This is a genomic window from Paenalcaligenes sp. Me52, from assembly GCF_050487965.1.
GTDB lineage: Bacteria > Pseudomonadota > Gammaproteobacteria > Burkholderiales > Burkholderiaceae_B > Paenalcaligenes.
Genome location: NZ_JBKQFO010000001.1, coordinates 288,358 through 346,028, shown reverse-complemented (window position 1 = coordinate 346,028; position 57,671 = coordinate 288,358). Strand labels below are relative to the sequence as shown.

The 57,671-nt window shown below is 50.2% G+C and carries 52 protein-coding genes and 1 tRNA gene (2 of these 53 only partly in view); 24 read left to right on the top strand and 29 right to left on the bottom strand.

The genetic code is table 11. The features are described from left to right. A protein-coding gene (locus tag ACLO87_RS01605) for a helix-turn-helix domain-containing protein (RefSeq protein WP_430222611.1) crosses the window boundary here: on the bottom strand, positions 1-13 show its beginning. Its footprint begins 656 nt before the window's first position; the window shows 13 of its 669 coding nt (coding positions 1-13); the start codon lies at positions 11-13; its stop codon lies beyond the left edge, outside the window. A gap of 143 nt (positions 14-156) precedes the next feature. On the opposite strand from ACLO87_RS01605, the gene ACLO87_RS01600 reads away from it, so the two are divergent. Next, positions 157-885, top strand: coding sequence for an aspartate/glutamate racemase family protein (locus ACLO87_RS01600; RefSeq protein ID WP_430222610.1), 729 nt, complete (start codon positions 157-159; stop codon positions 883-885). A 127-nt stretch (positions 886-1,012) separates the two neighbouring features. On the opposite strand, the gene htpG is transcribed toward ACLO87_RS01600, so the two are convergent. Both htpG and ACLO87_RS01590 read right to left on the bottom strand, forming a co-directional pair. Beyond that, complete coding sequence (gene htpG / locus ACLO87_RS01595; RefSeq protein ID WP_135863285.1) at positions 1,013-2,920, bottom strand: molecular chaperone HtpG; 1,908 nt, start codon at positions 2,918-2,920, stop codon at positions 1,013-1,015. 106 nt (positions 2,921-3,026) lie between these two features. Beyond that, positions 3,027-3,494 (bottom strand): NUDIX hydrolase, encoded by a 468-nt coding sequence (locus tag ACLO87_RS01590; protein WP_430222609.1) that lies wholly within the window; start codon positions 3,492-3,494, stop codon positions 3,027-3,029. A 297-nt stretch (positions 3,495-3,791) separates the two neighbouring features. Between ACLO87_RS01590 and ACLO87_RS01585 the strand changes: the two genes are divergently transcribed. Beyond that, a tRNA-Leu gene (locus ACLO87_RS01585) sits at positions 3,792-3,876 on the top strand. Between the two features lie 137 nt (positions 3,877-4,013). Here the strand turns inward: ACLO87_RS01585 and ACLO87_RS01580 are convergent. From ACLO87_RS01580 to ACLO87_RS01560, 5 genes are read right to left on the bottom strand one after another with little or no spacing between them, the layout of a single operon-like run. Further along, positions 4,014-4,748 (bottom strand): amino acid ABC transporter ATP-binding protein, encoded by a 735-nt coding sequence (locus ACLO87_RS01580; RefSeq protein WP_430222608.1) that lies wholly within the window; start codon positions 4,746-4,748, stop codon positions 4,014-4,016. Between the two features lie 5 nt (positions 4,749-4,753). After that, positions 4,754-5,440: an amino acid ABC transporter permease gene (locus ACLO87_RS01575; RefSeq protein WP_430222607.1), complete on the bottom strand. Its 687-nt coding sequence runs from the start codon at positions 5,438-5,440 to the stop codon at positions 4,754-4,756. A 3-nt stretch (positions 5,441-5,443) separates the two neighbouring features. Then, positions 5,444-6,178 carry an amino acid ABC transporter permease gene (locus tag ACLO87_RS01570; RefSeq protein WP_430222606.1) on the bottom strand — a complete coding sequence of 245 codons (735 nt, stop codon included), beginning with the start codon at positions 6,176-6,178 and terminating at the stop codon, positions 5,444-5,446. A gap of 12 nt (positions 6,179-6,190) precedes the next feature. Continuing rightward, entirely contained in the window at positions 6,191-7,090 is a 900-nt protein-coding gene (locus ACLO87_RS01565) for an amino acid ABC transporter substrate-binding protein (protein WP_430222605.1), read from the bottom strand. A gap of 48 nt (positions 7,091-7,138) precedes the next feature. After that, positions 7,139-8,272, bottom strand: coding sequence for a trans-sulfuration enzyme family protein (locus ACLO87_RS01560; protein ID WP_430222604.1), 1,134 nt, complete (start codon positions 8,270-8,272; stop codon positions 7,139-7,141). Between the two features lie 100 nt (positions 8,273-8,372). Between ACLO87_RS01560 and ACLO87_RS01555 the strand changes: the two genes are divergently transcribed. The 3 genes from ACLO87_RS01555 (at position 8,373) to ACLO87_RS01545 (ending at position 11,374) form a co-directional block, all read left to right on the top strand. Further along, on the top strand, positions 8,373-9,326 hold the full coding sequence (locus tag ACLO87_RS01555) for a LysR substrate-binding domain-containing protein (protein WP_430222603.1): 954 nt from the start codon (positions 8,373-8,375) through the stop codon (positions 9,324-9,326). A gap of 92 nt (positions 9,327-9,418) precedes the next feature. After that, complete coding sequence (locus ACLO87_RS01550; RefSeq protein WP_430222602.1) at positions 9,419-10,324, top strand: ABC transporter substrate-binding protein; 906 nt, start codon at positions 9,419-9,421, stop codon at positions 10,322-10,324. 168 nt (positions 10,325-10,492) lie between these two features. Beyond that, on the top strand, positions 10,493-11,374 hold the full coding sequence (locus ACLO87_RS01545) for a PaaX family transcriptional regulator (protein WP_135863277.1): 882 nt from the start codon (positions 10,493-10,495) through the stop codon (positions 11,372-11,374). Between the two features lie 74 nt (positions 11,375-11,448). Here ACLO87_RS01545 and ACLO87_RS01540 read toward each other — a convergent pair whose 3' ends face one another. Together ACLO87_RS01540 and ACLO87_RS01535 are read right to left on the bottom strand one after the other, a co-directional pair. Further along, positions 11,449-12,789: a carboxylesterase family protein gene (locus ACLO87_RS01540; RefSeq protein ID WP_430222601.1), complete on the bottom strand. Its 1,341-nt coding sequence runs from the start codon at positions 12,787-12,789 to the stop codon at positions 11,449-11,451. A gap of 4 nt (positions 12,790-12,793) precedes the next feature. After that, the gene (locus tag ACLO87_RS01535) at positions 12,794-14,023 is read right to left on the bottom strand and encodes an acyl-CoA dehydrogenase family protein (protein WP_430222600.1); all 1,230 of its coding nucleotides are present in this window, start codon (positions 14,021-14,023) and stop codon (positions 12,794-12,796) included. A 252-nt stretch (positions 14,024-14,275) separates the two neighbouring features. On the opposite strand from ACLO87_RS01535, the gene ACLO87_RS01530 reads away from it, so the two are divergent. The 4 genes from ACLO87_RS01530 (at position 14,276) to ACLO87_RS01515 (ending at position 17,919) form a co-directional block, all read left to right on the top strand. Next, a complete protein-coding gene (locus ACLO87_RS01530) occupies positions 14,276-14,779 on the top strand; it encodes a flavin reductase family protein (RefSeq protein WP_135863272.1) in 504 nt (167 codons plus the stop codon). Between the two features lie 76 nt (positions 14,780-14,855). Then, positions 14,856-15,902: a M29 family metallopeptidase gene (locus ACLO87_RS01525; RefSeq protein WP_135863271.1), complete on the top strand. Its 1,047-nt coding sequence runs from the start codon at positions 14,856-14,858 to the stop codon at positions 15,900-15,902. After that, positions 15,902-16,579: an EthD domain-containing protein gene (locus ACLO87_RS01520; RefSeq protein WP_430222599.1), complete on the top strand. Its 678-nt coding sequence runs from the start codon at positions 15,902-15,904 to the stop codon at positions 16,577-16,579. The genes ACLO87_RS01525 and ACLO87_RS01520 overlap by 1 nt, the downstream gene beginning before the upstream one ends. A 29-nt stretch (positions 16,580-16,608) precedes the next feature. After that, the gene (locus tag ACLO87_RS01515; RefSeq protein WP_430222598.1) at positions 16,609-17,919 is read left to right on the top strand and encodes an MFS transporter; all 1,311 of its coding nucleotides are present in this window, start codon (positions 16,609-16,611) and stop codon (positions 17,917-17,919) included. A 72-nt stretch (positions 17,920-17,991) separates the two neighbouring features. Here ACLO87_RS01515 and ACLO87_RS01510 read toward each other — a convergent pair whose 3' ends face one another. The 3 genes from ACLO87_RS01510 to ACLO87_RS01500 form a co-directional block, all read right to left on the bottom strand. Continuing rightward, the gene (locus tag ACLO87_RS01510; protein ID WP_430222597.1) at positions 17,992-21,309 is read right to left on the bottom strand and encodes an autotransporter family protein; all 3,318 of its coding nucleotides are present in this window, start codon (positions 21,307-21,309) and stop codon (positions 17,992-17,994) included. A 288-nt stretch (positions 21,310-21,597) separates the two neighbouring features. Further along, positions 21,598-22,167 carry a hypothetical protein gene (locus ACLO87_RS01505; protein ID WP_135863264.1) on the bottom strand — a complete coding sequence of 190 codons (570 nt, stop codon included), beginning with the start codon at positions 22,165-22,167 and terminating at the stop codon, positions 21,598-21,600. A gap of 186 nt (positions 22,168-22,353) precedes the next feature. After that, complete coding sequence (locus tag ACLO87_RS01500; RefSeq protein WP_430222596.1) at positions 22,354-23,043, bottom strand: FadR/GntR family transcriptional regulator; 690 nt, start codon at positions 23,041-23,043, stop codon at positions 22,354-22,356. Positions 23,044-23,343: 300 nt separating this feature from the next. Between ACLO87_RS01500 and ilvD the strand changes: the two genes are divergently transcribed. The 3 genes from ilvD (at position 23,344) to ACLO87_RS01485 (ending at position 27,810) form a co-directional block, all read left to right on the top strand. Then, the gene (gene ilvD / locus ACLO87_RS01495; RefSeq protein ID WP_430222595.1) at positions 23,344-25,047 is read left to right on the top strand and encodes a dihydroxy-acid dehydratase; all 1,704 of its coding nucleotides are present in this window, start codon (positions 23,344-23,346) and stop codon (positions 25,045-25,047) included. Positions 25,048-25,112: 65 nt separating this feature from the next. Then, on the top strand, positions 25,113-26,402 hold the full coding sequence (locus ACLO87_RS01490; protein ID WP_430222594.1) for an MFS transporter: 1,290 nt from the start codon (positions 25,113-25,115) through the stop codon (positions 26,400-26,402). A gap of 37 nt (positions 26,403-26,439) precedes the next feature. Then, positions 26,440-27,810 carry an FAD-dependent oxidoreductase gene (locus ACLO87_RS01485; RefSeq protein ID WP_430222593.1) on the top strand — a complete coding sequence of 457 codons (1,371 nt, stop codon included), beginning with the start codon at positions 26,440-26,442 and terminating at the stop codon, positions 27,808-27,810. A 55-nt stretch (positions 27,811-27,865) separates the two neighbouring features. Here the strand turns inward: ACLO87_RS01485 and ACLO87_RS01480 are convergent, their stop codons facing one another. Then, a complete protein-coding gene (locus ACLO87_RS01480) occupies positions 27,866-28,768 on the bottom strand; it encodes a LysR substrate-binding domain-containing protein (protein ID WP_135863262.1) in 903 nt (300 codons plus the stop codon). A gap of 139 nt (positions 28,769-28,907) precedes the next feature. Here ACLO87_RS01480 and dkgB point away from each other — a divergent pair, with 139 nt between their 5' ends. After that, a complete protein-coding gene (dkgB, locus tag ACLO87_RS01475; protein ID WP_430222592.1) occupies positions 28,908-29,711 on the top strand; it encodes a 2,5-didehydrogluconate reductase DkgB in 804 nt (267 codons plus the stop codon). Positions 29,712-29,780: 69 nt separating this feature from the next. After that, complete coding sequence (locus tag ACLO87_RS01470) at positions 29,781-30,566, top strand: SDR family oxidoreductase (protein WP_430222591.1); 786 nt, start codon at positions 29,781-29,783, stop codon at positions 30,564-30,566. Between the two features lie 21 nt (positions 30,567-30,587). On the opposite strand, the gene ACLO87_RS01465 is transcribed toward ACLO87_RS01470, so the two are convergent. From ACLO87_RS01465 to ACLO87_RS01430, 8 genes are all read right to left on the bottom strand, one after another. Then, complete coding sequence (locus ACLO87_RS01465) at positions 30,588-31,292, bottom strand: SDR family NAD(P)-dependent oxidoreductase (protein ID WP_430222590.1); 705 nt, start codon at positions 31,290-31,292, stop codon at positions 30,588-30,590. Further along, entirely contained in the window at positions 31,289-32,326 is a 1,038-nt protein-coding gene (locus tag ACLO87_RS01460) for a histone deacetylase family protein (protein ID WP_430222589.1), read from the bottom strand. Before ACLO87_RS01460 ends, ACLO87_RS01465 begins: the two co-directional genes overlap by 4 nt. 21 nt (positions 32,327-32,347) lie before the next feature. Further along, on the bottom strand, positions 32,348-33,952 hold the full coding sequence (locus ACLO87_RS01455; RefSeq protein WP_135862585.1) for a dipeptide ABC transporter ATP-binding protein: 1,605 nt from the start codon (positions 33,950-33,952) through the stop codon (positions 32,348-32,350). Further along, the gene (locus ACLO87_RS01450) at positions 33,952-34,791 is read right to left on the bottom strand and encodes an ABC transporter permease (protein ID WP_430222588.1); all 840 of its coding nucleotides are present in this window, start codon (positions 34,789-34,791) and stop codon (positions 33,952-33,954) included. Before ACLO87_RS01450 ends, ACLO87_RS01455 begins: the two co-directional genes overlap by 1 nt. Next, entirely contained in the window at positions 34,791-35,765 is a 975-nt protein-coding gene (locus ACLO87_RS01445) for an ABC transporter permease (protein ID WP_135862566.1), read from the bottom strand. The genes ACLO87_RS01450 and ACLO87_RS01445 overlap by 1 nt, the downstream gene beginning before the upstream one ends. A 12-nt stretch (positions 35,766-35,777) precedes the next feature. Next, entirely contained in the window at positions 35,778-37,355 is a 1,578-nt protein-coding gene (locus tag ACLO87_RS01440) for an ABC transporter substrate-binding protein (protein ID WP_135862563.1), read from the bottom strand. Positions 37,356-37,436: 81 nt separating this feature from the next. Continuing rightward, positions 37,437-38,699, bottom strand: a complete 1,263-nt coding sequence (locus tag ACLO87_RS01435; RefSeq protein WP_430222587.1) for an aspartate aminotransferase family protein — start codon at positions 38,697-38,699, stop codon at positions 37,437-37,439. Between the two features lie 2 nt (positions 38,700-38,701). Next, the gene (locus ACLO87_RS01430; protein WP_430222586.1) at positions 38,702-39,754 is read right to left on the bottom strand and encodes a phosphotransferase; all 1,053 of its coding nucleotides are present in this window, start codon (positions 39,752-39,754) and stop codon (positions 38,702-38,704) included. Between the two features lie 202 nt (positions 39,755-39,956). Here ACLO87_RS01430 and ACLO87_RS01425 point away from each other — a divergent pair, with 202 nt between their 5' ends. The 7 genes from ACLO87_RS01425 to ACLO87_RS01395 all read left to right on the top strand — a co-directional run bounded on the left by ACLO87_RS01425 (position 39,957) and on the right by ACLO87_RS01395 (position 48,349). Then, positions 39,957-40,640, top strand: coding sequence for a GntR family transcriptional regulator (locus tag ACLO87_RS01425; RefSeq protein WP_135862557.1), 684 nt, complete (start codon positions 39,957-39,959; stop codon positions 40,638-40,640). A gap of 153 nt (positions 40,641-40,793) precedes the next feature. After that, a complete protein-coding gene (locus tag ACLO87_RS01420) occupies positions 40,794-41,831 on the top strand; it encodes a Dyp-type peroxidase (RefSeq protein ID WP_135862555.1) in 1,038 nt (345 codons plus the stop codon). A gap of 1 nt (position 41,832) precedes the next feature. Then, positions 41,833-42,636 (top strand): family 1 encapsulin nanocompartment shell protein, encoded by an 804-nt coding sequence (locus ACLO87_RS01415; protein ID WP_135862553.1) that lies wholly within the window; start codon positions 41,833-41,835, stop codon positions 42,634-42,636. A gap of 249 nt (positions 42,637-42,885) precedes the next feature. Continuing rightward, positions 42,886-43,380: an RNA polymerase sigma factor gene (locus ACLO87_RS01410; protein WP_168246813.1), complete on the top strand. Its 495-nt coding sequence runs from the start codon at positions 42,886-42,888 to the stop codon at positions 43,378-43,380. A gap of 12 nt (positions 43,381-43,392) precedes the next feature. Beyond that, the gene (locus tag ACLO87_RS01405; protein WP_430222585.1) at positions 43,393-44,400 is read left to right on the top strand and encodes a FecR family protein; all 1,008 of its coding nucleotides are present in this window, start codon (positions 43,393-43,395) and stop codon (positions 44,398-44,400) included. A 169-nt stretch (positions 44,401-44,569) separates the two neighbouring features. Continuing rightward, complete coding sequence (locus ACLO87_RS01400) at positions 44,570-47,083, top strand: TonB-dependent siderophore receptor (RefSeq protein ID WP_135862547.1); 2,514 nt, start codon at positions 44,570-44,572, stop codon at positions 47,081-47,083. Between the two features lie 24 nt (positions 47,084-47,107). Then, a complete protein-coding gene (locus ACLO87_RS01395) occupies positions 47,108-48,349 on the top strand; it encodes a YncE family protein (protein WP_430222584.1) in 1,242 nt (413 codons plus the stop codon). Positions 48,350-48,459: 110 nt separating this feature from the next. On the opposite strand, the gene ACLO87_RS01390 is transcribed toward ACLO87_RS01395, so the two are convergent. The 6 genes from ACLO87_RS01390 to ACLO87_RS01365 are packed head-to-tail and all read right to left on the bottom strand — an operon-like array spanning position 48,460 to position 54,006. Continuing rightward, complete coding sequence (locus tag ACLO87_RS01390) at positions 48,460-49,413, bottom strand: carbon-nitrogen hydrolase family protein (RefSeq protein WP_135865930.1); 954 nt, start codon at positions 49,411-49,413, stop codon at positions 48,460-48,462. 31 nt (positions 49,414-49,444) lie between these two features. Further along, positions 49,445-50,101 (bottom strand): ABC transporter ATP-binding protein, encoded by a 657-nt coding sequence (locus ACLO87_RS01385; protein ID WP_430222583.1) that lies wholly within the window; start codon positions 50,099-50,101, stop codon positions 49,445-49,447. Continuing rightward, positions 50,101-50,847 (bottom strand): ABC transporter ATP-binding protein, encoded by a 747-nt coding sequence (locus ACLO87_RS01380; RefSeq protein ID WP_430222582.1) that lies wholly within the window; start codon positions 50,845-50,847, stop codon positions 50,101-50,103. The genes ACLO87_RS01385 and ACLO87_RS01380 overlap by 1 nt, the downstream gene beginning before the upstream one ends. Further along, positions 50,844-51,797: a branched-chain amino acid ABC transporter permease gene (locus ACLO87_RS01375; RefSeq protein WP_430222581.1), complete on the bottom strand. Its 954-nt coding sequence runs from the start codon at positions 51,795-51,797 to the stop codon at positions 50,844-50,846. Before ACLO87_RS01375 ends, ACLO87_RS01380 begins: the two co-directional genes overlap by 4 nt. A 2-nt stretch (positions 51,798-51,799) precedes the next feature. Next, the gene (locus ACLO87_RS01370) at positions 51,800-52,699 is read right to left on the bottom strand and encodes a branched-chain amino acid ABC transporter permease (RefSeq protein ID WP_430222580.1); all 900 of its coding nucleotides are present in this window, start codon (positions 52,697-52,699) and stop codon (positions 51,800-51,802) included. A 17-nt stretch (positions 52,700-52,716) separates the two neighbouring features. After that, the gene (locus ACLO87_RS01365; RefSeq protein ID WP_430222579.1) at positions 52,717-54,006 is read right to left on the bottom strand and encodes an ABC transporter substrate-binding protein; all 1,290 of its coding nucleotides are present in this window, start codon (positions 54,004-54,006) and stop codon (positions 52,717-52,719) included. A 321-nt stretch (positions 54,007-54,327) separates the two neighbouring features. Here ACLO87_RS01365 and ACLO87_RS01360 point away from each other — a divergent pair, with 321 nt between their 5' ends. Then, positions 54,328-55,086, top strand: a complete 759-nt coding sequence (locus ACLO87_RS01360; RefSeq protein WP_430222578.1) for a TrmB family transcriptional regulator — start codon at positions 54,328-54,330, stop codon at positions 55,084-55,086. Between the two features lie 12 nt (positions 55,087-55,098). On the opposite strand, the gene ACLO87_RS01355 is transcribed toward ACLO87_RS01360, so the two are convergent. Next, positions 55,099-56,025, bottom strand: coding sequence for a LysR substrate-binding domain-containing protein (locus ACLO87_RS01355; protein WP_135867097.1), 927 nt, complete (start codon positions 56,023-56,025; stop codon positions 55,099-55,101). Between the two features lie 135 nt (positions 56,026-56,160). On the opposite strand from ACLO87_RS01355, the gene ACLO87_RS01350 reads away from it, so the two are divergent. Both ACLO87_RS01350 and ACLO87_RS01345 read left to right on the top strand, forming a co-directional pair. Continuing rightward, positions 56,161-57,396: a metal-dependent hydrolase family protein gene (locus ACLO87_RS01350; protein ID WP_430222577.1), complete on the top strand. Its 1,236-nt coding sequence runs from the start codon at positions 56,161-56,163 to the stop codon at positions 57,394-57,396. Positions 57,397-57,445: 49 nt separating this feature from the next. After that, a protein-coding gene (locus ACLO87_RS01345) for an ABC transporter substrate-binding protein (protein WP_430222576.1) crosses the window boundary here: on the top strand, positions 57,446-57,671 show its beginning. 998 nt of this gene lie beyond the right edge of the window; only the first 226 of its 1,224 coding nucleotides appear in the window; the start codon lies at positions 57,446-57,448; its stop codon lies beyond the right edge, outside the window.

Here is a 57,671-nt window from a genome sequence, read left to right as displayed (position 1 = left end):
TAGATTCCACCATCGTAGATTTTTTCAATTTTTAAGAGATAATAAGCACTATAACGTAGCTACTATGGAATGCGCTACTTAGCATTTAGGCATAGAGCAGGCTGCGAATATAAAGTTTCCCATTGGAAACATATAATTTACGGAGACAACCGCTTCATGTATCACGTTCAAAAAGCCAGCCAATCTTGGTATGGCCAAAGCATAGGTATTCTAATTTTAGATGCGGCTTACCCCTGCATTCCTGGCAACGTGGGCAACGCGACCACCTTTAGTTACCCAGTGTGCTATCAAGAGGTTAAGGGGGCATCCATTGATAGGCTGTTAAACCAGCGCGACCCCGAGCTCATCAAGCCCTTTATTGAGGCCGCCCAAGAGCTAGAACGTCGTGGCGTAAAAGCCATTACTGGCGCTTGCGGGTTCATGGCTCTATTTCAAAAAGAAGTGGCTGCAGCGGTCAATATTCCGGTGTTTTTATCCAGCCTGATGCAAATCCCCTTTATCCATGCTCTGACTCGTAAACCGGTAGGCATTATTACTGCCAACGCTTGCCAGCTAGGCCCCATGCATTTTTCAGCACTAGGTATTTCGGACAGCATTCCCGTCGTCGTGGCTGGTATGGAGCATCAACCTGAATTCAGCAGCGCCATCCTTCAAGAAAAAGGCACGCTGTGCTCTAGCACCATTGAAGAAGAAGTCACTAGCGTTGCTCGCCACATGCTGACGCAAAACCCAGACTTAGGGGCAATCTTACTGGAATGCAGCGATTTACCACCCTACGCCCATGCCGTGCAACGTGATACCCAACTACCTGTTTTCGACTTCATTACCATGATTGATTACGTACACCATTCGCTAGTACGTAAGCCGTATCACGGCCATATGTAATCGGGTACACAGGGCTTACACCTCTCGCCTTACCTAGTTGCAATCCACAATACAAAACACCCCAACAGCCTTGAGCCCTTGGGGTGTTTTGTTGCACAGACTACTGCCTGCGCTATGCCATTTGAGCTTAGCCCAACAACAGTTTGTTCACGCGCTTCACAAACGCGGCAGGATCTTCTACCTGCGCGCCTTCAGCCAACAACGCTTGATCCAGCAATACCAACGCCAAATCTTCGAACTGGCTGTCATCGGCAGATTGCAGACGTGCTGCAAAAGCGTGCTCAGGGTTCAGTTCCAAGATAGGTTTAACCGTAGGCACTTCTTGACCGGCCGCTTGCAACATACGGATCAGGTGTGGGCTGAGTTCGTTCTCATCCACCACCACACACGCCGGGGAATCCACCAAACGGGATGTCACACGTACTTCTTTCACTTTGTCGCCCAGCGCTGTTTGCAGACGCTCAACCAAAGGTTTGAAGTTTTCAGCGACTTCTTCCTGATGTTTTTTCTCGGCTTCGTCTTCCAAGCTTGCCAAGTCTAAACCGCCCTTAGCCACCGACACCAACGACTTACCCTCAAACTCATGCAGGTAAGACAGCATCCATTCGTCTACGCGATCAGACATCAGCAGTACTTCGATGCCTTTTTTGCGGAACACTTCCAAGTGCGGGCTGTTTGCCGCTGCAGTGTAAGAATCGGCTGTGACGTAGTAAATCTTGTCTTGGCCTTCTTTCATGCGAGAGATGTAGTCAGCAAACGATACATCTTGCGCAGCACTGTTGTTGTGGGTAGAAGCAAAACGCAGCAAGGCAGCAATTTTCTCTTTGTTGCCTTGGTCTTCGCCCACACCCTCTTTCAACACTTGGCCAAAGTTAGCCCAGAACTCAGCGTATTCTTCCTTACGGTTTTCAGCCAAATCTTCCAGCAATACCAACAATCTACGTGTATTACCTTCGCGGATCGCGCGTACATCGCGGCTTTCTTGAAGAATTTCACGCGATACGTTCAGCGGCAAATCGGCAGAATCCACCACACCGCGCACAAAGCGCAGGTAGTTAGGTAGCAACTGATCGGCGTCATCCATGATGAACACGCGTTTCACGTACAGCTTCACGCCATGCTTGGCATCGCGATCCCACAAGTCAAAAGCGGCATGCTTAGGCACATACAACAATTGCGTGTACTCGCTGCGGCCTTCCACACGGTTATGTGTCCAGGCCAGCGGGTTTTCGTAATCGTGAGCGATGTGTTTGTAGAACTCTTGGTACTGCTCGTCAGATATCTCGTTGCGGGAACGTGTCCACAGCGCATTGGCTTGGTTAACGGTTTCCCAATCGTTCAGTGTAATTTGTTTAGATTCTTTCTCGTCCCACTCTTCTTTGAGCATTTGTACTGGCAAAGAAATGTGGTCGGAATAACGGCGCAACACAGCGCGCAAACGCCAGCCGTCTAGGAACTCTTCAGCGTCATCACGCAGGTACAGGGTAACGGAAGTACCGTGATCGGCTTTCTCGGCCGGGCTTACTGTGAACTCGCCCAAACCTTCGGACTCCCACAGCACACCTTCGGTTTCCGCATCGCCAGCGCGACGGGACAATACCGATACTTTGTTCGCCACAATAAAGGAGGAGTAAAAACCCACCCCGAACTGACCAATCAACTGGGCATCTTTTTGTTTGTCGCCAGTCAGTTGGGTAAAGAACTCTTTGGTGCCGGAACGTGCGATAGTACCCAAGTTGGCAATCGCTTCTTCGCGGTTCATACCAATACCATTATCGCTAATGGTCAGTGTCTTACCTTCTTTGTCGTAGGTGACACGTATACGCAGTTCGCTGTCGCCTTCCAACAGTTCTGGTCGGTCTATGGCTTCAAAGCGCAACTTATCGCAAGCATCTGACGCGTTGGATACCAATTCGCGCAGAAAAATCTCTTTGTTGCTATACAGCGAGTGAATCATCAACTGCAGCAACTGCTTGACCTCGGTCTGAAAACCTAGGGTCTCGGCTGCCTGAACATTATTCTCGGTTTGGCTCATGGTTACGTATTTACTCAGTTGTCATCAACAAGCTATAGCGGCTTGCGCCGCCAGCGCATCAATCTCTTAGTTGGGGACGCCTACGTAAATATCAAGAGCCATACTGTTACACGCATTCCAGATAGCGTTGATACGCTTGTGCAGCAACGGTTTGCACATCAAAACTACGGGCGAGTTCTATATGCGCCAACTGGCTCAAATCAAACCATTTAGCCTCTAAGGCATCATCACCCGCACACGCTTCACCGCCCAGCCATTTGCACGCCACAGCGATCAGAATATAGTGCTGACGCAGCCCACCGTCACTGCCTATATCGTGTGCATCCACGGCAGTCACCACCTGCAAGGCTTCAGCCTGCACAGCCGCTTCCTCCATGATTTCACGTTGTGTCGCCTCTAAGATAGGCTCACCAAAATCAATCTTGCCACCAGGAAAACTCCACCGCCCTATATCGGGTGCATTGCGTCGCCGTATCAATAAAACCTGATTATCTTTACACACCACCCCCAACGTCGCGGGTATAGGTCTACGTACAGGCGTCGCAGGGGTTTCTACGGTAGGGGTCACGCTCATTTATTTTTAGTCCTTACGCTTACAGCCTGACATAGTCGCCAAACCCTAGAACAGTATCACCACTACGCCGTTTCTGCCTGCTATAACCTTAGTGAGGGCCTGCTCAGAGAAATCGCGATTTTTATCACTCTGGACACCTGAACTCCCTCTACAGCAGGCTTCTCACAGGCCAAAATAGGCTCTTTTTGAAGAAAACTGAAATATTTTTCATTTAGCACTTGCTCATCTTCAAATTCGAGGTATAATTCTTTTCTTTCCTAGCACATGTTTCAAACGAAACATCCACGCCTAGAAGTTGCCCGGGTGGTGGAATTGGTAGACGCGTCGGACTCAAAATCCGATACCGAAAGGTGTGCCGGTTCGATTCCGGCCCCGGGCACCAAGAATACTAAAAAAGACCGCTTTTAAAGCGGTCTTTTTTTTCGTCTGTGCAGCGTGATTCTGATCGCGCACCGTCAACAGACATCCTTAAGGATTGCCATAGCAAACAGGCCATGAGAAATCTCATAGCCTGTTTGTTTAGTGTGCCAATATCTTAGACAAAAAGTCCTGCGCTCTACCCGATAGCGTTTCAGTTTGCGTGAAAAAGTGCTCAGAACTGCAATCTTCCACAATTCCGCCTTGATCCATAAAGATCACCCTATCACCCACGCGTCTTGCAAAACCCATCTCATGTGTTACGCATAGCATTGTCATGCCCTGCTTCGCCAGATCAGTCATGACATCCAACACTTCACCCACCATTTCCGGATCCAAGGCTGACGTTGGCTCATCAAACAACATCACGATAGGGTCCATCGCTAAGGCTCTCGCAATAGCCACGCGCTGCTGTTGTCCACCAGATAATTGCGCAGGAAACTTGTGAGCGTGTGCCGCTAAACCCACCTGCTCTAACAATGCCAAAGAACGCTTACTCGCCTCATCAGGGCTACGTTTCAAAGCCTTTACCTGAGCCAGATTAATATTTTCTAGCACAGACAAATGCGGGAACAGCTCAAAGCTTTGAAACACCATGCCCACTTTGGCACGTAACGCAGTCAAATTCACCTTAGGATCTAACAGCGACTCACCATTCACCTGAATGTCGCCCTCATTAATAGACTCAAGCGCATTAATGGTTTTAATCAACGTAGACTTACCCGAACCCGAAGGCCCGCAGATCACCACCACTTCGCCTTTATTGATCTGTGCGGAGCAGTCATTCAAAACCTTAAACGAGCCATACCACTTGGAGACATGTTGAATATTGATCATTTCTCTTACTTCTGTATGTGATGTCTTCTTTCGATCAGCTTAACTAAACCAACCCCTAACGAGCACAAGAACAAATAGCTGATCGCAACGAATATATACATTTCGACCACGGTGCCATCTCGCTCTGCCACTTTGGTAGCTGCTCCCAAGAAGTCATTCAAACTGATCACATAAACCAAGGATGTATCCTTAAGCAGGGCAATGGTTTGGTTAATAAGCGCGGGAGTCATATTTCTAAACGCCTGCGGTAACACCACATAGCGCAAAGCCTGAGCTTGGGTTAGACCTATAGCTTTAGCCGCATTCAATTGCCCTTTGGCCACACTAGCTATACCGGCACGCAAAATCTCACAATAGTATGCTGCCTCTGCCAACACTAACGCCGCAATAGCCGCATATACAGGCCCTATCCCCGCGTAAGGATTTCCTGTGACCAAGCGCACCACCCACGGCATCAAAAAGAAAAACCAGAAGATGGTCAGAATTAACGGGATAGCCCTAAACACATTGACATAAACGGCTGCTGCCATGGCAACAGGTCGCGAACCAAACAACCGCATCAACGCCAATACCGTACCCAGCGCAATGCCTAGCGTCATTCCCACCAGCACCAACAAACCCGTAACACCTAAACCTTCTAAGATATAAGGCCAAGCGCGGTAAATAGTGCTCCAATCAAATTGATAGGCCATAGTTTATGCTCCTATTAGCCCGGGAATTTGCGTGCGTTTCTCTATCACACGCATCAAAGCAATAACACTGAGCGTAATTAAAGAATAAATCAGCGTAGCGGCAATAAAGGCCTCAAAAGGCTGCGCACTAAAATCGCTAATTTGGCGCGTACTAGCAGTAAGCTCCATCAGCCCTATCGTCATTGCTATAGAGGAGTTTTTAAAGACATTAAGGAAGTCTGATGTAAGGGGCGGCAAAATCATGCGAAAAGCTTGTGGCAAGATGATGTAGCGATAGCGTTGACTTAGATTTAAGCCTAAAGCCACCCCAGCTTGAGTTTGCCCTTTGGGCAAGGCCTCTATGCCTGCACGTATAACCTCAGCAGCTTTAGCTGCTGAGTAAATGGTTAGCGCCAGCACTATGGTCAGAAACTGACTCCAACCTGGGTCCATAGTTTTGATTACTTTTCCCCATTCTGGAGGCAGTATTTCTGGCACTACAAAAAACCAGATAAATACCTGAACCAGCAAGGGCGTATTACGAAACACATGAACGAATAGCATTGCCGGAATAGACAACATTCGGTAGGGCAAGCTACGCGCTATACCCACCAAGGTGCCCAGCCCCAATGCCAAAACCCATGAAATCAGAGACACCGATACTGTCATCCATAACCCAGACAGTATCAGCTCCCAGTAATAGCCCTCCCCCGTCAGGGAGGGTTTGAAATAAATCAGAAAGTCCCAGGAATAATGCATATGGCGCAGCTATCAAAGAATATTGTCGTTGGGATTAGCAATCAGCTCTTTGATGGGCTCGGACATAGGCGCATTGATGTTAAAGCCACCACGAACATTGATAGGCTGCAGGAAGTACTTCTCGTACAAAGCGGTCATTTCACCCGAAGTCATCATCTCGGTAATCACACCATCTACCAAGGCTTTAAATTCGTCATCACCTTTACGCATCATGCAACCATAGGCTTCTGGCTGCAGCACATCCCCTACTGCTGCCCATTTCTCTGGCTCTTGAGAGCGCGCAATCAGACCGTACAACACCATATCGTCCATGACAGCCGCCTCAGCTCTACCTGTATGTACCATCATGTAGGTATTGTCGATGTCCTTACTCAAGACAATGCGCGCATTCAGTTTTTCGCTTTCATTCAGATTGCGCAGCATACGCTCAGCCGTTGTACCTGCCGAAACCACCACACTTTTCCCATTCAAATCCGACCAGTTTTTAATGCTGGAGTCCGCAGGAACAAAGATCTTGTTGCCAACAACGAAAAAAGTAGTAGAAAAGTTAACCTGCGCTTCGCGTTCTTGGTTATGAGTCGTAGAACTACACTCTAGGTCTACGGTGTTATTCGCCACCAAAGGAATGCGAGTTTGTGGTGTCACTTCCATTGGCACCAACTTCAACTCTGCTACACCGGTTTGCTCTTTTACCTTATCGGCAACGCGCTGAATAATCTCCCACGCATAACCTGCCTGCTGATTATTGTCGTCTAAGTAGTTAAAGGGCAGCGATGCGGCTCGGGTCCCTACGGTAAAGGAGCCTGTTTGCTTGACCTTATCTAGAGTAGATGGTCCTGTATTAGCCCCTACCTGCGCAGTAAAAACCAGTAAAACAGCACTCAACAGCAACGAAAGTGAGCTTTTTTTCATGTTGTCTCCTCTCCGCTTAACGGAAATGTTTGTTATCTACGGACGAAATTAACGTAGCTCTTCTAGAGCTTGCTGTAACTCAGTCAAAATAATTTGGGGATCTTCATAGCCTATGGAAAAACGACAAATAGCCCCTTGCTTGTACGGAAAACATCTAGCCTTTTGTATAGATGCCGGATAAAAAGCAGCTAACGTTTGGCCTCCTCCGTAGCTCGCGCCGATTTTGATGGTACTAAAGCGGCCAAACATACGACGATACTTATCCAGATCCTGACAATGTGCTCGCAGAGCAAACAAGCCACTGCTACCACTGAATTGTTTTTTCCATAACTCATGCCCAGCAAAACTACTTAACGCTGGATGCAATACCTCATCCAACAACGGATGATGCTCCAAAGCTTTAGCAATCATCAGGGCATTGTCTTGATGTGTTTGCATACGTAAAGGCAAAGTATCTAAGCCACGTTGCGCAAGAAAACAATCATCAGGACTTACCGCCATGCCGTAGCTGGATTGAGATGCCCTGAAAGCGGTATAAAGATCTTGCCTATTTGTGCTAACCACACCCAACAACAAGTCCGCATGCCCGCTTAAGTATTTGGAGCAAGCCACTACACTCATGTCCACGTCTAACGCTAATGGCTGGAAGAACGAGGGACCTGCCCACGAATTATCTATGCCCGTCAAAACCCCATGACGTTTAGCAACCGCCACAATGGCAGGAACATCTTGGATTTCCATCGTCATCGAGCCGGGTGATTCCATCCAAATCAATCGTGTGTTTGGCCTAATCAATGACTCAATATCGCTACCCATACTAGGTGCGTAATGCTCAACCTCTATCCCTAGCTGAGCTAAGCGGCTTCCTAAATCAATAGCTGGACCATAGGCAGAATCCACCAACAGCAAATGATCACCGGCCTTTAGCAGAGACAAAAATACCAAACTAATAGCAGCCTGCCCCGAAGGCGTAACTACGCTATGCTTTGCACCTTCTAGATGCGCAACCCTACGTTCGAACTCCCTATGCGTAGGCGTGCCGGTTAAGCCATAACTGTAACCATCTGGCGCACGCTCTTTGCGATTCACAAAGTCGTCCAAGGTAGGAAATAAGATGGTTGAAGCCCGCGCCACTACAGGCGACAAGCTTTGGTATCCGTCCCACAAAGTATCAGTTGTCATGTGTTAAAAAAATTGCCGTCAGAAATTGGTAATTTGAGTCTACGTAGCAGGCTATAATTTTTCTACAGAAAAATATGATGATTCGATAAGTGAAACTTATATGATCGAGAGACAAATTCTGATTTTCCGTTCAGTGATGAGCTGCGGCAGTGCCAGCGGTGCTGCCCGCCTACTGAACCTATCCCAACCTGCTATCAGCCAAGCCATACGTAAGCTAGAGGAACGCGCTGACACTCCATTATTCGAACGCATACGAGGCCGCCTACACCCCACCGAAGCGGCTTATGCACTGATGAGCGAAGTAGATCACTACTATTTAGGTATTGATGCCATAGAACACCGACTGAAATCGTTGAAACATTACAGTGGTGGGCGTCTTGTAGTAGCCAGCCTCCCCTTATTGGCAGCTCACGCTATCCCTAGAGTCTTGCAGCACTTACCCATTGCTGAACAGGAGCTATCTGTCTCCCTACAAGTTATGAGCTCCAAAGAAGTAAGGCAACGATTACTCGCTAGACAATGTGACATGGGGTTTATGGCAGATGAGGTTTCGTGCACCGGTTTAGAGCATTCTTTATTCAGCCGTATGTCTGGGATGATTGTCTTGCCCACACAGCACCCACTAACACGCAAAACCGTCATCACTCCTGAAGATCTCGCTAAACACCCTTTTATCAGCCTGAATCCTGAAGACACCTCTCAACGACAACTTAATCTACTGCTTGAACAAGTCAATGTCGTACTGTCGCCTGTTATCGAAACACCCTACGCTTTTACTGTCTGCGAACTCGTCAAAAATGGCCTAGGTATAGGGCTTATCAACCCTATTGGGGCAATCGACTACCTAGACAGAGGCCTAGTATTGCGCCCCTTTAGCGGTAAGGTATGGTTCACCACTTACCTCGCCTTTGCCCAGGGTGCCAGTGCTAAACGTCCCGTGCGCCAGTTTGTGTCCTTAATGCGGAAACACCTGCAAGCTGAGCTCTCAGCTCTGGGAATATCGTTACTTGAAGACCTTCCTCTCGCTAGCGATCCCACTGATCATCCTGTCTAAAAACCCTACAAAAATCCCCATTCCCACGCCACCTCAGCAAAATCAGCTAAGCTTGGCTCGCTTCGCTATTTTTCTCTGTAAGGCTTTTTCACATGACAGCTTCCACATCCACCTCACTTCCCACTGTTCGTATTGCTCTGGAATGGTATTTGAACCCCGACCACTTACCCCTACTGCACGCACAAGCAGCAGCTCGTCGCGATGGCGCACTGAATATTGAGTTAGTGGTGCCGGATGATCACTACGATGGCTTTGCTGCGTTGGCCGAGGGTGAGGTAGAGGCGGTAGTCAACGAGCCGCTGCACTTAATTGAAAAACACGACGAAGAGGTTGCTCTGCAATCGCTGGGGACATTTTTCCACACTGACGGTGGCGTGCTGATTACCCATACTGCACAAGCTACGTTAAAAGCAGGCGGTGCTATTCGCGTTGCCTCGCCAGTATCCAACCCCGTGACTGACGGCTTGTGCCAGAACATTTTGGTGGGCTGGATGCGCAAGCAATCCATCACCGTTAAGCCAGAACAAATCTCGGTATACGAAGCCGGCTTTGATCACATCGACAATCTGCAAAAGGGTGCTGATGCTGCGTGGCTAGCCTTTGCCAACATTGAAGGCGTGCATGCCAAATTGTTGGGTCTACCCCTTGATCTGTGCCGCACCAGTGATGGTGATGTACCTGGGTTTTCTGCATTGGAATTAATTGTGGATCGCAACGCCGATACCACCACCAAAAACAACCTACAAACACTAGTTCAGTATTTGGACAAGGCTGTAGTCGCCCTAAAAGCTGACGCCAACGCCGCACTGGAACTCTGGTACAGCGCCAGCGGTGAAACGCCTTCAGATTTAACACACGCGATGGTGAACGACACGCTTACCCGTTTTGTTGCCCCAGTGAAAGCCGATGCTGCACGTTGGCAGCCTATTTGGGACTACATGCGCACCCACGGTTCTGATGTTGTAGACGCCCCAACGTTTGCTGAAATTTTCCGCTGATTTCCCTCTCGTTATATACCAACGTAAGCCCTGAAACCCTTACGTTGGTTACCCTTTCGCTCAACAATGGCAATTGCTCTGAGGTACACTACCAGCTATAAAAAAATGGCTTAGGCCACTATAGTTAGGCATCTTTGATGCCTGGTTAACCTTCCTCCACTGCACACAATGAGCAATTTTTCCGCCATCAATGAGTTTATCGCCGCACGTGAATACTGGCCCGGCGACCAAGCAGCTCATCACCACTACATCCTTACACTATTTGGTTTGTATGGCCGCCCAGCGGGAAAGCCCATTCCGGTGTCTGCCATTGTGCGTTTATTGGCTGAACTTGGCTCTGAGCCTTCTAGTATTCGCTCCTCGATTTCTAGACTAAAAAAACGCGGCGTACTTACCAGTAAACGCAGTAAAACTGGCAGCAGCTACGCCTTAGCAGAAAGCCTTGAACCGCACATGCAAGCGGGTGACCTTAGGATTTTCTCGCCCGTATCAGCCAGCATTGGCGATCCGTGGCTACTAGTATCCTTTTCCGTGCCAGAAAGCGAACGCAAAAACCGCCATATTATCCGTTCAGGTCTGACCAAAATGGGTTTTGGTTCGGTGTCCGCGGGCTTATATATTGGCCCTGCACGCTTGCAAAAAGAAGCCTCGGAATACATACAGGAATACCAACTGTGGAGTTACGTAGACTTTTTTGTCTGTGAGGTCAGTGGCATCATGGATGCCCAGCAAAAAGTCAGCCAATGGTGGGACTTACGCAGTTTGGCCACGGAATACGCGAATTTCGTAGAGCTGTATGAGCCCGTGCTAAAAAAATGGCAGCGCCACTTTTTACAGGGCCGCACTGAAACCGTACAAAGCGCGTTTGCGGACTACGTTCCTATGGTCACTCAATGGCGTAGGTTGCCATTCTTAGACCCCGGCCTTCCCGCCGAATTACTACCCGAAAACTGGATAGGCATTAAAGCCAGCAAGCTGTTTAACGACTTGCATCGTCTGCTCAAACCCCTGTCTGAGCAATACGTCTTGATGACGTTTGAGAACCCATAAAAAAACGCAGTGGTGGAGCACGCTTTTACGACGCTCCATCACTGCGAACCCACCCACATCAATCATTGCTGTCGTTACACACAACCGTGTTTAACGAAGTCCACCACCTCGCCAATCAACGCCGTTGATAGCGCCTCGAATCGCCCTTTATCAAAGCCCGCCATCATAGGTGCGTGTTGCCACGCCTCTAGATTTCCGAACTGAAACGGCAAATCAAAACAGTGGCCACTGTGCACATCAGGCTGATGACTTTCTATGCTGAAATGCGTCATTTTCACTGGACGGTTTTTTGCATGTAAAGCGGCGGCATACTGTTCTGGAAATCGCTGGAACTGCTGCCATGACGACGCCGCTACCAATTGCCGGTACGGCGATAGACCAGAATCCACTCCAGCAAATACACCGTTTTTTACCAGCACAGCAGGCAAATCACTCACCGACCATTGCGACAACACCGCATCCACCTGCTCTTGGGTAGCATCACGTTGCGCTGGCACATTAAAGAAGAACGTCGCCGACTCATCGGCCACATGACGCACATACACCGCTTCAGCATGACACGCCTCTGCCGCCCACGTAGCATCCAATAAATGCTCTGGAAAAGCCGCACTGGCTACCGGTAAAAATGCGGCTGGCGCATGCGCCAACTGCACCTGTTTTTGTGCCACCACAGCGATGCTAGTTTTCAATAACGCATCCAGTGGAGCGGTGTGCACATTGCCGTTTAGAGCTGCATCTACCTTGTGCGTCACCTCTGCCTGATACGCAGGTGTCCATGCCGTGCGCGTCCCCATGCTCAATAAGGCCACACGCTTTAACCACCCTTGGGTATGCGGCAATACCGACAATAAATGCGCATACCACCCACCGGATGACTGTCCCATCACCGTCAGATTACTCGCATCGCCACCACAGTGTGCAATGTGCTCGCGCACCCATTGCAGCGCCAGCACTAAATCGGCGGCCGGCAACGGTAGCTCATGTGCATCGGCAGCGCCTAAATGCCCCAACGCACCTAGCCGGTAATTCACATTGACCACCACCACGCCTTGCGCTGCCAGTTTACTGCCGTCATACCAGCGGGTCGTGCCGCCACCCGTCATCCAGGCACCACCATGAATGAAGAACAACACAGGCAGATCTTTAGCCTGCTCAGGTGCCCAGATATTCAGGAAGAAGGCATCTTCCGATTGCGGATTCCCCTCTTCTGCCCCCATCACCGCCGCTAACCTACTGGGCAACTGCGGGAAAATGGGGACGTCGCACTGCTGCTGTACTACTAAGCGACCCGTTGCAGACTGCGACGGCATGAGCCTGCCCGGTGCTTGAGCATAGCGCAGGCCGTACCACCCCAATACGGTAGTGCCATCCACCGATAAGGTGGTGGTTGGCACATGTAAGTCCATCACACTCATAGCATTACAGCTTGTTGGAAATGTATGGCGTACCTGTCAACGCATTACCGTGCAGCTCGTACCCCATAGGCGCGGTAATAGATGCATGGCGTGTACCCGTATTAATGTCGCGCCACATACGGCCCAACACACTGTTTTCTGCAAACGATGCCGTGCCGTGCAACCAACACAACTCATTCACTGCATCCACCAACTCATGGCCTGCATGACCAATACCACCACGTTGACGTGCACGCTCTTCCAGTGGCATAGGCACAAAACCTGATGCCGCTGCATCCACCGCTGCAGCAGTACGTTCTAACAGCATACGAGCACCGTCAATTTGCGCGCTGGCTGCACCCAAATTCTGCACAAATGCCCCAGAATCAGTTTGTTTGGAGTAGTGCGTGTACGTGATGCCGCGCTTGTTTGCGACGCCACGTGTGAAATCCAACGCTGCATACGCGGCACCCAATGACGGCGCTTGAATAGTGGTGGACATGGTTAAGTGCGGGGTCAATCTGCGCCCAAAAGTCGCGTGAGGATCTTTTTCTGGTACATCACCCATCAAGGCCTCAAACGTAATCACACGATCTTTGGGTACCCAGAGGTTTTCCGCAATCATGGTGTTAGAACCTGATCCACGCATACCGATGGTGAACCACGTGTCATGAATCTCAAATTCATCGCGACGCATCAGCACAAAGCCCACCTTAGGCGGCTGATGATCCATGCCATTTTCATCTTTGATAAACAAGATGCCCAACGCCCACTCAGAGTGATTACTGTTGGAAGCAAAAGGCCATTTTCCTTGAATTTTCCATCCATCGCCTTCTGGCGTTGCAGTACCTTGCGGCTGCGCAAAAATTGAAGCTGAACGTATGGGGCCGTTCGCAAACACCTCGTCTAATACCGCGTCTCCAAAACGGTTCGTCAACATCACGGAACCGTTAGAAATCACCACACACCATGCTGCCGCGGGGTCGTAATACCCCACGGTACGCGCCACCTCCAACAGCATCGAGGCCCCACCCTCAAAACCACCGTAACGCTTCAATGCCGAAATACGCCATGCGCCAGTTTCCTCTAGCGCAGCAACCGTCTCAGTAGGCAACAAGCGATTGCGGTCAGCGATGATGGCCTGTTCACGTAGAAAAGGGCCGATCTGATGAATACGCTCTACCACTTCCGCTGTTTGCTCATAGCTAGGAGGCAGAGAAACCACCTCACGATTGTTATCCACGATCACAGACATGACTATCCTTTATTTCTTATGTGTTGATTCAAATTAACCACGATCGTCATGGTATAGCAACAAATATTCACGCACAACATTACGCCGGATAGTGGTTTTCCCCTAATAAACTCTAAAACAAACCTGTAAACCCAAGCACTGAAGCACTATCGTTTTCCCTATGAATATTGCAAATAACCAATGATCGTTTAATATTTGCACCATACAAAACTTTAGAGTTCAATCTTAGCTCTTCCTTAAAGGAGGACCTGTATGTCCAGCACCATGAGCTTCAATCAAAAAGAATTGCGCGAGGCGTTCAGCCATTTCCCCTCTGGTGTCGCCGCCATTGCCGCACTACATGAAGGCCAACGTCATGTGATCGTGGCCTCTAGCTTTTCCGTGGGCGTATCACTAGACCCGCCATTAGCCGCTTTTTTTGTACAACGTGGCTCGTCTACATGGCCCCTGTTGGCACAAGCACAGCGCATAGGCGTGTCAGTACTCAATGCCGAGCACTCTCTGATATGCCGACAACTGGCCAGCGCCGACAAAGCCGCCCGCTTTGAGGGCATAGGCGAACACACTACTGAGCACGGCGCGATACGCATCCCCGATGCACCGGTTTGGTTTGACTGCACCGTCCACGACGTGCACCCCGCAGGTGATCACTTAGCCGTTCAACTACGTATTCATGACCTGCACATACAACAGCAGTCCGCTCCCTTGGTGTTTCACCAATCACGCTTTACTAGCCTGAGCCCTTGTCACGCGTAAAGCGAGCACTGCCCATACGGTAGTCATTCATGACTGCACTACCTTGTCACACACCTATTGTCTAAAGGATCAACACATGCACGCCGAACGTATAGAAGGCAAATGGATCGCCGATTTCGTGGAAGTTTTTCAACTTTGCAAAGTCAAACCCGGTGAGGTCGCTGCGATCTTGTCAGAAACTCAATCTCGCCCCTTATTAGCCGACTTAGCCGAACTGGCTCTGACGCAATTAGGGCTGGAGGTTTTTCATGTGCGTTTGCCGTCACCTCGTATTCAAGAGGCTGTGCCACTGCGCTCTACGGGCACATCGTTAGCGATCAAAGGCTTGGAGCCTGTTATTCAAGCCTTGTCTAACAGCCAATTCATTGTGGATTGCACGGTAGAGGGCTTGCTGCACTCGGTAGAACGCAACGCGCTGTTGTCTAAAGGCGCTCGAATCATGATGATCAGCAACGAGCACCCAGAAATTCTTGAGCGTGTGAAACCCAGTGTAGAAACACATAGAAAAAGCATGATTGGTGGCCAGTTGATCACTGCAGCATCCACCATGCGCGTGACCTCCGAAGCAGGTACGGACCTGACCGTAGACCTTAGCAACGTACAAGGCCGAGGCAGCGCTGGTATTGCTGATCAGCCGGGTAGTTTCGGTTACTGGCCAGCAGGGTTATGTATCTGCTACCCCAGCAATGGCAGCGTCAACGGCACTATTGTGTTGGATCGTGGGGATCTGAACCTAACCTTCAAACGCTATCTGGAATCCCCTGTCATTTTCCACTTTGAAAATGACTTCATTACCCATATCGAAGGCAACGGCCTAGATGCCGAACTGATTCGTTCGTATTACGCCAACTGGCAAGAACGCGAAGCCTACGCGATTAGTCACGTGGGCTGGGGCATGGCTAAAGGTGCTCGCTGGGATTCCATGATCATGTACGACAAACGCGATACCAACGGCACTGAACAACGTGCGTTTGCTGGTAATTTCTTATTTTCTACTGGTGCTAACCCCGCAGCCGGACGCTTTACGTCCTGCCACTTCGACTACCCTATGCGCAATTGCACCATCAGTTTGGATGGCAATGTAGTGGTAGAAAAAGGCGTTCTACAGGGTGAGCTTGCATAATGATCGCCCCACAACTGATACGTGTGATCAGTCTGACCAAAAGACCTGCCGGCCACACGCCAGCGGCCTTTTGGCAGCAACAGCGAGCACGCGCAAATGAGACCAACTGGTGTGCAGCGTTACAGCAATCGGGCTGCATCATGTGGACACAATCCCAACCCATAAACACCGAATATGCTGCTCAAGACCCTGTAGCTGACTGGGTGGATGAGTACGATTTTGCTGATATAGCCAGTGCAGAGTCATGGCGTCGCCAGTTATTCGCACACACTCCTGATGCTCTGATGGCATTAACCGATGTGGTCATTGCTAAAGCCTGCCCTGCACACCTTAACCCCAACAGTCTCACACGCGTTTTGCGCTTCGCCAAAAAACGGGAGGACCTCACTACTCCACAATTTAGACGCTACTGGAAAGACTCCCACGCCCCCATTGCGTGTGCTAGCCCTTTTCTCAGCCACTACGTGCAATTGCACGTCAACGATTGGGAATACCAACAGCAGCCACCCAAATGGGATGGTTTCACCTTGTCTTGCTTCACCTCCATAGAGGACATTTCTGCCCACGCCCAACACCCTGCCGGTGCTGAGGCCGCAAAAGACACACAACACTTTCTTAGCCCCACCCCTTCTCCGCGCCTCATCATCCAATGCGCGGCGACCATACAACCAACCTAAGCCATAACCACTACAAAAAGAGCAACAACATGACCAAACCACAAGATCAGGGTCAAACGAAGGCAGACAACAGAAGAGTCATACTGGGCGTAGGCGTAGGCAATGCCCTAGAGTGGTACGACTGGACCGCCTACACCATTTTCGCATCCTATTTTTCACGACAATTTTTCCACAGCGACGATGCGCTGACCTCTCTTTTGGGGGCAATGGCCGTCTTTGCCGTGGGCTTTTTTATGCGTCCGTTGGGCAGCATATTTTTCGGCTGGTTGGCCGATAGAAAAGGCCGTCGATCCTCAATGACACTTGCCATGCTCATCACGGCTGGCGGTAGTTTATTAATTGGGATTTCTCCCACCTATGACACCATAGGCCCTGCCGCTGCATTCTTCTTATTGATAGGACGTTTGCTGCAAGGTATTGGCCACGGTGGCGAGGTAGTATCCTCTTTCACCTATGTGACCGAAATGGCACCAGCCGCCAAACGAGGCTTATGGTCATCGTCGGTGTTTATTTTCGTGACCATTGGCGTATTGGCTGCTGTGCTATTAAGCGCCACCTTGACCTCTACCCTAGGCCCGGAGCAAGTCTATGCGTGGGCATGGCGAGTACCTTTCATTATTGGCGGTTTACTGGGTATTTACGCGATTTATCTGCGTAAAAAACTGGATGAAACCCCCATGTTTAAGGCCGAGAAAAAAGCAGCCAAAGCGCCACCTACTGGTAAACAGTTTTGGGCCGATGTCTGGCGCTATCGCAGTTCATGCATACGCGTATTCGCCTTGTCTGCCAGTGGCACAGTGCTGTATTACGTATGGGCCATCATGGCACCTACTTTCGCCATCTCCTCCTTAAAAATGAACCCGGCGTCAGTCATGTGGACGGGTGTGGGAGCCAACATATTCCTGATCTTTTGCTTACTGTTCTGGGGCAAGATGTCGGATATTTTTGGTAGGAAGCTGAACTGGTATTTCTTCAGCATAGGCTCCATTGTGTGCATCATGCCACTCACCATGATCTTCACTGGTGGCAACGGTGAAATCTGGCGCTTAGCGGTATTTATGGCCGGTGGCATGATATTAATTTCCGCCCCCACTGCCATCATGCCAGCGTTCTTCCCTGAGCAATTCCCTACGCATATTCGCGCTGTAGCAATGGGTATGCCCTATGCCATCTCAGGTGCTATTACTGGCGGTACTGCGCCTTATTTACAAGCATGGCTGTACTCTTTAAACAAAGCCTACATGTTTGATATTTACCTGATGGTGCTATGCCTCTTAGCACTGATAGCCACCATCGTTTCGCCAGAAACCAAAGGCAAAGACTTAAACGACATCGCCTAAGTCGCGCAGAACTCATGGCAACAAAAAACGCCCCATGCTGTCACATATGGGGCGTTTTCTTTGACTACCGCCTTACCACTTGTAGTTCAGGTTCACCATGCCGCTCATACCGTAGGTAGCGCCAGAGCCCTGCTCTCGGATAAAGCGTGCCGACAACATGGTGCTGTTGCTCAGCGCAGCATCCAAACCCACCTGGACTTCACCAGCATTACGGGCATCTTTAGCTTGGAAACGGTTATCGCCTACCGCAATGGCTGGATCCCTGAAACGGTGTATCCATGCCAGTTCCATGAATGGCCTTACAGCCAAATCCAAGCTACCAGGCGCTGCCTCAAGACGCACACCTAAACGGGACTGCACCGTATTTTTATGTTGTGCACCATAGCTAGTACCCTGTACTTCGCCATCATCACCCGACAAACGGCTATAGATTAACTGTGCTTTAGGTGTAATCAGCAGAGTGCTTTCTGGCGCATATTTCAAGCCATACCCCGCTTCAGCAACCACCTGCCACAAGTCATTATTGTGTCGCATGGTGCCTAACTCACCAGACAACTTGCCACGATAATGGGTAAATTGCAGCACACCATCTACGAACCAACCCTCACGCGTTACTGCGTTGTCTTGGTACGTCGCATAAGCACCAATGTTGTAGCCCGTACGCTTGTCTTTAGCTCGCAACGTAGCGCGTTTAGAGATATCACCTGGATTGATAAACTCGCTGGTGGATTTAGCCTCTATATGGCCCATACCTGCCATCAAACCCGTACGCAACTCGCTAGTTTCGAAGTGTTTGCCCCATACATCACCACCGAACTGGAACATACTGCTGGTGACTTTAGCATCTACATCGTCATAGTGCTTAAAGCCCATTTTCTTGTCAGTACGCACCACAGCGCGCCCCCAAACTTTGCGCTCTCCGACCGCCAAACCTTGTTGGTTAATTTCACGCTCGTGGAAGCTGTGCGTAAATAAACTCAGCGATGCACGATGCGCTGCCAAGTAAGCCGGCCCCTCGGGGGACAAGTTCTCGTGATCGTCTTCTGGATCAGGCCCCGGACCGGGACCTGGACCTGGGCCTGGGTCAGGCGGCACATTCACCGATGAACGTAAATACCATTGGTGTTTATTCGTGCCGTCTTTATCTTCACCCACTAGACTGTATTCAAAACCATTGGCTGAAATGGTTTCAGTACTAGGCCTATAACCACTAGACTGCGCACTCAAGGTAAACGCATCGTCAGGAATAATGGCACCCGCACCGCCCAACACCAACGGAATGCCTTGAGTCGTTTTACCACCAGGCCCGCGCACGTTCAGAATATGCAGCTCGGTTGTGCCAGTTACGCTACCGTTATCACCAATAAGCAAGCGATCAGAACCTGAGCCATCCCCCTCCAAATACACGCTCATCGCCAAGTGACCGCCACCTTCGTACTCGTTCACTCGTAGGGTTTTGAAGTTCTCGGTTAAATCTGGCTGGAACAGCAAATAGCCATCTTTATTCACGACCTTGTCCACTTCTGACGAACGGGTCATCAACCATGTGCTGTTATTTTGTAGCGCGACTGTGCCCACGCTACTCGTGTCATCGTTATCTATGCCACCCACCCATCGACTTTTATCGTCCAGTACAAAAGAACTGACTTTTGCACCATCACGCAACTGCAAGTTGCCTACCAATGTGGAGTTTTTACTGGTCAGAGTAGAGCTAGTCACGCTGGTTTCCGCACCATCCAGCGTAAACAGTTGACGGCCACGAATATCACTGTTGGTGATGGTCAGATCCACGCCTACGTTCGTGGCTCGCAATGCACTGGCTTTAGCCGACTGTATAGACATTCCATCCATCGTCCGTGCCCACGTGTTGCCTGAGTTCGCCGCATTACTTAATCGAATACCATCGGCATTCTCACCTTCAGTGCGAATATTTAGTGTTTCGAAAGTAAACAGTGGGTCATCACGCAAATACACCCCTATGGCGCCATTACCTTTAGTGACGATATTGGTAGTGCCTTTCATATCCAGCTTAGGCGTACCCACATCAACACCATCCACCATGTATACCCCGTGGGAGCTAGCCCCTTCAGTTAGGATATTCACGTTTTCTGTGTTGGCCGCCACATCAAGTACTGCGCCACCACGCGTCAACACATACATCCCCACCGCACCACCCGCTTGGGTGTGGACCGTTATATCTTTACCGTGAAATACCGCTTGATCCACACCAGGCGTACCGGCCCATGCAGGATTACCCTCTACATATATCCCGTGTGCAGCCACACCATTTTTAGCAGTAGTAATGTTCAGGCGTTCAGCAAAGATTTCGCCTTGACGCATGTCTATACCAGCCCTACCCACATCAAGATTCACATCTTCTAGTCTGACTGTTCCGTTATCGACCACCCATACGCCAATAGCCGTATTCCCCTTGGCTGCACCCACGTCTTTAACAGTAACTTTTTTAAGCGTTAAGTCGTCACCAGCTCGGTCCACTTTAAAAATTTGACCGCCATTGCTACCATCCAACTGCACAGTGCTATTGGTGAGTGACATCGTGCTGCCACCTACCTGTATGCCCGTAGAGCTAGGTCTACCGGTGTTGCTGCCTTTAATAGACTCATCGCCTATATAAATATCGCTATCACTGATAGAAACTGTGGCACCAGTAGCCCCCCATAGACCACCCGAGTACGAACGCAGTGTGGAGTTATCTATAGTGACCGTACTGTTGCCACCCACACCACCAAATCCACCTGCTGTCGTAAAGGTGACATCACTCAGCGCCATACTGCTGCCACTACCTAAATTCAGTGCATTTTTAGACTGAGCAGGATTGTGCGTAAAAGTACTGCCTGTCACCACCAACTGTGCATTACTGCCTACGTTGACTAGGCTATTTCCTTCACCATATACCGTCCCACCGCTGATCTCAGCCTTGCCAGTATTGCCAATACGTATGGCTGGAGCCTTGTCGTCATGACTCACTACATCCGTATCTTTCATGCGCAATTGACTATTACTGCCAGTCAGGTTAATTGCACCTTGCGAGGACAGGCCATTGGTTTGCGTTACGTTGATAGAAGTGTTGGTCAGATCCACCGTGGCATTCGCCCCTGAACTGCCTATGCCATAAACACGTTCGCCCTCTGCGCTGATACGTGACCCATTGGCAGTGAAAGTTTGTCCAGCCCCTAGCGTTACCGCTCCACCAGTATAGGTTCCTTGAAAAACCACCTGATCATCAACACCAATACTTGCTGGCCCACCAGCAGCACCCAATGTTAAGTCAATCTTTTCGTATACCTCTGCCAGCACAGATGCTGACGCAGCGGTTAAGACTACGCCCCCTAGCAAGCTAACCATAATGGGGTTAAGCACAAACCTCATTTATCCTCTCCCTATGACTAGAATCGCAATACTCATGCGACCACTACACAGATTTAACTTGAATACGAAAATATGTACTGGTTCTTTATATTGATACCGTTATCAAAATATTTATATCCGAACCCGCATCAATCCGTCATGAGCTTTTTAGACAAACTATAAAAAGAACATAAAAGCAACATAGGCCAATAGCATCTTGCCTATTTAGCCTATATCACCTAAACACACGGAAGATTTAATCACCACTAAAAAGGCCACTCCATTGAGTGGCCTTTACTGACATTCTTATTATTTAATTCGTGGTATACCCGGAACATCTTTTACCAATTTCTGGTATGTCTCGTCATCCATTCTCAAGAAGGTATATTGCTGTCCCGGAGCATTAAAGCGCATTGCTAGGATTTCGTTACCTGTCATGTATAACTTGATGTCGAAGCTTTCGGTCTCATTGATCTCTTCCACCACTTCTGGCTGGCCATTTTCTATGCTATTACGCTTGAAAGAATGGCTGGTGAAAACCTTATCTTTTTCGTTAAATTCCCACGTGTAGTACTGACTGTACTGCGACTCTGGCTGACCATTTTTCTCGTCAATGGTCATGAAGTTCAAACCAGAATGATTAGGTAGCAACACGATCAAGTACAGAAAATCGATGGGATCATCTTCTGAAATTGCCCAAGCACCGTAGAGATCTTTAGTTTTAATAGTCTCTGCAAGATAGGCTGCGGCTACCGCATTATCATTAACTCCATCAAACGGCGTAGGTGATGAAGATGAAGACATAAACGAATCTAACGCACTACACGATGCCAGAAGCATACTTGCTAGCGCAACCATTCCTCTCTTAAGTAATTTCATTTCCCACCCTCAGCATTTTTAGATTCTAGATACACAGCGAACATAGTCTGATACAAGAATAATGCATACTCTATTTTTGATGACAAAATGAAATGTGACAGCTAGTAATTAACAACAGCTTTCCGCAGCACATTACCAACATACGTCTCTTTCATGAGGCTAGCTCTATAACTTAATGATGATTCGCTATAGAACTTCTTTATCGACGTGCTGAACAATTAAATCTATAACTCTCTGCGTGTTCTTTGATGCCAACGCATCCAAAATGGCACAATGCTCTTGATGTAAAGTCAGCTTGCTCTCAGGAACAAAACCATAAATACGCCAAGCCTGTACCCATACCTGATGGATTTGACGTTGCAATGCTGACAGGAAGTGGTTATTTGCTAACTCAGCAACTTTAGCTTCAAAACTTAAATCTAAGCTGGCATTATCATCTGAGCCCTCTACACCACTGAAATCTTCTTGAGCATTATCATCAATAAGCTCTTGAAGCTCACGAATACCAGCTTTATTAACTTTTGCTGCATACGCTTCAAAAATTGCGCGCTCTATTGCAGTCCTTGCTGTTATTAACTGCTGCATAAACTCTTTATCCACCCCTAACGCGAGCAAAGAATTCAAACTATCAGCATTTCCTTCAGCAACTGGTCTTTCAACAAAGTACGTGCCACTGCCTACTCTGGTTTCGGTACGGCCAGCAGCCTCTAGAACTTTAAGCGCCTGACGAATAGATGAACGGCTTACAGAGAAATTCTCAGATAACTCTCGTTCAGATGGTAGCTTATCCCCAATCTTGAACTGGCCACTATTCAACAGATTATCCAGCTGCGTATACACTTCCTGGAAAATATCGGTGCGCTTAATAGGCAGCATGGAATATCTATTCTTACTCATTCTTGATTTTATGCTTAGCAAAATAACAGGACGTGGAAACCCAGCGGTCCACACAAATAACTCAGCATATACCAAACCGCTGAGAACTTAGGCCATACAGTAATTTAACACTGTTCATACTCTATCGGCTTTTACGAGAAACACCCTTTTGCCACGCTTCGTCAATAGGTAGAATCACGCCCATTTGGTAGGTTGTCAGACCACTTATAGACAGATAGCATACCGATTATAGCCAATGTAATCCGCACAGAAGCACTACCAGCAGAAGGGAACACCACTATGTATAGAAGTAATTTCGAACCAGGCTCCACCCGTTGGGCTGTACGTCGCAGCCAGTGGCGCAGTATGGGCATTCGTGAAGAGGATATGGATAAACCCAAGATCGCCATCATCAACACCTCAAACAAACTGTCTAGCTGTTATGTGCACCTTGATGATGTATGTGCTCTGGTTCATCAGGCTATACGTGATGCCGGCGCGTTGCCCTTTGAGGTCCGTACTGTTGCCCCTAGTGATTTCGTAACCAGTGCAGGTAAAAAAGCTCGTTATTTAATGCCTACTCGTGACCTTATGGTCAATGAAGTGGAATGCATGATGGAAGGTGCAGTGTTGGATGGCATGATCTGTCTTTCCTCCTGCGACAAAACCACTCCAGCACACCTGATGGCGGCAGCACGACTGAACGTCCCCACCCTACTCCTGACCTGTGGTTATCAAATCGGGGGAACGTGCTCCAATGAAAAGTTTGAAAACCAGTTCTTTGATATCGATGATGTGTACGAACAAATAGGTGCGCTCGCCACCCGTACCATCACACTCAAAGACTTAACAGATATGACGGATGTCGCTATCCAATCACCAGGTGTGTGTGCTGGTTTAGGGACAGCTAACTCCATGCATATAGTTGCCGAAGCTCTGGGTATGACCCTGCCCGGCAACTCCCCTATCTGGGCAAGTGGCCGACGATTACGTGACTACGCCCAGGCGGCTGGCACACAAATTGTTGAACTTGTTAAGCACGGCGTAAATGCACGTCAAATTATTACTGAAGATGCAATTCGAAATGCAGTAATGATGGTGCTTGCTGTCGGTGGCTCTGTGAACACGGTTAGACATTTGGCTGCTATTGCTACAGAAGCAGAACTACCCATTAATGTGATTGCTCTGTACGAAGAGTACGGCAAGATCATCAAACTACTGACAGCTGTAAGGCCCAATGGCCCCTTCAGGACCGAAGATCTAGAGGCCGCAGGCGGTACACCAGCAGTAATGCGCCAACTAGAAAAATACCTGCATTTAGATGCTTTAACCGTTACACGTCAAACAGTAGGCGAAAACATTCGTGATGCCAAAGTAAAAAACAATAATGTCATCCGATCGCTAGACACGCCCATTAGCCAACGTCCAGGGGTAGGCATACTGCGGGGTAACCTTGCACCCAATGGCTCCATCGTCAAACTCTCTGCTGTACCGGGTGAACGCCAATCTTTCTCGGGTCCTGCAAATATTTATGAAGGTGAAGACGAAGCCATTGCAGCGTTGGGCGAAGGAAAGATACATCAAGGTGACGTAATCGTGCTTCGCAATATGGGTCCCGCAGGTGGTCCAGGGACTGTTTTTGCCTGCAGTTTTGTGGCTGCTCTTAACGGCGCGGGTATTGCCGAGCATGTCGCCGTCGTGACTGATGGTGAATTATCGGGGTTAAACCGAGGCATTATTGTCGGCCAACTTATGCCTGAATCCGCTGCTGGCGGCCCCCTAGCCGTCGTAGCACAAGGAGAAACCATCAATATAGATTTCACTAACCTGACCATCAACATGGATGTGCCAGAAGATGAAATCCAGCGCAGGCTTGCTAATTGGAAAGCTCAAGAGTTGGAGTTAGGTGGAGGAGATAACACCTACCTTCTGCAATACGCTCAACTAGTACAACCAATCGAGCAAGGAGCTGTGTTGGGTAAGCGTAAGGTACATGCTGGTTAGGTCTCCCCGACCTCGTAGCCGCAGTGCCATAAATCATAAAAATCAAACAACGGAGCAAAATCATCATGTCCTCCACCTTGGCTCATGACAAAAAAGCCAGAAAAGCAGGATTAGCTGCTTTTATTGGTACCGTACTCGAATGGTACGACTTCATTATTTATGGCACTGCAGCCGCCATCGTTCTTAATAAGGTGTTCTTCCCTGACATAGACCCATTAATGGGTACGCTAGCGGCATTTGCTAGCTATGCAGTAGGCTTTCTCGCTCGTCCTATAGGCGGCTTAGTATTAGGCTATATGGGTGATAAATATGGCAGAAAAACCATACTTGTACTCACTCTCTTTTTAATGGGTGGGGCAACAACAGCCATTGGTTTGCTACCCAGTTATGCAACTATTGGTATATGGGCTCCTATCCTTCTAGTAATCATGCGTCTTTTACAAGGCTTTGGTGCTGGGGGTGAGTATGCAGGGGCGGTAGTACTTTCTGTTGAGCATGCTCAACAGGGTAAACGCGGTGCAGCAGGTGCGTGGGCACCTATGGGGTTTGCCGCCGCGACGCTATTAGCAAATGCTGTGTTTTTCTTCTTCCTTTCCATACTGTCAGATGAGCAGTTTATGGCTTGGGGATGGCGTATTCCCTTCCTACTCGGCGCCGTATGCATGCTGGTCGGCTACTTTATCCGTCGTAACATCGAAGAACCCCCTGCCTTTGAACAAGCCCAAACCACACATAAAACACAAAAAATCACCTTATTCTCAGCCATTAAGCGCAATCCTAGAAGCTTCATGATTGTGATTGGTTCGCGAATGGGAGAAAACGGCTTTGCCTATCTGTACCCCGTATTCTGCGTCTCCTACATCGTCACCACGTTGCATATGGAGAAGTCTGTCGCACTGTGGGGGGTCATTATTGCTTCATTCGTGCAACTGCTCACCATTCCTTTTTATGGCGCACTCTCCGACCGCATAGGTAGAAAGAAAGTGTATTTGGCGGGCACTATAGTCTCTGTTCTATGGCTAATTCCATTCTTCTTGCTGCTTGACGTTGGTGCATTCTGGGCAGTAGCTCTAGGCTTTGTCGTAGGTTTAGGGATTGCGTATCCCGCCATGTTATCCCCTCAAGCTGCCTGGTATGCCGAGCTATTTGACACGGAGTTCCGTCTAGCTGGTTTTGCATTCTCTCGTGAACTAGGCTCATTACTGGCCGGTGGTTTAGCACCCTTTATCGCTACAGCTTTATATACCTACTACCAACACTGGTGGCCCATTGTCGTCTACATGGCAATCATGAGTGTTTTCACGCTAATAGCACTGATATTAGGGCCTGAAACTGTACATAAGAAAATTGATTAACGCTTAAGCATGGCAGCACCGCCACACAGGAGACAATATGAATAACACCCTTGATTTTCCGGCTTGGCTAACACTTAGCCGCTATGAGGAAAAGCCAGCATTACCCGTATTCGCAGAAGTCGATGTCTTGGTAGTTGGTGGTGGTGCTGCAGGGGTGGCTGCAGCCACCACTACAGCCGAACACGGTAAACGCACTCTCATGATCGAGCGCTATGGTTTCTGCGGTGGCGCTGCCGTAGCCGGTTTATCTGGCACGATCTGCGGCATGTATATGGCGAGCGATACAGAACCTGCGCCACAACAAGTAGTTTATGGTTTTACTGAGCGCTTTCGTTCTGCACTAGCTAACCGTAATGGCGTTACCGCCCCTCAACGCTACGGTAAAACTTGGACGGTCACCCATGACCCACTTATCTGGAGCGAAGTAGCTGATACGCTGCTAGAAAAAGCTGGAGTCCAAGTACTTTTCCACACTACTGTAACCGGCGTCATTATGCACGACGAAGACTGCATAGGTGTCGTCATAGAGTCAGCAGCTGGGCGCTCTACGATTTATGCCAAACGCATCATTGATGCTTCCGGTGACGCCGCCGTTGTTGCCCGTGCGGGTTACGCCTATAAGTATGGTGACCACGGCAAGATACAAAACCCCACTATGTTCTTCCGTCTCGGCCAAGTAAACCTCGAAAGATTTCTTTCATACTGGGGAGAGGACACCATCAATCCCCCCAAAGTTAGTGACGCCATTAGTCTTGCAAATAGCTCCGGAAACAACCACCTGCCACGCAATAAAATCTGGATATTTCCAACGACAAAACCCGGTGAGCTCTTAGTCAATGCCACACGCTTAACAGCACGTGATGGCCATATGCTTAATGTCATAGATCCAGTAGATTTCACCGAAGCAGAGATCCTAGGTAGACGACAAGTTAGAGATTATGCTGCCTTCCTAGCCCAACATGTACCCGGTTGTGAGCACAGCTATGTTATGAATACTGGGACTCAAGTTGGCGTACGGCAAACACGCAGCATTGTAGGGGTAGAGACCCTGACTAATGATGATGTGCTCGCTTGCCGCAAACGAGACGATGGCATTTGTCGTGTACCGTGGCCGATAGAGCTACACAGTGGTGAACGTCCAATGCTTCATTGGCTACTAGATGACTACTACGAGGTCCCATACTTGTCATTAGTTCCCGCAAAAGGAGAAAACCTTATTGTTGCAGGACGATGCCTTAGCGCTGAGCATGAAGCCCTAGCCTCTGCTCGCGTTACTGCTCAATGCTTTGAGTATGGCCAAGCTGCAGGCGTCGCTGCCCTGCTATCCATCGACCAAAATCAGCGCTTTCGCTCACTACAAGGACAACAAATACGTACTGTCATGAAAAACTTAGGAAGTGCCCTCTAACGCACACTGCAAACATGATTAGAAGACTGGGTGATAGCCCTCTTTCATCCAGTCACTACAACCTACACCTACCCTCAGCCAGCGCCTCGATCACATAATCTACAAAACACGCGATACGTGACGCTAACGCAGTGTTGCGGTAATACACCGCATTAACGGCACGGCGCATATCCAAGGACTCTTCGGGAAACAGCACCACCAATCTGCCGCTTTTTACATCTTCTCCGGTCATGAAGTCCGACAAGCTGACTATACCCTCCCCTGCCAAGGCCAGTTGCCGCAAGGTTTCACCGCTAGAAGACATCATCGTGGGGCGTATTTGTAGCAGTTCACCGTCCGCACCATTTAACGGCCATTGATTTAATGTTTCTGGGCTAGAAAACCCCAACAACCTATGCGACAACAGGTCTGAGGCTTGTCGTGGGTTACCCATTTCGGCCAAATACGCTGGACTTGCCAACATACGTAAACGGCTGCTGCCTACAGGGCGCGCATGTAAGGTAGAGTCGCGCAGTTGCCCTATTCTGAATGCCACATCGGTACGTTTTTCCAGCAAGTCAGTAATGCCATCGTTGCTGTTTAGCTCTAATTCCACCTGTGGAAAACGCTCTCTAAACCCTTTTACTAAGGGTACGATCACATGCAGCATAAAGGGTGTTGCCGCATCTATACGCAAACGCCCGGCCGGCTGTCGCCTACGCGCGGCGACGTGTTCTTCTGCTTCCACTACAGAAGCCAGAATGCCACGCGCATGCTTCAAAAAAGATTCCCCTTCTTCGGTGAGCTCTATTCGTCTGGTAGTACGGCGTAGCAAAGTAGTTTGCAGCTTTTCCTCTAAGCGCCCCAGTGATCGACTGGTCGCCGAAATCGTTAGCCCCAGATGTTCTGATGCGGCGGTGATTGACCCCGCATCCACCACAGCCGCAAATGCCTGAAGTTCGTCCAGAGTTACTTTCATATTTGATTTTTATTCAAAGGGTATTTACAGATACCTAGCTTAATCTACAAATATTATGCTGGCAAAATACTTACATACGATGACGGCACACACACGTAATGCCGCAGCTATCCCCTTACTAGACCTCAGGAGCTAGAGCATGACTATCCCTTCTTTTGGCGTGGGCACATTTAGATTGTCTGGCCAGACTGTTATAGATTCCGTACACAACGCCTTGGACGTAGGCTACCGCGCCATTGATACCGCCCAAATTTACGGCAATGAAGCCGAGGTAGGACAAGCCATAGAGGAAAGTGGCATTGCGCGCTCTGATCTCTTTGTCACCACCAAAATCTGGACCGACAACTACGCCAAAGACAAACTAATCCCTAGCTTGCGTGAGAGCTTAGAAAAACTACGCACTGACTATGTAGACCTCACCTTAATCCACTGGCCCGCCCCTAACAACGGTGTGCCACTGCCTGAATTTATGGAAGCCTTGGCCGATGCCAAAGCACAGGGTTTAACACGCCAGATTGGTATCTCGAACTTCAATATTGCACTGACTCAACAGGCCATAGAGGTAGTAGGTAAAGGGCAAATTGCAACGAATCAAATAGAACTTAGCCCCTACCTACAAAACCGTAAACTGACTGCGTTTTTGAAAGAGCAAAACATTGCTGTGACCTCTTACATGACGTTGGCCTACGGCAAAGTGTTAAACGACCCTGTATTAGCTGAAATCGCTAATAAGCACCATGCTACCGTCGCCCAAGTTGCTCTAGCATGGGCTTTGCAACTGGGTTACGCCGTTATCCCGTCCTCTACCAAACGCGAAAACCTGTGCAGCAATCTGTTAGCTAAAGACCTAGCTCTGGATGCAGATGACATGACACGTATTGCCGCATTAGAACGCAATGGTCGTGAAGTAAACCCCGAGGGCTTAGCCCCCGATTGGGACTAATACCCTTAACCACTCAGGTTGCTCGTACATGCAGCAACCTGATCATGATTACTAACTAGGAGACCACACATGAATTTAGGTATTTCCGGGCGCTGGGCTATTGTCTGCGCTGCTAGCCAAGGCTTAGGCAAAGGCTGCGCAGAGGCGTTGGCAAACGAAGGCGTAAACCTTGTCATCAATGCCCGTACTACTGAAACATTGGAGCAAACGGCCACTGAATTACGTACTCGATTTCCTACTATTACTGTGCATACGGTAGTGGGGGATGTAACACAAGAAGCCGTACAACACGCATTGCTCGCCGCCGCACCACAGGTGGACATTTTGGTGAACAACGCTGGTGGCCCGCCACCCGGGGATTTCCGCGATTGGGATCGCAACGACTGGCTTAAAGCCTTAGACGCCAACATGCTCACCCCCATTGCTCTGATTAAAGCGGTCGTTGATGGTATGGCTGAGCGCGGCTTTGGTCGCGTGGTAAACATTACCTCTGGTGCGGTGAAAGCTCCTATTGATATTTTGGGCTTATCCAACGGTGCACGTAGCGGTTTAACAGGTTTTGTAGCAGGCGTCGCCAGACAACAGCGTTTAGCGGGTAAAAACGTCACCGTGAACAATTTGCTGCCAGGCGCTTTTGATACCGCCAGACTGCAAAAGAACTTGCAACTTGTGAGCCAAACACAAGGTAGTCTGGAAAGCGTAACCCAGGCCCGAATCAGCACTATTCCAGCAGCACGCTTTGGTACACCCGAAGAGTTCGGTGCGTACTGCGCCTTTTTATGCAGCCACTACGGCGGCTACATCACAGGGCAAAATCTACTGATTGATGGCGGTGCGTATCCGGGGACGTTTTAAGCTAGTGCGCTACTGCCTAACTTAATACTCAGACTCCACCTGCCAATTAATGGGGATTTCGGCAATGCTGGCGGTGAACGGTAGCGATAGCACCGTTCGCACCACCGTTGCCACATCCTCTGGTCTAGTAATCTTGGCCTGTATATCAGCTGGTACTTGCTCCGCCATATCCGTGGCAATGAACCCCGGGCATATGGCGGTTGCTCGTATACCTTCTTTGTCACCACAATGGCGTATACCATGTGCCAGACTGAGTGCAGCTGCCTTGCTCAGGGCATATAAAGATGCTTCCGCTGTACGTACCCGCTTACCCGCTAGTGATGCCACGACAACGACACGAGCCTGATCGGATTGTTTCAAGTAAGGCCATGCGTATTGTGTGATCCGACGCGGTGATTTCACATTCACCATGAGTAGATCATCTACCTCAGCCTCAGTCGCATCAATCACCGACGTACTACTCAAGATGCCTGCGTTATGCACCACCGCATCAATACCACCTAATTGTGCCGCCGCTGACGCTACCCATGCCTGCTCACTTTCTGGGTCTCGCGCATCGTAAGGGCTCCAATGCAATACATCCCCCCAGTCGCCTAAGTCTGGCTGACTTCTGGAGCCCACACTCACACACCAACCCGCGTGCAACAACTCTAGGGCGATAGCTTTTCCCAGCCCGCGTGAGCCACCACTGACCAACGCCACCCGTTTTTTGATGTGCTGGTTCATGGTCGTTTATCCAGGAAACCCGACAACAACGACCGGGTATTGGCTCGCAGTGCATCAATCACATAACCACCCTCTTGAATAAATAGTGTGGGTAGATTCAATTGCGCCAAGCTCGCCCCCAGCACAGAGTAATCCACCGTATCCAAACAGAGATTGCCAAACGGATCACCCCTGAACGTGTCATAGCCTGCTGCGATAATTAATGCCTCAGGCTGGAAGTCAGCAATACGCTGTAGAGCACGTTCAAACTGCGGCCTATATTGCGCAATTTCACTACCAGCGGCGATAGGAATATTCAGGTTAAAACCCTCTCCAGCCCCCACTCCGGTTTCATCGGCATAGCCACAGATAAACGGAAAAATCACGTCTGGGTCGCCATGTATGGAAATCGTCAGCACATCGTCTCGGTCGTAGAACAACTGCTGGGTACCATTACCATGATGCACATCTATGTCTAATACTGCCACGCGCGCAAATCGTGAACGTAAGCGTTCAGCCGCTAAAGCCGCATTCGCAATAAATGAGCCACCCATAGCCATATCACGCATAGCATGGTGACCACTAGGACGTGACAGCACATACACCTCTCGCTCACCGTCCAAAATAGCCTGCGCCCCACTCACTGCCGTTTCAGCTCCTGAGTGCACATGCTTCCATGTATCTGCCACTACGGGTGACGCCCCATCGCCTAAGTAATAACCAGCTTTAGCCACAGGCAAACTACCTTTCATTTCTGGGAAATAACGGTTGGGCCATATATTAGGCCGCACCTCAAACGAAGCATCCGCACGCTGGCCCCACTCAGCAGCAGCCGTTTGTAAATAATGCAGATAATCCTCTGCGTGTACCTGATGTAGCTCAGGCATCATCACACTACCGGGCGATACATATACGCATTGCAGTTGCAAATCCTGCAAGGCGGCCTCAACTTGGGCGCCACGCCCCTGTGCATCATGATGCGGCTGCAGCCTGCCTCGCACTAACGCATTACCAGTCCAATGGTGATCATGAAAAGGCGATATATAAGCTTTCATTGTGTAGATCCATCCAAACGTTTATTTCCAATCCCTACCCGGCATGGCATCGATCAATGCCCGCGTGTAAGGATGTTGAGGTGACTGCAATACCTCTATGGCATCGCCTTGCTCTACGATTTCTCCGTGCTGCAGAACAATAATGCGCTCACACAACTGTGCAGCTACACGCAGGTCATGGGTAATGAACAGCATGGATAAAGACAGCTCGGTTTTCAGCTCATTAAGCAGCTTCAACACTTGTTCTTGTACCGACACATCCAGCGCTGATACCGGCTCATCGGCAATAATGAGTTCTGGATTCACCGCAATCGCTCGTGCAAAACCCAAGCGCTGGCGTTGTCCACCGGAGAACTCATGTGGAAAACGTTCTAGTGCCGCCTCATCCAGACGCACAATTCGCAATAGTTCTTTAGCACGTGCCAGAGCGCTGTCTCGTGATACGCCTTGCGCCATCATGCCTGCCGTCAAAATGGATGAAACACGATGACGAGGATTCAGCGAGCTATACGGGTCTTGGAAAATCATCTGCACTCGTCGGCGCAAACTTTTATCTTCAAAAGCCTGAGCCTTAAGTAAATCTACCCCTTGCATGTCGGCATGGCCCGCATCAGCAGGGATCAACCCTGCCAAAATGCGGCCAATGGTAGATTTGCCTGACCCTGACTCGCCTACCAACCCTACCGTTTCCCCCTTACGTATAGTGAAGCTCACACCTTTCACCGCTTGGAAGTGCTGTTCTGGTTTAAATAAGCTGCCTCGTTTGATATAGGTTTTACGCAGACCTTCTACCTGCAACAAGGTATCTGCCGCCAATGCGGTGTCAGGCATTTCTGGAGGCACCGACGAAGGCACGGCATCTAATAGTGCCTGTGTATAAGCCTCTTGTGGGTGGCTCAATACCTGATCGGCATCACCTTGCTCCACTATGCGTCCACCTTTCATCACCACAACACGATCGGCTATTTCCGAGACCACACCAAAATCGTGCGTGATGAACAGTACGCCCAATCCTTTACGCTGCTGTATTTCTATCAGCACTCGTAGAATCTGTGCTTGAGTGGTCACATCCAACGCGGTAGTAGGCTCATCCGCAATGAGAATTTCTGGCTCTAGCGCCAAGGCCATAGCAATCATCACACGCTGTCGTTGCCCACCCGAGAGCTGGAATGGGTACGAACCCGCCACACGAGTATGATCAGTTAGCCCTACCGACTGTAATAGCTCGGCCACCCTAGCCTGCATTTGCTCGGATGACATGTGCGTATGCTCACGCAGGGTTTCTAGCACCTGCTCACCACAGCGCATCAAAGGATTCAACGCACTCAGCGGCTCTTGAAAAATCATCGAAATACGGCAACCCCGTATTTGGCGCAGCACGGCCAGCGACTGCCCTAGTAAAGGCTGATCTCCTAACTGTATGTCGCCTTGCGTCACTGATAGCCCGCGCGGTAATAATCCCAACACCGCATGCGCAAGCGTGGATTTTCCTGAGCCTGATTCCCCCACTACACATACCACTTCACCTGGACGCACTCGTAGCGATACATCTTCCACTGCGAAGGCTCTATCGCCCCCTTTAGGTAAGGCAATACGGATGTTTTCAATAATCAGTTCTGCACTCATCATCCTTCCTTACGATGCAGTTTGGGGTTCAAGGCGTCATTCAGCCCTTCACCTACTAGGTTCACCGCCAGCACAGTCATGAAAATGGCCAAGCCGGGGAATAAACACATCCACCACGCCAAGCGCAGCAAGGAGCGGGATGCCCCTACCATGTACCCCCAGCTCATCAAGTTAGGATCACCCAAGCCTAGAAAGCTCAAGGCGCTTTCTAACAGGATGGCATTTGCCACCATAAGCGAGGCCATCACAATCAATGGCGACAAGCAGTTAGGCAGAATTTCCACGAGCACAATACGTAGTTTGGTGAGCCCTTGTACCAAGGCGGCCTCAACAAACTCGCTGGACTTCAATCGCATGAACTCAGCGCGCACTAACCGTGCAATAGGTGGCCAACTCACTAACCCCACGGCAGCGACCACAGACCACAGCGATGGCTGGAAGATAGCGACGAACAAGATCGCTAGAAAGAAACTAGGTATGGTTTGAAAAATCTCCGTCAGACGCATCAACGCTTCGTCCATACGCCCACCAAAAAAACCTGCTGGCACACCTACCAACAACCCTATGGATACGGCCACTAGCGTCGCTGCACACCCCACCAATAATGAAGCACGAGCACCATGCGCAATACCGGAGGCAATATCGCGCCCCATAGAGTCCGTACCCAACCAATGACCCGGCTCTTCAAGCGGTTTTAGAAAAGGAGCTGCATCCGCATCCCACGGATTACCGGGGAATAACCACGGTGCAAACAGCGCCACCAAAATCACCAGCGCCAAGACAACTAACCCTGCCACCGCCCCGCTATTTTTTGTAAAACGCTTACATAATCCACGCATCAGGCACCTCGCATACGTGGATCAACCACGACATACAGCAAATCTGTCAGCAAATTCAGCACTACCACCACGACAGAGGTACAAAAGAACACCCCTAGCAAGATCTGATAATCACGCTGCATCAATGCATCAAATGCCAATCGCCCTACGCCCGGCCACGCAAATACGGTCTCTACCAGCACCGAACCACCGATGAGCTGACCTGCTTGCAAACCCGCCAACGTAATCACCGGCAACACCGCATTACGCAGTTGGTGTACCCAGACGACGCGAGACGATGACAGACCTTTGGCCCATGCCGTTTTGACGTAGTCCGCCATCTGCACTTCGTTCATCGAAGCACGCGTCATACGGGTATAGAGCGCAACGTTAAAAGCGCCTAACGTCACGATGGGCAAGAACGCATGGTGTGCAATATCTAGCCAGCGCGATACACCGGTTAAGGTAGACCCCATTTTTTCAAAGCCAAACGGCGGGAACCACGGCACATACACCGAGAAGATCAGCACTAGCATCAGCCCTACCCAGAAGATGGGCGTGGCGTAAAAAGCCAAAGAGGCGGCAGTAATGGCTGAGTCTTTCCATGTGCCTCTATAGCGGCTGGCTAATACGCCTAACAGCACACCTAATATCAATGACAATGCAAAGGCCGGTAATGCCAGAATCAAGGTGGCAGGCAACCTGTCTGCAATCAAATCCCACACAGGTTGTTGCTGCCTATAACTGAAGCCCAAATCAAAACTTGCCATGGACTTCAAGTAGCTGCCCAATTGCACAATCACCGGTTGGTCTAAGTTGAACTCCTTGCGCAGTTGATCCAAAAACTGTTGATCCGAGGCACCAGCCTCCCCAGCCAGAACACTGACTGGGTCGCCCGGGGCCATGCGTACCAACGCGAAGTTAATCACCAGTACTGCTACCAACACCGTCAGGGATTTCAGCAGAACAGGAATGGCCGCCAACACATACCTCATGTAGTGCTCCTGTTACGGTTCCAGATAGGTGGTCGCAAAGTTCTCAGCCACTCCAATCGCGGAGGTGGTGACGTTTTTCACTTTGCTATTGGTAATGGTGGGGAATGACAGCTCTACCAGCCAAATAGCAGGTGAGTCCTCCAGCAACAGCGCGTTGGCTTGCTCGTAGAGCGCCTTGCGTTTGGCCTGATCGTTTTCTACCGCTGCGGCAGCAAACAATCTATCCACTTCAGGGTTTTCGTAGCCCGATGCATTGCTGCCATAAATGCCCTGACGAATGTTGCTGCTCAGGTAGGTACGGTCTACACCCAAGGCTGGATCCGAATACTGATACAAGTACACCACGACCATCTCGAAGTCCCAGTCGGCGTAACGTCGTGCCCAGTTCCCCGCATCGGTACTTTCTAATACCACCTCTACCCCCACTTTGGAGAGCGAGTTTTTGATGTACTCAGACACCTTATTCCACGTATCACCGTAGGGCAGCCCTAACAGTTTCACCGTGGCACGCTTACCGTCTGCATCGGGTTTTAGCCCCATTTCATCCAGCAAAGCGATGGCTTTATCTGGATTAAATTCATAGCCAGTCGCCTCGTTGTCGTGATACTTAGTGACTGAAGAAATGGGCCCTGTGGCAGGTCGTGCGGCACCAAAGAAAATACGCTTGGCGATAAAGTCTTTATCAATGGCGTATTGCATAGCCTGACGGAATCGTTTGTCGGCCAATGGGCCATCGCGGTGATTCAGCTCTATGAAGGCTTGAGGGCCTGCAAACTCATAACCCTTGTGGGTAATAGCCAGGTCAGGATTACCTTGCAACTGAGGCAAAAAGGCAAAATCAATATCCCCAAAGCTGGCTACCTGTACAGAACCATTCTCCAACGCCAACAAACGCGAGGCGGCATCAGGAATCACCTGAAAATAAATGCTATCCAGATACGGTAAACCTTCTTGCCAATACTGATCATTACGCACTACCTGCACATAACGACCACGCTGCCACTCTTTGAATTTAAATGGCCCTGTACCAATAGGCGTTTGATTCGCAGGGTTGTTGCGATAGTCTGTGCCTTTATATAAATGCGCAGGCATCATGGGGGCGCTAGACACTTCTAGCGTATTGATGAACGGTGCAAATGGCTCTTTCAGCGTGATGACTACTGTATGCTCATCAGGAAGCTCTATACGCTCTACGCGCGATAAATTCGCCCGTGCTCGTGAGTGAGTATCGGCCAACATATCTTGCAACGAGAAACGCACATCTTCAGACGTAAAAGGCTGACCATCGTGCCACGTCACGCCTTCTTGCAAGTGAAAGGTATAGGTCAGACCATCTGGACTAATTTCCCACGATTTAGCGAGGCCAGGTTGTGGGTTCAGTTCAAAGTCGTAGGTGAGCAATCCTTCGTAGATTTTTCCTGCGGCGATCTGCGTGGGTGTTTGTTGATTCAGTGCGTAAATCAGAGAAGGCGGTTCTGGATTCAGAATCACGTTTATAGAACCGCCTGCCGTTTGCGCCACGCTATGGCTTGCTACTGCCAATGCGGCACACCCTAATGCGCTTTTCCACCATGTCATTGTGCTCTTCATTGTCTGCTCCTTATCGTTGTATAGGGACGCCTGCCTTATAAACAGTGCGTTATCCACGGGATGTATCCCCCGTTTTCAAAGCTAATTCATCGCATTGATCTGCTGCAATTGCTGCTGCAATACCTCCATAAATAGGCTGACGTGTTCCTTGGCAAATACCAACGGCGGTCGTATTTTCAGTGCGTCATTCTTCTGCCCACATGTACCTATTAAGATGCCTTCTTGGCGTAACCCATTGACCAGCAGCACCGCCAATTCTGACGCGGTATGTGTGTCGTTGCCTTGCAAAGCAATAGACCAATACAAACCCGAGCCTCGCACGGCCTGCACCAGTTCATGAGTGGTCAGTGCATGCAAATGTTGGCCTAAGTCATTGCCTACTTGCTGCACATGCTGGGTGGCATTTAATTTATGCAGCTCGTGCAGCACAGCCAAACCTACGGCTGCCGATACGGTGTTGCCCCCAAAGGTGTTGAAGTAGCGACAACGCGTGCCGAAATCGTGTAACCACTGCTCTCTAACAACGACAGCGCCTATAGGGTGCCCATTGCCCATAGGTTTACCCAAAGTCACCATGTCGGGAATCACATCATCTTGTTGGAAAGCCCACCACTTGCCGCCTACACGGGCAAAACCACCCTGCACCTCATCTGCAATAAACAAACCGCCGTGCTGACGCACCACTTTTGCTGCTGCGGCCAATACACCTTGGCTGGGTAGATACAGCCCATCACTGGCAAAAACGGTGTCCACCATGAGTGCACACACTGGCACACCTTTAGCTGCCAGGCGCTGCGCAGCCGCATCCACCAACGCGGCAAATTCACTGGCGATTTCCGTTGCACTGCCCTGCAAACTGGTGGGTGCTGGTACAACCTCCACATGCTCGGCCACAGGTCGTAGCGAGGGCGACATATCGGCCAACAAGCTAGTCACGCCGTGATAGGCATTTTGTGTCACGATCACCCCACGTCTGCCTGTCACCTCATGGGCAATACGCAGTGCCAAATCGTTGGCTTCACTACCAGTGCACGTAAAGACAGCACGGTTCAGTTCTTTGGGAAATAGTGCGAGCAGTTGCTCGGCATACGCCACCACGTTTTCATGCAAGTAACGCGTATGGGTGTTCAAAATACTGGCCTGCTGAGTCATGGCCTGTACAACAGCGGGATTAGCATGACCCACTACGGGCACGTTGTTGTACATATCTAGATAGCGTTTTCCATCTATATCTTCCAACCATACGCCCTCACCTCGCACCAGATGCACGGGCTGTTCATAGAACAACCGGTAGGCAGTACCTAATACTTTTCGTCTTTCCAATAAAGATGCATTCGTTGTCATCGCTACTCTGCTCCTGTTCGGGAGGGCTCCCAGAATGTCATTAACTGTTTGAACAATGCTTCGGCCTCTGACCTACTGCGCAAGATGTAGGTACTATTGGCAGGGAACTGGGCGGCGCGCCACGACGTAATCACAATGCGCTGCACCAACCGTGCCATCACTAAATCTACGACTGCGGTACGTTCTTGCTCGGTCAGTTCCAACACTTCGCCATACCCCGCCATCACGGCATCCAAAACAGCTAACGGGTTTTCCCCTCGGCTCATTTGGTACGATGCGGCGACTGCTAATTCAGCAATACGCGGGGCGTACACCATGTCTCCAAAATCCAGCACTCCTACTACCCGTCTACCTTCGGCACAACTCAACATATTGCTGGGCGATAGATCGTTATGAATGACCTGCTGTGGCAAGGTCTGTATGAGCGGTTGTATCTGCTGCTCAAACCGCTGCATAAATCGTTGTACTGCATCATGTAGCGCAGGCTGCTCAATCACCGAAAGCATAGGTTTTAGCAGTGGCAACTGCGTGACATCCCACAAAAAAGGTCGATGAGCGCCCACATGTGTAAAGGGCTGCATCGCACAGGTGAGTTGCGCTGTGGCCCGGCCTATGTCGCGCCATACCTCGGGTTCAGCCTTCAACTGGCTACCAGGTGAGCCGTCTAAATAGCTGTAAGCCCGCACTCGTACAGCACCGTCTGACAGCTTTATATCTAACCAGTCTTGTGACGTCAGACTAGACGGAATATGCACGGGCACTTCCCGCTCAAAATGATGCTCAGCAAAATGCTTGAGTACCGCTACCTGCATAGCGATTTCTTCGGTGCTTTCTGCATGGTTGATGAACTTCAGCGTCAGACAACGGCCAGCGTCGCTGCGCACCATAAAGTTTCTATCCCGCTCCCCGCTTAGAGCTTTGATCTCTTGCGCACCACCAAAATGGTTTCGCATCACACATAGGACCTCATCGTGGCTCACATGCGGGGGCGAGGTGGTTAGCAATGCATTGGTCACAGCAATCGCCGAGTTTTGGGACGGCACAAAAGTGGTCATAGCATCTACACAAAGAAATGATTATTTTTGATGCATGATACATCATAATTTTTTTCACTCTTAATGATCGTTAACCCTATTGGGGTTGAACCCAGCAAAACACATCTAAAATGATTTATGATGCATCAACAAAGAAAAACCGCAGTCTGTAGATGCGGTATCCTGTGGCTTCTCTCTGCTGGCTTTTTATTCTTTAGCAACCATGTCACCTCCTGCCCCTACTACACCCACTTTCAGCACGGTCAAACACGAAAACATGGGAAGTCAGGTATACCTGATTCTTTCTCTTGCCTTGATAGAAGGTAGGCTCAAACCGGGTGAACGTTTGCGCATTCGTGAGCTAGCCGAAGAAATGGGGACTAGCGTTACGCCAGTACGTGATGCCATTTTGCGCTTGGTGCAAGATGGGGCATTGATTATGCGTAGCGCACGAGACATCAGAGTGAAGCAGATCTCGCTAGCTGAGTACCTAGAGATTCGTGACATACGGCTGGAACTGGAAGGTATGGCTGCCGCCCGAGCTGCAGAAAAAGCCACGCCTACCGATGTAGAACGCCTAGAGCAATTGATTACTGAAAATGAAGATGCCATCAAGCAAGGCGAACTCATTACAGCAACGGGGCTAAACCAACGCTTTCACTTTGAATACTGCAAAATTGCCGATATGCCTATTTTGCTGGATATCTTGCGCAGACTGTGGCTCAAGATGGGCCCACTGATTGCTGAGGTCTATAGCGATGGCGGCCGCGACATGATTGATGGCCACTACGCCCTGATTGATGCCATGCGCAATCGCGACGGCCAAGCTGCGCGTATTGCCGTGCAAACTGACATTCTCTCCGGTGGACAAGCCATCCTAGAGCTCAAACGTCGCCAAGAACTCTAAACGTTAAACATATACAAACAGCCACAAACTCCCTACGCTGCGCGTTGGATTCACCCTGTAAATTCCTCTACAATGAATTGACAGCGGCCCTGTTTAGTACACGTGGCAGGGTCTTAGATTCAACAGAGTTTTTCAACACCAGCGTCGGAGCTCATGTCCTCTACAAACCCACAACCACAAGCTGTGGTAGCACCCATTACGCGCAGCGCTATCTACATTGTTGCCACTCTGGCTCCTAGCACTGAACAAGACGACAAGGTTCGCGCTTTATGCGGCAACTTGGCGGCTTTGGTACGTTCAGTAGGCCACCGCGTTTCTACAGGCCACCTTTCCTGTGTCTGTGGTTTCAGCGATAACGGCTGGGATCGTCTGTTTGGTAATCCTCGTCCTGCCGACCTACATCCTTTCCGCGAATTTCATGCGGGCGATCGTCAAGCACCTGCTACGCCAGGCGACATTTTGTTCCACATCCGTGCGGAGCAAATGGACCTGTGTTTTGAGTTAGCCACCCAGATCATGAATCAATTGGGTGATGCCATCACCGTGGTAGACGAAGTTCACGGCTTCCGTTATTTCGACATGCGCAGCATGGTGGGTTTTGTGGATGGCACCGAAAACCCTGTGGGCCAAGAAGCCGCCGACTTCACCTTAATTGGCGATGACGACCCTGACTTTGCGGGCGGTAGCTACGTGTTGGTGCAAAAGTACCTGCACGACATGGACGGCTGGAACCAACTGCCTGTAGAAACTCAAGAACGCATTATTGGCCGCACTAAGCTCTCTGATATTGAGCTGGATGATTCGGTCAAACCTACATCGTCCCACAGTTCGTTGACCACACTGGAAGACGAAAACGGCGACGAGATCAAAATTCTGCGTGACAACATGCCTTTTGGTAAGCCCGGCTCTGGTGAGTTTGGCACGTACTTTATTGGCTATGCACGTAAGCCCGACCCTATAGAACAAATGCTGGAAAACATGGTGATTGGTCGCCCACCGGGCAACTACGATCGCCTGCTGGACTTCAGCCGTGCCGTAACTGGCGGCCTGTTTTTTGTGCCTTCTGCTGAGCTACTTGAAGAACTGGAAGAACGCACACCTGACAGCCAGTCTGAAGATACTCCAGCTGACGCACCTGCCACCACACCTCACAACGGTTCCCTGAATATTGGTTCTCTAAAAGGACAGTAATATGAACAACTTGCATCGTGAATTAGCCCCTATTTCCAGTGCTGCTTGGGCACAAATCGAGGAAGAAGTAACGCGCACTTTCAAGCGTTCTGTTGCTGCTCGCCGCGTCGTAGATTTAAAAGGCCCCGGTGGTGTAGAGCAATCTGGCGTGGGTACAGGTCACCTGCTCAACCTGACCTCCCCGCACAAAGGCGTAAACGCCAAAGTACGTGAAGTCAAAGCGCTAGTAGAACTAACCGTACCCTTCGAGTTGCAACGCGACGAAATCGACAACGTAGAACGTGGCTCTAACGACTCCGACTGGCAACCCGCTAAAGATGCTGCCACCAAACTTGCCTTCGCCGAAGACCAAGCTATTTTTGATGGCTACAAAGCGGCTGGCATCCAAGGTATTCGTGAAGGTTCGTCTAACGCAGGTATTGCACTGCCTAAAGACATCACCGACTACCCTGCCGCTATTGGTAAAGCCTTGCAAACTCTGCGTTTAGAAGGTGTGGATGGCCCTTACTCTGTGCTTCTGGGTGCGGACGCCTATACCGCACTGACCGAAGCCAGTGACGGCGGCTACCCAGTGATCGAGCACATCAAACGCATCATCAGCGGCGACATTATCTGGGCACCAGCGCTAAACGGTGGCTGCGTATTGTCTACCCGTGGTGGCGACTTTGAAATGCACTTGGGCCAAGAATTGTCCATTGGCTACCAAAGCCACACCGACAAAGTTGTGCGTTTGTACCTGCGCGAAACACTGACTTTCTTGATGCTGACTAGCGAAGCATCGGTGTCATTGACGCTGAAAGCCTAAGCGTACTCAGCTCTGGCATCGGCTCACACGATGCCCCCACAAAGGCGTGCCCCACAACGAGCACGCCTTTGTACTTTATTCAGCCCTCCTCACTCGGAAACGACTCATGTAAGGCGACTGATTCGTCACATTTCGATGTCAACACGCTGCATAATGCCGTTTCGTTTCGCGACACACTTGTACCTCAGCACGGTTCTGCCTCATAATCGCACACTGTTATTGATAATCATTTCTATTTGTGGCGGTGGCATGAAAAGCCGTTCCTCCCGGCAAAAAGGCTGGCTGGCACATTACACAGAGCTCATCAGTTCATGGGCTAAAAAACACCCACATTCTCCCGACGCTGAAGACGCCGTGCAGGATGTAGCGGTGAACATGATACAGATGGAACATTCTGCTGTGGACTACATGCGCGCCTACTTGTTTCGCAGCGCGATCAATGGCGTGAACCGCCAGCATATACAGCGCCAGAAAGTCAGCCTGCTTTCGTTGGATGAGCTAGAGGAAGAGGACCACCCGCTGGTTTCTCATGTAGAAACGGATGCCTATGCCTCTGAACTCACGCAGCGCGTGCAGCAAGCCCTAGCTGAACTACCCACCAAACAACAACAAGTCTTTGCATGGCACCGCTTAGAAGGCTGGACCGTGCCTGAAATTGCAGAACATATGCAACTTTCAGTCAGTAGTGTGGAAAAATACCTAAGTGCTGCCTTGCGACATCTTCAACAACGTTTACGCGAGTAGCACGGATAGAAGATGACACCACTAGAACGCCCTTACAGCCTCCCTATTCCTGTAGACCCCGATGACGCCGCCACTTATTGGTTTACCCGTCGTCAGGGTGGTTTGATGCAACCTGGTGATGAGGAGCAATTTCAATACTGGTTAGCGAAAAGTGCCGCGCATAAGCAAGCCTATGACGAAGTGTGCGCTGTGTGGCAACTGACGAAGCATGTGCCTGATGCCGTGTTCAAAGCGGTATTACCTCCACCTGCTACCAAAGCCCCTAGCACTTCTAGACGCCAATTCCTCTGGTGGGGCAGCGGTATGGCCGCCGCTGCGGTCACAGGATTAGGCGTGCGTGCTTTGTGGCAAGACGAACCTATTCTGTTCCAAGAAAGTTATAAAACAGCCCGTGGTGAGCACCAAGAGCTGCAATGGCAAGATGGCAGTACCGCGTGGCTGAATACTGAATCTGTGCTGCGAGTGATGTTTTCAGCCTCGCAACGCTTGGCCTTATTGGATCAAGGTGAAGCCCTGTTCAAAGTAGGCATGGATCAAGAACGGCCTTTCTTGGTACGTACTCAACAAGCTGAAATACACGCACTGAACTCTGAATTTAGTGTGCGCCAGGACAATCACCAAACGGCGATTACCGTGTTGGCGGGCGAGTTAGAACTACACTCTAATAGCTGGTGGCCACGTTCACGTGCGCTGCTGCGCCCTAACCAGCAATTGCGCATTCCAGCCCAAGGGTCGTGGAGTGACATTGAAGTGGTTAATGCCACCGCTGTCGCCGCGTGGCATCGCAATCAAGTGGTGTTTGATCGCACCCCCTTGCGTCATATCATTCACGAACTCAACCGCTATCGCGAACAGCCTATATTCTTAGACGCGCCTATGTATGAAGCGTCTAGGCTTAGCGGCGTGTTTGAGTTGAATCACATTGATGATTTCTTGCAGCGCTTACCAGCATTAATCCCCGTTACCGTGCTGCGTCAGGCCAATGGCAGCGTGCTGATCGTCGCTCGTAATAGCGCGTAAGCCGCCTCAGGCCCTAAAGATACAAATAGTTACAACATATTAATGAGAATGATTACGGGTTTCATTGCTAATTCTACTCTCTGTAATAGAAGCAGTGATTGCATCATAGCGCCCACTGCCTGGGAAGGCCCGCCTAGCGGGTTCGCATGGAGCAATAGAGTAGAACAACGTGAACAGCATCATCAACGCCACACCCCTTGCGTCTAAGCAGACGCCCCCATCCACACATCAATCCAAGAAATGGGCGTTTGCCACGCTGTTATGCCTCAGTTGTGCCGTCGCACAACCGGTTAGCGCCGCAGAACAATCGGCACGCCATATCAGCATTCCAGCACAACCTCTGACTACGGCCCTCTTGGCGTTTGGTCAGCAAAACCACGTGCAGATTTATTACCTGCCAGAAATGGTCGCAGGCTTGCAGGCCCCCGCTATTGAAGGGAATTACACCCCACAAGAAACTCTGAGCCGATTGATACAAGGCACTGGTTTGATTGTGGAATGGGAAGGTAACAGTGTGACGTTAAGCCGCACTCTGGAAGGCTCTACCAGTCAGTTAGCACCCGTTCGTGTACAAGGCTCAATCAGCTCTACCACGGAAGGCACTGGCGAATACATCATGGCGGGCACCAGCAACACGGCTACTCGCTTGAACATGGACACCCAGCACACTCCGCAGTCCGTCAGCGTGATGACACGCCAGCAAATGGACGATTTTGGGCTGACCAACTTTGATGAAGTGATGAACTTCACCACCGGTATTACGGCTGCCACGGCATCTCCTGGCGGCGGATACCAGTTTCAATCTCGCGGCTTTTCTATCACCAACGTGCAAGTAGATGGCATGCAAAGCAGCTATCGCTCGGCAGGTCGTGGCGCTTTCAACCCTATTTCGTTGGACATGGACTTGTACGACCGCGTTGAAGTGGTGCGCGGTGCTACCGGTTTGCTATCGCCTACAGGTGAGCCATCAGCGTTGATTAACTTGATACGTAAACGCCCCCAAGCTACTTTTGGTGCACGTTTGAACACGCACATAGGTTCATGGAAAGACCGTCGCGTAACCGCTGATGTGACCGGCCCACTGACAGAAGATGGTCGGTTGCGTATGCGCGTGATCGGTTCGCACAAAGCAGCAGACTCCTTTATTGATAGAACCAATAACAAAAACAATTTGCTGTCGGGTATTTTGGAATTCGACATTACCGACAACACTATTCTGACCGCTGGCTACGACTTCCAAAACTCAAAGCTACGTGGCGAGTCCAACATGGGTATCCCACTGTTTGACTCTAACGGCGAGCGTATTGATGTGTCGCGCTCTATGTCTCTGGCCCCAGACTGGACCTACTGGAACAAACGCCACCAAAACGCGTTTATCTCGGTGGAGCACGAATTCGACAACGAGTGGACAGCCAAGCTTAGCTATAGCCACCAACGTGACGATGGTGATGCCGTGATTACCGGTTGGGGTACAGGCGTCAACCCTGTGGTGAACCCTGATGGTTCTGGCGTCGGTATTCGTACCAACTTGGCGGCCGAAGGCTACCGACTACAAGACAACCTAGAGCTGTCTGCCAGCGGCCCTTTCGAGTTACTAGGTCGCAAGCACCAACTGATGTTTGGCTTTAACGGTACACGCAAACGCGATACCTCGTACACCATGAACATCAGCGACACCAATAACTGGTATATCCCGAACATTTACGATTGGGATGGTGCCATGCCAGAGCCTATAGTCAGTCGCTCTGGCGCATGGACACGCACTCATACTAGGGAATATGGCTTTTTTGCAGGCACACGCTTAAATATCATTGACCCGCTGAACGTCATTCTGGGTATGCGTTTGTCTGACTACAAAACCTACCGCGACAACTACAACACCTCGGGGAACTTCACTGGCGTATCTGGCGAGCTGCGCAATAAAAACGAAATCACCCCTTACTTCGGTGTGACCTATGACTTCCTGCCTAACCTAACCGGTTATGCCAGCTACACACGCCTGTTTCAACCGCAAGGCTACAAAGACAAGGATGATAACTACCTAGACCCCATCACCGGTGAAAACCGTGAGTTGGGCTTAAAAGGTAGTTTGCTGGATGAGAAAGTGCAGTTCTCGTTATCGGCCTTCCAAACCAAGCAAAACAACTTAGCCGTGCTAGACCCATCAGTGCCTGACGACTTTGTATTGCCTGACGGTAGCCGCCCTTATGTCTCGTCTGGCGCAGGTAACAAAACCAAAGGCTTTGAGATCGAGCTAAGTGGCGCGCTCACCAACAACTGGAACATGTTTGCTTCATACAGCTACGCCAGCACCAAAAATGGTCAAGGCGAACGCATCATGACCTACATTCCAAGTCGCACCTTCAGACTGGGTACTAACTACAGCTTCACTGGTGCACTGCAAGGCTTAAGTGCCGGTGCAACGATTAACTGGTTTGGCAAACGTGACCTGTGGACAGCTGGCCGTGCGTACACCGCCAAAAATGGTAAAGCGCTGGATGCTACCCACAGCAGTTATGCCGTAGTTGGCTTGCATGCTAACTACCGCATCAACTCACACTGGAACGCAAGACTGACCGTGAACAACGTCTTTAACAAGCGTTACTACGACAACTTCGTGATTTTCCGTGCTCGTTACGGTGCACCGCGTAACGTCTATCTGTCTGTTGATTATCAGTGGTAATTCCTACTTTTTGAGTCTACCCCTATGACACCCTTTACTTCTCGCCCCTTTGTTCGTGGTTTGTACCTTGCTATCGTCGTAGGCTTATCTGCTGGCGCAGCACAGGCTAAAACACCACCACAACCTGCTTACCAACCTGTCACGGAAACCCAGATTGTGCAGCAACCTACTGCCAAAGAAGTGCTGGAAATTGTGTACAGCCCAAATCAGAAAAGCCTCTATGTATCGTCACCCAACTGGCAAGATGAAACACTGTCGCGCACTCTGGTGCTAGACCCTAAAACCTTGGCTATTCAAGGCGAGATCCCTATGGAAGTGAAAAGCTTCGGGGTTGCCTTGGATGACGCGGCCAACCGCTTGTACCTCACCCAAGGTTTTAATGGCAGCATTGCCGTGGTAGACACCAGCACCAACACCGTGCTGAAGCGCATCCCTATACAAGAAAAAATCAACTTCCAAGACACCATTGCTGCCGCTGACTTCGGCCAAGAGCGCAAAGACGGTCTGTTGAAAATGTTGGAACGCTTTAAGGTCACCGACGACTACCAATACAAGACCCGCGAACTGGTTGTGGATAAGAAAAACCACCGCTTGTTTGCTCCTGGCTTGGGCTTAGGCTTTGATAGTGTGCTGTTCGTGGTGAACACCGACAGCCTAGAGCTGGAAAAAGTCATGCCAGGCTTTGGTTATAACGTTGCCGGCATCACCGTAGACGAAGCCAACAACCGCGTGTTTGTGTCCAACATGCAAGGCCAGATCATGGTGGTCAACAGCCAAACGCTGGAAATTGACGATGTGTGGGAAGTACAAGCCGATCAGTTGTTGAACTTGGTGTACGACCCTGCTCAAAACCGCTTATTTGGTGTAGACCAAGGCATTGATAGAGATGCCCCACGCAACCTGCATTTAGAACGTGAATACACCCGTCGTAGCCCCGGCCATCAGGTATTTGTACTGAATGCCGATAACGGTGAAACCTTGGCGGTAATGCCTACAGGCGAAGTGCCTATTGGCCTGCGCTTTGATGAAGCCTCTCAGCGTTTGTTTGTAGCAAACCGTGGTGGCGTACGTGAAGAAGAAGGCAAAGGTTCGGTCAGCATTTTCGACACCGTCACCTACCAGCCTTTGCAAACGATTGAACTCATTCCACACCCTAATAGCGTGGAATACATCCCTGCTGAAAAAGCGCTGTATGTATCGGTTAAAAATGACGGCAACAGCAAAAAAGCAGAAACACCAGAAAGCATGGTGCGTATCCAGTTCTAACCGCAGTTCCTAGCAGTGACACGATTTGATTAACTACTTGACGGTAGCTTTCCTCCCCACCCTGTGGGGAGGTTTTTTTTTGCGTTGTTACCTACCTCTAGCGACTAGGTTTAGGCGGTAAATTCGCCCAATACTGCTTCTGTGCTGATCACATTGGTTTTGGGTTCCTCATCTACTAACAGACGGAACACATCAGGTCTGGAGTAATGCCCCACCACATCCAGATCAAACTTGCCACGAATGGTATCGTCCACATCAATTTCTGCATACAACACACATTCGCTATCGTGGTTAGGGCCTGCCAAGACTTCGCCGGTTGGGCTAACGATAACGCTACCACCACGGAAAATAACAGCATCAGCGCTATCGCCTTGGATGGCATCGTAGTCTTCTGGGTAGTCACCACGCGTCGCGTACTGGCACGCACTGAACACAAAACAACGCCCTTCAATCGCGATATGCTGCATAGATGGCAGCCATACATCACGATCATCTGCTGTAGGTGCGCAATATAACTGCACCCCTTTGGCGTACATGTAGGTACGGAACAAAGGCATGTAGTTTTCCCAGCAAATTACTGTACCCAATTTGGCACCCAAACTGGTGTCATACACGGGCATAGTGGAGCCATCGCCTTGTCCCCAGATAATGCGTTCCATCGCAGTAGGCACCAACTTACGGTGTTTACCCAGTAACGCACCATCAGGCCCAAAATGCAGTGCCGTGCAGTAAATTGTGCCCTGCTCTCGCTCCATCACACCAATCACCACGTAGGCATTAGCTTCTTTTGCAGCCGCACCAATACGATCGGTTTCAGGGCCGGGTACATCAATAGCCCCGTTGTAATAACGTAGGTATTCTTCTTTACCGCGTGGCTGACGACCACCAACACGGGCACCGAAATCCAACCCTTTTGGGTAACCTGATAGCGTAGCTTCAGGAAACACGATCAGATTAGCCCCTTGCGCGGCGGCTTCCTCAATACGTGACACCACTTTATCGGTGCTTTTAGCCTTATCAAACGGCACGGCACTCATCTGTACTACTGCTGCACGAAATGTCATTTAGGTTCTCCTCCTACCTAGTAAATACGGCTTAAGCCACCAAACTGCCACGTTCAATGGTCAGAAATTGATCGGCAATAGGCTCCAATAATTTGGGATTAGACTCAGTAATCAAAATGGATAGATCGGGCTGTGCTTGGCGCAGCGCTTTCAACGATTCGGCATAGCGAATGGCGAGCGCTGGCGCTAAACCCTGAAACGGCTCATCCAACAAAATCAATTTGTCGCCCGCCATCAGCGCGCGCCCTAGCGCCACCATTTTTTGCTGACCGCCAGAAATCAGCCCGCCTAAGCGGCTGCCTATCTGCTCCAGTTCGGGGGACAAACTGTAGATCAGCGCCAAACGGCGACCTATTTCAGCCTGCGATAATTTGCAGGCCCACGCAGGCACCAACATGTTGTCCAGCACCGTGAACTTGGCAATCAGCCGGCGCTCTTCGGGCGCATAGCCTATGCCTAACATGGGCCTATCATGCGCCTGACGTTGGTTAAGATTGGCGCCTTGGAATTCCATCTCGCCCTCACTGACAGGCAATAAACCCATGACGGTGCGCAACAAGGATGTTTTGCCTGCGCCATTGCGACCTATCAGTGCAGTGGTTTTGCCTTTTTCCAAGGCGAAGCTCACTTGCCTCACAACGGTATTACCCGCAATTTGGCTGCTTAGCGTACGTATATTCAACGCCATCACATCACCCCCACTACGTTTTTGATTACGTCTTCACGCGTCAATATGTCGGCTGGCGTACCGTCAGCGGCCACTTGGCCAGCATTCCATACCAGTACCCTGTCCATGTATTTCTCTACCAGTTCCATGTCGTGCTCCACAATCAAAGCAGTAATGCCTTGCTGCCGCAGCACAGGTACCAAGGTGTCCATAATCAGGAATTTTTCTTGTGAACTCACACCGCTGGTGGGTTCATCCATCAACAACAAGCTGGGGCGCAATGCCATAGAAGCGGCAATATCAATAAGCTTGCGTATGCCTTCTGGCAAATCAAAAATAATGGTTTGGGCGTAACGATCCAAGCCAAACATATCCAACAACTCATGCGCCTCTGTCAGCCATGCACGTTGGTATAGCGACTTCAAATTCCAGAAGCCATGACGACTCGCCAACGCTACCAGCAGGTTTTCTACTACCGTTTGCTCGCTGAACAATTGCGGTAGCTGAAAGCTTCTGGCAATGCCTAAACGGGTAATACGGCGTGGTTTCAAGCGCGTAATATCTTGCCCTTGAAAACTCACACACCCAGACTGTGCAGGCACGTAGCCGGTACAAATGTTTAAGAAGGTGCTTTTACCCGAACCGTTAGGCCCGATGATGGCGGCTAGCTCACCTTGATACAGCGCCAAGTTGGCGTCGTTCGCCGCTTTCACTCCACCGAATTCCAGATGTATGTGCTCGGCTGTCAAAATAGCGGTGCGGGTCATGCTTGCTCTCCTTTCACGGTGCGCTGTTTCTTCTCTAACAAGCTCCAAATACCGCCTGGAGCAAACATCACCATCCCCAACAGCAACAAACCCATCATCAATTGCCACGCATTCACAGCGTAAGCACTGACTGCAGCACGCATCAGTTCAAACACAAGCGCCCCCAACACGGCACCTCGCAAATGCCCCATACCACCTAGCACAGCGATAAAGACGAACTCGGCAGACAACGCCCAGTACGAGAGCTCAGGCGTCACGTGCCCGGTAGAAAAGGCCACAATAAAACCACCCAAACCGCACAACATGGCTGAGACCACATGCCCGGAATAAAACACGCGGTAAGCAGACAGTCCCATGTATTCCAAACGTGTTTCGTTAGTTTTGATGGCACGCAGCGCGGCCCCTACAGGCGAATTCAAGTACTGCACACACAAGCGGTATGCACCACATAGCATCACTAGCGACAAACCATAGAACCACCATGCGAAGTCACGCGCTTCTAGGCTCATGCCCAATAGCGACACTTGGCGCACACCCAAGCCATCACTACCGCCAGTCAGTTCATACAGCTTGAACAACAGTGAGAAACCCACCATGGAAAAAGCCAAATTCAACATGCCGTAAAAGATGCCGCGATAACGCGCCAAGATCAGCCCCAGCACGGCACCTAACAAGGCACTACTAACGGCACTGGCCACCATAATCCACAGCACATCCCACTGCGTGACGCGGGACAATGCTGCTGCCGTGTACGCCCCACACGCGAAATACAGCGCATGCCCGAATGACACTTGCCCTGCACGCAAGAGTAAAAACATTCCCATGGCGCACAATGCCAAAGCCATTGCCACCGACAGCGACGAGCGCAATGACATATTCAACATGGGCAACACCACAAACAGCCCAAATACCACACTGTTCATACCCAACGATTTCAATGATGCCTTCATGTTCATAACCTTTTGATCTCTGCACGACCAAACAGGCCGTAGGGCTTCACCAGCAAAATGATGGTCATCACGATATACGGCACCACCGTCGCCAAATCGCTATACAAATAGGTGGCAAATGCTTGCGCCAACCCAATTAACAGGGCGGTTACAGCAGCACCTTGAAACTGACCCAACCCAGCAGAAGCCACGATGGCAAAGGAGAGCACGATGGCATCCGCCCCAATGCCTGGCACCAGCGACGTAGTGGACGACGCCAAGGTACCGCCCAAGGCGGCTAATGACGCCCCCAGCGCAAAGGTCCACAGATAGACTTTGCTGGCATTAATACCCAGCGTGGTGGCAACTTCACGATCTTCGATCACCGCACGGATGAGCTTGCCTTGGCGACTACGGTTAAAGAACACGCTTAACGCCACCATCACCACGACAGCACTCAATGGCAGTACGAACAGTTGATAGCGTGTGTAGAAAATGTCGAACACTTCGGTGCTACCCAACAGTGCAGACGGTGCATCGTAAAAATACGGCTCTACTCCAAACACCAACTTTTGCACATCTTCCAAAATCATGAAGATGCCAAAGGTGGCCAGCAGTTGCAGGCTGTGTTCCTTATCGTAAATACGTCGTAGCACCACGCGTTCGATAAAAGCCCCCAGCGGCACGCCAACCAATACGGCAGCAAACACCAAGAGTGGGAAGCTCAGCCAACTGCCTTCAGCACCAAACAGATACTCGCCCAGCACGGCTGCCGCATAAGCCCCCAGCGCATAAAAACTGCCGTGCGCCACATTCAAAATGCGCATGATGCCGAAGATTAAACTCAGCCCCACCGCAATTAAGAACAAAATGGAGGCCTGGGCAACGCCGTCCAGCGTTGCCAGTAAGAAAATTTGTGTCATAAGCGTTCAGTTACGTATTAAGGAAGCAGCTGAACGTTTTGCACAGCATCCTGAGTCAGTTTTTTGATCCACTCTTGAGACAACTCTCCAGCAGGCGGCGAGGTCAACTCAGGCTGAATGATGGCAATATCACCAATCACTTTGAACTCATGATCTGGCGAGCTACGTGTGGTACCCACCAACTGCCCTTCCATGGCTTGGTTGTCTTCACGAATCACCAAATGGCCGGTGAAATCGTTAAGTTCTAGCCCTTTAAGACCAGCCAATAAGTCGGTTTTCAGCGTGGCACGCTCGCCATTCCAATCCTGCAATGAGGTTTGAATCGCTTGCAGCGCTTGCACCATGTGGTACGACGGGAAACTTGGATAAGCGCCCGTTTTCTCGTGGAAAGCCTGCACAAACTTGGCATGCTCAGGGTTGTCTTGCATCACTGGGCTAAAGGCATAGCTGTCGCCTCGCACCCCTACGATGGCGTTATCAGGGAACGCTGCACCGGTTTGTTGCAAAGCAGCTTCGCCATTTGGCGATACCAAAATGCTGTTTTTAAACAGCGAACGAGAGTTAGCCTGACGCACAAAGGTATTCATGTCACCACCCCACAAGGTAGTGAAAATCACGTCTGGACGCTGCGCCGACAAGCGGGAAATTTCAGTGGAATAATCTGATGTACCTAAACGTGGGAACAGCTCGGCACTGATGGTGATATCAGGGCGAATGGCTTTCACCGCATCTTTGAACGCTGCCCAGTTATCGCGACCAAATGCGTAATCTTGGTTGATGGCCGCAATGGTTTTGACCTCTGGATGCGTCTTCAGCAAGTACAGTGCAGCCGCGACGTTATTAGAGGGGGTGTAATCCCCTGTACGGTACACATATTGGTATTGGTTTTCTTCGTACAAGCGTGCGGTACCGCAGTCCCACAGCACAGTAGGCATCTGTAATTGCTCTGCTACAGGCGCTACGGCCAAGCAAATAGAGCTAGATAGGCCAATAATCATGGCATCCACCTTATTGCCTTCCACCAAGCCACGGTACTCCACCACGACGCTGTCCACACCCCGGTTTTCGTCGATGAATGTCAGTTCTACTGGCGCACCGTTAATGCCACCAGAAGCATTGATGGAGTCAGCCAGCATTTGCGCAGCATGCTGTGCAGGCACACCAAATACCGCCCCTGCTCCCGACAAGAAGGTCGAAATCCCTATGCGTATAGGTTCTGCTGCCTGCGCCGACACACTTAACAGTGCACCACACGCCAAGGCCATTAGCTTTGCACGGTTGACTCCGCGTCTGTTGGCTATCCCCATGATTGTCTCCTAGTTTTGGAATAAATAAGGTGCTCGCATGCCAGTGCCACTGCGCATGCTTTTATAGTTTGTTTTTTTCTAGTCTAGTTATGACGTATTTTTCCGTCAATATTCATCTAATAGGGGTTTTCACCAGACACAAATTAAAACAAACACTTCAAAACCAAAGGATTACAAGACAAACACACTAACACAACCATTAACGGATAAAAGCGTCAAAACAAAAAATACGATAGCATAAGCGCAAGGTTACAATGTCCAAATTCGCTGGATCATTGTTATGTCATCACTACGCCTTCTCACACTCTGACGGATCAAAAAGTGGATTTAAAAGAAAAGCTGGCACGCCTTGGCATCACAGGCAATCTGTACAAGGTTTACTGCGCCATCATGGAACTGGGCGACACCACGGTGACAGAGGTCGCCACACGCGCCAATATTGCTCGCACCACCTGTGCGGATGCCATTACTCGTCTGGCGAATGAAGGGCTGGTGCAATGGCAAGGCCGCGGGCGCGACCGTTCTGTGTCTGCGCTAAACCCCGGCGTACTGCTAGAGCACATCGCCGCTCGCCGTGAATTGATTGAAGACCTGCTGCCCGAACTGCGTTCTATCTACAACCGCGCCACGGGTAAGCCACAGATACGTTTTTATGAAGGCGCCGAAGGTGTCAAAACGGTATTGTGGGATTCCTTACGCTGCAAAAACGGCCCACTACTTGCCACCTTTTCTATGTCTGAACTGGAAGCCGTGCCCGGTTTAGACGAAATCACGCACTACCAAAAAGAGCGCTTATCGTTAGGCTTAAGCATGCGCGTGATACGCTCTGCCAGTAAAGACGTACAGCACATCTGGCCCAACGATAAAACCCGCGAACTGCGCGAGCTACGTTTCACGCCACCTAGCATTACCTTGTCGATGACCACACTGATCTACGACAACTGCGTTGCCAGTATTTCATCCAAAAAAGAAAACTACGGCCTCATTATCGAAAGCGAAGAGTACGCCAACTTCCAGCGCGCCATGTACGAAGTGATGTGGCAGTCTTGCATTCCAGCGACCGATTTAGACCAACACTAAGCACACTACCGTTCATTCGTCCCACGCAGGATTGGGACTGATGAACGGCCCAAAATCCAAGCCACGCATCCACTCCACCACCGTACGCACAGCCTTATCTTCGCTACGCTCTTTGCGCACACATAAAAAATAACCTTGGCGTGCTAATTGATGCGTAGGCACAGGTTCTACTAGTTCGGTTTTATTGCGCAACTCGTCAGACACCAAACAGCGCGGCACCAACCCCACTCCCATACCCAGGCGCGCCGCTTGGATAATCATTTCATACTGACTGAAGCTCGGGCCTATGTGAGCGGTCGCAATGGGCAACCGGTTTTCCCTGAACCACTGCACCCACGCTTGTGGCACATTAAAGTGCTGCAGCAAGGTGGCTTTCATGAGGCGATGCGGTGAATCCAGCTCTAGTTCTTGGGCATAACTGGGGGCACAAATCACAGCCTGCTCCTTACCCACCATATAGCTGGTCACCATACCCGGCCACTCCCCCTCACCATACTGAATAGACACATCCACCTCTTCATTTTGTCTGAAGTCATCCAAATGCTCATAAGGCGGAAAATTCAACCGAATGGATGGATAGGCCTGATAGAAGTCCACCAATAAACGCATGAGCAAACGAATGGTCAACGTAGGCGGCACCGAGATAGTCACGTACTGACGTTGCCCTTTTCCCGACATCACATGCCTACTGGATTCCACCAATATACGTAATGCCTCTTGAGCTTGTTCTAAGAAAAACTCACCCTCATCGGTCAATACCAAACGGTTATTCAACCGCAAAAATAGGGTAGTCCCTAACCAAGTTTCTAGATTAGCCACCTGCCTGCTAACCGCGCCCTGCGTGACAAACAGTTCACTAGCAGCCTTAGTAAAACTAGCGTGGCGAGCCGCTGCCTCAAAGGCTTGCAGCTCTGACATAGACGGACAAACTTTTTTCATAACGCTTCCACACCATTACTAAAACTCATGCACGCACCAGTTTTATTGGTTTGCTGGTAGTCCTAAGACTTGGTTTACTTGCACGTATCAAAACAGAACAAAATGCCCAACGAAGGCTACAGGAGACTACACATTATGGATACGCGGGAAAGCTCGAAGCTGCACTTCAAAAACTGCACCATTTTGCACCCTCACACGGGTACGCTAGAAAAAAATAAATGCATCACTGTTAACGGCAACCGCATTGAGTCCGTTACGGATGAAGCCCCCGCCAACGCCATTGACGCACACGGTCTCACCGTTATGCCGGGCATGATTGATTGCCACGTACACGTCTTGGCATCCGACATGAACTTAGGCCGCAACGCGTTAACACCCAACATACTCATTAGCTTTAGATCCATTCCCATATTGCAAGGCATGGTAGAGCGCGGGTTTACCACGGTGCGTGACGCAGGCGGTGCCGACTACTCCTTAGCACAAGCCACCGAGACGGGGTTAGTGACAGGCCCCCGCATTTACCCATCCGGTAGAGCCTTATCCCAAACGGGCGGTCATGGCGACTTCCGTGCGCGTAATGATGTAATCGAACCTTGTGCTTGCAGTCATCGTCTAGGTGCCATTGCACGTGTAGTAGACGGTGTAGATAATGTGCGTCTAGCCGTGCGCGAAGAAATACAAAAAGGCGCAACACAAATTAAAGTCATGGCGTCAGGCGGTGTAGCCTCTCCCAACGACCCTATACATTTTTTGGGCTATTCCGAAACTGAATTGCGCGCCATTGTGGAAGAAGCCGCCAACGCAGGCACGTATGTAATGGCTCATGCTTATACCGCCGAAGCCATTACACGTGCTGTGAAATGCGGGGTACGCACCATTGAGCACGGCAACCTACTTGATGAAGAAAGCGCCAAAGTCATGCGTGAACATGATGCCATTTTGGTGCCCACCAACGTCACCTACGACGCCTTGTTTAACGATGGACCTAAATTTGGTTTCCCAGCCGATCTTAGCCACAAAATTGACGGGGTACGTACCGCCGGATTACACGCCTTGCGCATCGCTCATGACGCAGGCGTCACCATGGCTTTTGGCTCTGACTTACTAGGCCAAACCCATGATCAGCAAGCTAACGAGCTGAAAATACGCGCCCAGATTCTGGGTAATTTGGAAGCCATACGCTCAGCCACCACGAACGCTGCCAAAGTGCTACGTGAAGAAGAGCAACTTGGCGTAGTCAAAGCAGGTGCTTATGCCGACCTGCTTTTTGTAGAAGGTAACCCCTTGGAAAACATTGAGGTACTACTCAACCAAGGCGCCCAACTTAAAGGCATTCTTAAAAACGGGGAATGGATCAAAAACCAGCTATAACCCCGGCCATACCACTCCATTACAGATGATACAAACAAGGAGAAACAGGATGAGACAAAGCCACAAAACACTCTACGCTGCCCTCACTCTAGGTGCAGCCCTTAGCATTGGCAGCTATGCCAACGCCCAAGCCCCCAGCAACGAACTGCTGATTGGCGGTTTGGTTCCCATCACCGGTGCCGGTTCACCCTACGGCGGCAATATGCTCAAAGCTATGGAAATTGCCGTTGAAGAAGTCAATCAAGCTGGTGGCATGGCAGGTCGCTCACTGCGCC

Excerpts from the sequence above, each read along its gene's own strand:
- ACLO87_RS01600 (WP_430222610.1), top strand. The coding sequence starts at position 157 with ATGTATCACGTTCAAAAAGCCAGCCAATCTTGGTATGGCCAAAGCATA.
- htpG (WP_135863285.1), bottom strand. The coding sequence starts at position 2,920 with ATGAGCCAAACCGAGAATAATGTTCAGGCAGCCGAGACCCTAGGTTTT.
- ACLO87_RS01590 (WP_430222609.1), bottom strand. The coding sequence starts at position 3,494 with ATGAGCGTGACCCCTACCGTAGAAACCCCTGCGACGCCTGTACGTAGA.
- ACLO87_RS01580 (WP_430222608.1), bottom strand. The coding sequence starts at position 4,748 with ATGATCAATATTCAACATGTCTCCAAGTGGTATGGCTCGTTTAAGGTT.
- ACLO87_RS01575 (WP_430222607.1), bottom strand. The coding sequence starts at position 5,440 with ATGGCCTATCAATTTGATTGGAGCACTATTTACCGCGCTTGGCCTTAT.
- ACLO87_RS01570 (WP_430222606.1), bottom strand. The coding sequence starts at position 6,178 with ATGCATTATTCCTGGGACTTTCTGATTTATTTCAAACCCTCCCTGACG.
- ACLO87_RS01565 (WP_430222605.1), bottom strand. The coding sequence starts at position 7,090 with ATGAAAAAAAGCTCACTTTCGTTGCTGTTGAGTGCTGTTTTACTGGTT.
- ACLO87_RS01560 (WP_430222604.1), bottom strand. The coding sequence starts at position 8,272 with ATGACAACTGATACTTTGTGGGACGGATACCAAAGCTTGTCGCCTGTA.
- ACLO87_RS01555 (WP_430222603.1), top strand. The coding sequence starts at position 8,373 with ATGATCGAGAGACAAATTCTGATTTTCCGTTCAGTGATGAGCTGCGGC.
- ACLO87_RS01550 (WP_430222602.1), top strand. The coding sequence starts at position 9,419 with ATGACAGCTTCCACATCCACCTCACTTCCCACTGTTCGTATTGCTCTG.
- ACLO87_RS01545 (WP_135863277.1), top strand. The coding sequence starts at position 10,493 with ATGAGCAATTTTTCCGCCATCAATGAGTTTATCGCCGCACGTGAATAC.
- ACLO87_RS01540 (WP_430222601.1), bottom strand. The coding sequence starts at position 12,789 with ATGAGTGTGATGGACTTACATGTGCCAACCACCACCTTATCGGTGGAT.
- ACLO87_RS01535 (WP_430222600.1), bottom strand. The coding sequence starts at position 14,023 with ATGTCTGTGATCGTGGATAACAATCGTGAGGTGGTTTCTCTGCCTCCT.
- ACLO87_RS01530 (WP_135863272.1), top strand. The coding sequence starts at position 14,276 with ATGTCCAGCACCATGAGCTTCAATCAAAAAGAATTGCGCGAGGCGTTC.
- ACLO87_RS01525 (WP_135863271.1), top strand. The coding sequence starts at position 14,856 with ATGCACGCCGAACGTATAGAAGGCAAATGGATCGCCGATTTCGTGGAA.
- ACLO87_RS01520 (WP_430222599.1), top strand. The coding sequence starts at position 15,902 with ATGATCGCCCCACAACTGATACGTGTGATCAGTCTGACCAAAAGACCT.
- ACLO87_RS01515 (WP_430222598.1), top strand. The coding sequence starts at position 16,609 with ATGACCAAACCACAAGATCAGGGTCAAACGAAGGCAGACAACAGAAGA.
- ACLO87_RS01510 (WP_430222597.1), bottom strand. The coding sequence starts at position 21,309 with ATGAGGTTTGTGCTTAACCCCATTATGGTTAGCTTGCTAGGGGGCGTA.
- ACLO87_RS01505 (WP_135863264.1), bottom strand. The coding sequence starts at position 22,167 with ATGAAATTACTTAAGAGAGGAATGGTTGCGCTAGCAAGTATGCTTCTG.
- ACLO87_RS01500 (WP_430222596.1), bottom strand. The coding sequence starts at position 23,043 with ATGCTGCCTATTAAGCGCACCGATATTTTCCAGGAAGTGTATACGCAG.
- ilvD (WP_430222595.1), top strand. The coding sequence starts at position 23,344 with ATGTATAGAAGTAATTTCGAACCAGGCTCCACCCGTTGGGCTGTACGT.
- ACLO87_RS01490 (WP_430222594.1), top strand. The coding sequence starts at position 25,113 with ATGTCCTCCACCTTGGCTCATGACAAAAAAGCCAGAAAAGCAGGATTA.
- ACLO87_RS01485 (WP_430222593.1), top strand. The coding sequence starts at position 26,440 with ATGAATAACACCCTTGATTTTCCGGCTTGGCTAACACTTAGCCGCTAT.
- ACLO87_RS01480 (WP_135863262.1), bottom strand. The coding sequence starts at position 28,768 with ATGAAAGTAACTCTGGACGAACTTCAGGCATTTGCGGCTGTGGTGGAT.
- dkgB (WP_430222592.1), top strand. The coding sequence starts at position 28,908 with ATGACTATCCCTTCTTTTGGCGTGGGCACATTTAGATTGTCTGGCCAG.
- ACLO87_RS01470 (WP_430222591.1), top strand. The coding sequence starts at position 29,781 with ATGAATTTAGGTATTTCCGGGCGCTGGGCTATTGTCTGCGCTGCTAGC.
- ACLO87_RS01465 (WP_430222590.1), bottom strand. The coding sequence starts at position 31,292 with ATGAACCAGCACATCAAAAAACGGGTGGCGTTGGTCAGTGGTGGCTCA.
- ACLO87_RS01460 (WP_430222589.1), bottom strand. The coding sequence starts at position 32,326 with ATGAAAGCTTATATATCGCCTTTTCATGATCACCATTGGACTGGTAAT.
- ACLO87_RS01455 (WP_135862585.1), bottom strand. The coding sequence starts at position 33,952 with ATGAGTGCAGAACTGATTATTGAAAACATCCGTATTGCCTTACCTAAA.
- ACLO87_RS01450 (WP_430222588.1), bottom strand. The coding sequence starts at position 34,791 with ATGCGTGGATTATGTAAGCGTTTTACAAAAAATAGCGGGGCGGTGGCA.
- ACLO87_RS01445 (WP_135862566.1), bottom strand. The coding sequence starts at position 35,765 with ATGAGGTATGTGTTGGCGGCCATTCCTGTTCTGCTGAAATCCCTGACG.
- ACLO87_RS01440 (WP_135862563.1), bottom strand. The coding sequence starts at position 37,355 with ATGAAGAGCACAATGACATGGTGGAAAAGCGCATTAGGGTGTGCCGCA.
- ACLO87_RS01435 (WP_430222587.1), bottom strand. The coding sequence starts at position 38,699 with ATGACAACGAATGCATCTTTATTGGAAAGACGAAAAGTATTAGGTACT.
- ACLO87_RS01430 (WP_430222586.1), bottom strand. The coding sequence starts at position 39,754 with ATGACCACTTTTGTGCCGTCCCAAAACTCGGCGATTGCTGTGACCAAT.
- ACLO87_RS01425 (WP_135862557.1), top strand. The coding sequence starts at position 39,957 with ATGTCACCTCCTGCCCCTACTACACCCACTTTCAGCACGGTCAAACAC.
- ACLO87_RS01420 (WP_135862555.1), top strand. The coding sequence starts at position 40,794 with ATGTCCTCTACAAACCCACAACCACAAGCTGTGGTAGCACCCATTACG.
- ACLO87_RS01415 (WP_135862553.1), top strand. The coding sequence starts at position 41,833 with ATGAACAACTTGCATCGTGAATTAGCCCCTATTTCCAGTGCTGCTTGG.
- ACLO87_RS01410 (WP_168246813.1), top strand. The coding sequence starts at position 42,886 with ATGAAAAGCCGTTCCTCCCGGCAAAAAGGCTGGCTGGCACATTACACA.
- ACLO87_RS01405 (WP_430222585.1), top strand. The coding sequence starts at position 43,393 with ATGACACCACTAGAACGCCCTTACAGCCTCCCTATTCCTGTAGACCCC.
- ACLO87_RS01395 (WP_430222584.1), top strand. The coding sequence starts at position 47,108 with ATGACACCCTTTACTTCTCGCCCCTTTGTTCGTGGTTTGTACCTTGCT.
- ACLO87_RS01390 (WP_135865930.1), bottom strand. The coding sequence starts at position 49,413 with ATGACATTTCGTGCAGCAGTAGTACAGATGAGTGCCGTGCCGTTTGAT.
- ACLO87_RS01385 (WP_430222583.1), bottom strand. The coding sequence starts at position 50,101 with ATGGCGTTGAATATACGTACGCTAAGCAGCCAAATTGCGGGTAATACC.
- ACLO87_RS01380 (WP_430222582.1), bottom strand. The coding sequence starts at position 50,847 with ATGACCCGCACCGCTATTTTGACAGCCGAGCACATACATCTGGAATTC.
- ACLO87_RS01375 (WP_430222581.1), bottom strand. The coding sequence starts at position 51,797 with ATGAAGGCATCATTGAAATCGTTGGGTATGAACAGTGTGGTATTTGGG.
- ACLO87_RS01370 (WP_430222580.1), bottom strand. The coding sequence starts at position 52,699 with ATGACACAAATTTTCTTACTGGCAACGCTGGACGGCGTTGCCCAGGCC.
- ACLO87_RS01365 (WP_430222579.1), bottom strand. The coding sequence starts at position 54,006 with ATGGGGATAGCCAACAGACGCGGAGTCAACCGTGCAAAGCTAATGGCC.
- ACLO87_RS01355 (WP_135867097.1), bottom strand. The coding sequence starts at position 56,025 with ATGAAAAAAGTTTGTCCGTCTATGTCAGAGCTGCAAGCCTTTGAGGCA.
- ACLO87_RS01350 (WP_430222577.1), top strand. The coding sequence starts at position 56,161 with ATGGATACGCGGGAAAGCTCGAAGCTGCACTTCAAAAACTGCACCATT.